The organism is Solwaraspora sp. WMMD791, from assembly GCF_029581195.1.
GTDB lineage: Bacteria > Actinomycetota > Actinomycetes > Mycobacteriales > Micromonosporaceae > Micromonospora_E.
Window position 1 is genome coordinate 1 of record NZ_CP120737.1, and the last position, 57462, is coordinate 57462.

The window sequence follows — 57462 nt, forward strand, 5'->3', positions numbered from 1 at the left end:
GTAGGCCACGCCCAGCGGTGCGCGTCAGATTCGCCGCAGAAACCTCGATCGACTCCATCCGATCGGCTTGATGCACCCATAGAGGTAGGAAACATTGTTTGTGACGGCACGCCGGGGTCGCAATCCCCGGCCCGTCGCCCACCCGAACCACACGACCGGAAAGGGGTGCCACCGTGGCACACGAACTCGAGACGTTCGCCAACGGCGAGACCGCCTTCGCCTCCGCGCGACTGTCCGCCTGGCACCAACTCGGCACCGTCACCGACTCCTGTATGACCGCCCAGGAGGTTATGAGCAAGGCATGGCTCGGTGGCTGGGAGGTCCGCAAGATCGCCATCCAGGGCATCGAGATCACCGACAAGGGCGTGACGAAGGTCGACTGCCCCGACAAGTACATGACCGTACGGACCAACCCGGTCACCGGCGAGACCGAGTACCTCGGCGTGGTCGGCGAGGACTACAGCGTGGTCCAGAACGAGCAGGTAGCCGAGACACTCAACCTCCTGGTCGACGCCTCCGGTGCGCACTTCGAGACCGCCGGCTCCATGCGCAAGGGCCGGTCGGTGTTCGTGACCATGAAGCTGCCGAGCGCGATGCGGATCGCCGGAGTGGACGACATGGACCTCTACCTCGCCGCCACCACCAGCCATGACGGCACCGCCTCGCTGCGCCTCGACGCGACCCCGGTACGGATCGTGTGCGCCAACACGCAGGCTCTCGCCTACCAGCGGTCGCGCAGCTCCTACACGTTCCGGCACACCTCGAACGTCACCAGCAAGATCGCCGAGGCGCGCCAGGCACTCGGTCTGATGTGGAAGGCGTTCGACGCCTTCGAGAGCGAAGCCGAGAAGATGATCAACGAGTCGCTGACCATGGGCGAGTTCGAGAAGATCGTCGCGCAGGTGTGGCCCCTCGCCGACGATGCCTCCGACACGGCGCGCAACAACGCCAAGCAACGGACGAACACGTTGCGGTACCTCATCCGCGACGCCGACACGCAGAAGGCGATCAAGGGCACCCGGTGGGCCGGCTACCAGGCCATCACCGAGTACGTGGACCACTTCGCCCCCGCCAAGACCGACCTCGTCCGGGCCACCCGGGCGCTGACCGGTGCCGGAGCGGACCTCAAGGCCCGCGCGTTCGAGCTGCTGGCGGTCTGACGTGGGCCGGCACGGGGGCCGGGCCACCACGCCCGGCCCCGGTACCGGTGGGCACCCCGCCACCGGGACCGCACACATCCCCACCGAGCCCAGCATCACGCCGCTGTACGCACCGGCACCCACCGCCGAGACGGTGGTCGCGCTGGCCAACGAGATGTGCTCCACCTTCGCGGCGGCCGAGGTCGCCCGCGCGTTGGCCGAACAGGCGACGAGCGAGGCCGAACACGCCCAGTTGAGCGCACGGGCCGCGCAGTGGGACGCCCTCGTCAACGAGCGGTGGCCCGCCCTGGTCGAGGCGATCAGGGCGGCTCTGCCGCACACGGGGCAGGTCGAGCACTTCATGCCGGTCCGGCCGCTGACCAACGGCCACGTCGAGCTCCATGTGCACGACGAGGCCGGCCGCCGCCTCGTCGTGCTGCTCACCGGCGCGCAGGCCCTCGCCGTAGGCGCGCACCTGACCGCGTACGGAGCGATCAGCCTCGACCGCATCGGGCAGAAGCTCGACCCGAGCCTGCCCCAGCTGAAGGCCACACCACCGTTCGACCCCCACGGGACCGCCGGGCAACCGGCCAACCCCGACCGTGCCGCCGGGCCAACGGCCACCCCAGCCTGACCGCCGCCACGTGTTGCCGCGCGGCCCACGGTCCGACCCCGGGCCGCGCGGCACACCACGTGACTTCCCCTCTTACTGACAACGGAGTACCCGTATGAACCCCGATGACCTGTTCGACCTCGCCGCAGACTTCGCCCAGGCAACCGGCAACGCCGAACGGTTCCGCACCTGCGCGGCAACCTCGACCGGCGACGACCACACAACAAACACGAGGAAAGCGTCACGCTGGGAGGCTGTTGCCGCCCGCCGACGCGAGCACCTGCGTACCGCGCTGCGCGAGGCGCTTCACGGGACCGTCACGGCCGTACCCGACGCCGAGTTGCCCGTCGCCACCTGGCAGCAACGCCTCGTCGAGATCCGCGCCATCACCCTCGACAACACCCGCGCCGTGCGGGTGCGGTACACCCCGACCCAGGCGCTCACCACCGGAGCCGATCTCATCGCCTGCGCCGCCGTCACCGACGAGCACAGCGGCGGCATCCTCGCCGGAATCCTCCCCGCCTTCCCACCCCGGCCAAGCACCGACAACGAGCCGGCCGGCGAAGAGGAGACGGGCGGCATGACGAGCCGAATCGAGCCGTCCGAGGACGCCAACGGCGACGGGCAGCACACCTCCAGCTTGACCCACCCCTGAACGGAGTCCTGATGTACCGATCCATGGAGTACGGCGACACCGCCCGGGTGATCGCACCAACCGACGCCACCGAATACCGCCTCGGCATCGTCATCGACGTGCGTTACTCCACCCCGCATACGACCCACGCACGCAGCTACACCCTCCGCTTCCCCAACGGCACCGAGCGCACCTACCCGGCCGCCCAGGTCGCATGGTGCACCCGCGCCGACGACTACGCCGCCCTGGAAACCGCCTTCGTCACCGCGTGCGTGGCACTACGCGACGCCTGCCGCATCGCCCACGACTACGACGCGGACCTCGCCAACGGAACCGCGAGCCTCCTGCGGCGCCTGGTCGACCTCGCCCGCCTACGCCTCGCGCTGACCCTCGACCCGGCCAACCCCACCCGGCCCGGCAACAACAAGACCGGAGGCGGACACTGATGCCCTCGTACCACCCCCACCCGGGACACTCCATCAGGGCGACCGAACCCGGCACGCCCACGGGCCGGACCGGCGAACCGCTCTACTGTCGGCGATGCCGCCGAGGCGTCAACGTCCGCTTCAACCCCCACGGCGTCATCGTCGAATACCTCCACGCGGCCGAGCAGCGCGGCGAACGCAGCGACCACAAAGCCGAGCCGGTACCGGTCACCGAGATCCCCGACCCGATCATCGAGTGCGACTTCTGCTCCGCACCCGACGCCACCTGGATCTACCAATGCGCGAACCAGCTGACCGATGTCCGACGAGTCACCGCGCAGGTCGTGGCCGTCAGCGACTACCGCAACCGGCACCACGCCGCACGCGTCCGCCGCACAGGCACCGAGCACGCACTCACCCAGGCATGGGGAGAGCGGTGGTCCGCCTGCGACGGCTGCGCCGACCTCATCGAGACCCGAGACATCTACGGCCTCATCCAGCGGGTTACCGACGCGATGCCAGCAAAAATGGTACGAGGCAAACACCTCGCACGAACCCGTGCCCTGCTCCACGACACGTACTCCACGGTCTTCGACACCCTCGCCCCAGGCCGTGGCCAGATCACACCCGGCAACCCGCTGGGCATCTGGCCCGAGGCCCCCGAGGCGGCGTCGTGAACACCACCTCGCGGCACCGCCCACTCGCATACACCCACGCCAAGTCGATCCGGCACCCTCGCCCGGTCTGCGGCCTCGACAACGGACCGCTGACCCGCGTCACCGAGGACCACCACCTCGTGACCTGCCCGGACTGTCAAGAACTGGCCGACATCGACGCGCTTCCCGACGACGCGACCGCCGGTGACCCCCGCGTGATCGAGGTCCTCCGCGAAGCCATGCGCGGCGCGACACGCAAGATCGACGGGGTCGTGGTGGACCCGACCACCGCCGCCGCGATCCTGACCGTGTACGACGCCGCCAAACCCGCTACCCGCGCCAAACTCGCCGCGCTGCCCCTACACCGCATGGCACAGGTCGCATGGCGAGTGCTGCGCCCACGCGTCTAACTCGGCATGGGTCGGTGGCCGGCGGGCACACCCGAGGGTGCGCGCAATTCCCGACCGGCCACCTCGCCCACCCGGGCCACCTGCCGGCCACACGACCACCAATACCCGGGCCGGACGTACCGCCGATCCTACGACCCGAGTCACACGCACCTCGACGACGCGGACGGCCACCGAGCCGTCCGCGAGGGAGGATGAACGGCGTGGCACGACGCGTGATCGGCGGACGGATAGCCCTCAACCGGGCCGGCGTCGCCGCGCACACCGGCGCGGCCTACTCCACCGTCAACCACTGGCACCGCCACCGCGCCCGATTCGGCTTCCCTGAGGGCTTCCGCAGCGACGGCCGCCAGTGGTTTTGGCTCGACGACATTGAGACATTCCACGAAGCGCACCAGGCCGCGAAGCGCGCCGACCTCACAAAGGTCGACCGCCGCGGACACCCCGACGACCTCATCGGCTCCGGCGCCGCAGCGAGGGCCCTCGGCTACGGCTCCTACCGCAACCTGCCCGACACCCTGCTCGATCGGCCCGACCGCGTCGAGCACCTGCCCGATGGACGGAAACGACGCCTCTGGTACCGGCGCACCATCTGGACCGTCGCCGACGCACGCACGGGCCGACAATCCACCGGCCGTACCCCCGGCACCACCGGTGCCCGTCAACCGCATCCCTACGCCGACGACCCCCGGCTCCAGACCGCCACTGAACTGCTGAACGAGGCCGCCGCTGCGGGGCGTGACCGACATGGGCTAGGTGCAGAGTTGGCACTCAAGCTCGGCATCCCGCAACGTACAGCGCAACGGCTGCTCTCGGAAGCGTGCCGCGTTACAGGCCTTCGGTGACGGGCCGCGAATGAAGGACCTGCTCACCCCTCGATGCTCGTGTCGTGGCTGTGCGCTATCTAGCGACACCGAACTTGACCTGCATCGGCGGCAGTCGCTGCAGCGGGCAGCGGATCGGCCGCAGATGAAACTCGACAGGGAAGTGGGGTTAGTCCGGCCGGACAGCTGGCCCTGACCCACGAGAATCGCCCACGCTACCGGAGCATGGTCACATTACGCTCAATTTACCGAGTTGACGGCTATCACCTCGGCAGCGACCATCTGCGTGTGCAGAAGAAGCAGAGGTGGTTCGACGAAGGCGCGCTCGTGCTGCGTTCCGTGCTGGAACGGCTTGGCCGAGGCAGTGATCTCCCTGCCGCCACTGATTACTACGCCTGCCCATGTTGCCTGGTGGCGTACACGCGGGAAGCCCTGGAAACCGGCGAGTTGACGGAAGAGCATGTACCACCGCGAGTGTTGGGCGGCCGAGGGCTGGTGCTTACCTGCAAGGACTGCAACAACAGCTCCGGCACCTACTTCGACTCGCACGCCCACCGGCGCGCGGACACCGAAGGCTTCCTACGGGGCCGAGTGACGGGCCGCTACCTGCCTGCCACGATGTACGCCGACGGCATCCCGCTGCGGGGCACGGCGCATCGGACAGGGGAAGGTATTCAGGTCTTCGGCGTTCCAAGCCAAAATGACCCTAAGGTGCAGGCGGCGCATTTCGAGGCGATGGATGCCTACGTTGACAGTCGTGACCCCAACCCGAGGATTTCCTTCACTATCCACGGCCGATACAGCGAGGCGCGGGCCCGGTACTCCTGGATCCGTTCGGCGTACCTGGCAGCGTTCGCCGCGCTGGGTTGGAGCTACGTACTCCGGCCAGTGATGAAGCCAATCACCGACCAGCTCAGGAACCCCACTGCCGAAGTCCTCCCAACCTACATGTTCCGTGACCTCAGCGCGCCGCCAGAACTCCGGCGCATATTGCTGGTCGACGACCCAGACGAACTGCGGTGTGTGGCGGTGGCGATGGGCGAGTTTGTGGTATTCCTGCCAGGTCTGTTCCGTCCGCTGACATGGCCACAACTTGCTGACGCCTTCGGGGAGCGGCGGAACATCGATAACCAGCTGACCGTGATCCTCAACGGCAAAGAGATGTCATGGCCACACTCGCCGACTTACTTCCTCGACCGATCTCCGACTGTTAAGGAGTGAACGACCGGACCAGGAAGTGACAGCGGGGTGTGATACCCAATGATCAGTGTGCCCGTCGGTGCCGGCGTAACCCAGGAACACTCCGACCTGGCTGTTCTCGGTCCGTCCTGCCGTCCCGGTGTACTGCCGCTGCACCCCGACCGTGTGGATGCCCTTCTTCAGGTCGTCGGTCTCGTCGACGGTCAGGACCGCGTCCGGACAGCCGAACCGTCCGGTGATCAACCGCCGCAGGTCGTCACGGACGGCGTCGGCGTCCCACACCGCCCCGATACAACAGTCGCTGCATCGCGTCCGGTCTGGCGTGTCCGGCCTGCTCGGCCAGCTGCCAGCACGTCTTGACCTCGAGATCGGCCAGCAGGCCGGACACGAACTGTCCTGCCGCCGGCGCGGCTCCACCCGAGCGAACCGGCCCGCGAAGCAGTCCAGTACCTCGGCCAGCACCCACTCCCACCGGCCAACGGCTACGCTGTGGCACGCGGCCACCGTAAGATCTGATGTTGTGTCCACAACGCACAGAGGATCATGCGGTGGCCGCCCCGCGTCCACCAGGGTTCACAAGCAAGATCTCAAACGGCGGCTGCCGTACTAGAAGGGATTGATCGCATCATCGATTGGGTACGGGGAGGTCGTGCGCGCTACTTCGCCAGTGCTCTGCTTGGCCCATGGGGTGTTGGATGAATCCGTAAAGTACACTGTTGATTCGGCCGCTATCGTCACCCTTCCGCTCAAATCGATTGAAGTATTAAGTATTGGAATCGGTCGCGGAAAAGCCTTATGGCGGTCGTTTTTCTGGCTTGGCGAAATTATTGGAGAGCGCTTCGCTATTATTCTCCTCCCGTCGGGAGTGGTTGTTACTACAATTACGTTGTGGATCGGTGTGGCGCTGAAATTTTGCACCGTTGCGTTTATGTAGTGGATGGCCGGACCGTTGGTAAACGCGAAGGTGGAACGGAAAACCACAACCAATTGGGCTGCGCGGACATCGGCCTCGGCGCGTTCCTGAGCCAGTTGCTGCTGTGCGAGTCGCGCTTGCTGGCGTTCGTGCATCAGAAGCGCTGCGGCGGCTCCCGCTGCCAGGAGGCCCGCGAGGATTCCGCCTATGCTGCCCCACGCCTGCATCCAGTCCGTGACCTTCGGAGCCTCCTGCCCTGGCGGCGGTTGGTATCGGATTGAGGTGTTGACCATTAGCAGCAGGAGGAAGGCGACCACGGACAGGCCAAAGCAGACTGCGCATCCGATCAAGAGGCGGCGGGGTGTCCAATCTCTCACGGGAACATTCTGCCGTCCGCCCGCAACCGCCGTCGGACACCCGCGCCCAACCCAGCGCCCGCTTGTCGCGGTAGACGCTGCCTGGATAGTCGCCCGTCCACCGTCGGCAACCATCCGGTACGCCGAGCCGACCGTCTTGGTCTCGGCCGCCGCGAGTGCCTGCGGGACGCTGGCGCCCATCCGGATCGCCCGCTTCACCGCGACCGGACCGGTCGCCAGAAGCGATGTCGCGACCTTTGCCGGGGGGTAGTGATCCCGCCCAGGCGATCGTGGGCATGGCGTCCAGCACGCTGGACGCGTTGCGGTGTGCCAGGTAGAACACACCGCCCAGGCCGGCGGCCTTCTTCCGTGCCTCATCGATAATCTTCGAGGCCGCGGTCGTGTAAACGGGGAAGGAGGCGTCGAGGTTTCCGGCGTTGAGCAGCGTGCGGTACGCGACGGTCACCTGCGCGGCGGCCTCGCTGGCGACTTTCGCCTGCGCTACCCGGTAGCTCTCGGCGAGCGCGTCCGTGGTCAGCACTGACACGGCGCACTCCTTCGAGGGTTTAGACGGCGGCGGGCTCCGCAGGTGCGGCCGGAGGCTGCGGCGTCAATGACTGGCAAGTCAGGGCCTCGGCAAGCTGGGCGAGTCCGTCTGCGGACGTCGCATGCCGCGCCACCGTTCGATGTCCTGGTCAGTGACGCCAGGAATGCGCTCCCATGCGGCCTCGGCCGGCACGGCGAGCATGGTCACCATCTTTCCGAGGGCATCCACGGCGGCGGCCAGTGAACGAGCCTCGGTGTCACGCCAGCGGACCTGCGCGGACAGGTCCCGGGCCGACTCGGGGTCCCCGGCGGCCAGCGCGGCGAGCCGGAGCGTCTGCTCCCACGACTCGCCGAAGATCGTCTCGTACTCGCCGATCTTGCGCTGTGTGGCAGCCTCGGCGGCGGCCAATGCGTCAGCCGAGAGGTTGACCAGGTCGCCGAGCAACACGTGCGGGCTGAGTTGGGCGATCGCGGCGAGAGTCCGCACGCCCGAGCCGTAGGTTTCGAGGTGCCCCTTGACGTCGGTTTGGTCGAAGCTGCCGAACTTCGCGTCCGGCGAGTCCGTGACCCACAGACGGTCAACGGCGGCCTGGAATGGCTCGACCGGCTGACCGAACAGCGGGGACTCGGGGTCGTCCACTGTCGGGATCGCCAGACCCGTTGCCCAGCGCTGGCGGAAGCTCGCGAACTGCAAGGCGATGAGCAGGTTGAAGACGGCTCGTTGATCCGGTCCTGAAGGACCAGCAGCGGTGCGATGATGCCCCGGTTCTCGCCGTCCAGCCGATCGCGGAAGCGGACCATCGGGCAGACCTTCAGGCCGTGCTCGTCGCTGCGGAGCAGGACCAGCCGTTCGCTGCCCTTCGCGCGGCCGATCAGGTGGACGGCCTCGTCGTCGAACAGCTCCCACAACCGCATCCCGTCGGCGGCGGTGCCCTTGACCCGTAGCCCATGTACGGGCCACTCGTCGTCGTCCTCGAAGAAGGCGATGGTCTTGGCTGGCGGGACCGGGCGGATGCTCGGGTCGGGCTCGCCGGGCAGGACGATCGTGTACGAGGCGCCGAACTCCAAGGCGCCCCGGTGGGCGATCGTCTGCCGCGCGTCGAGCCGGTTCGCCTGCCAGTACGCCCACGGCGGGGCGGACTGCGTCGACCGGGCCGGGCGGTAGCCGTCCACGAACAGCGACTTGACGTAGGTCTCGCTGATTAGCGGCAACCACGGAGTGATCGCGTTCTCAGCCAGCGACCGGTACTCGTTGCGGGCGCCCCGGGCCATGTACGGCAGGTCATGGTCGCCGCGTAGGTAACGGGCGATTCTTCCTGATCCGGCGCGTTCGTCGTTCCAGGTTGCGGCGTGGGCGTCTACCAGCTCGGCCGCGAGGCTGGCGACGGCCGATGGGGTGGTGGGCACCTAACCGTCCTTGCGTGTCTGTGATTGAATGCCATGCATGGCGCACGCGACCCCACGGACTATGACCAATCTACCAACGATGGAAATCGTTGTTGATCTAGGGGACGCTCCGAGATTGAGCGAGGTAGCGCGCTACTTTGAAGATCTGTCGTCGATCTACAACTACGCACTGACGATCTATTTGCCGAATTCGGTTGCTAGGATGGCGCTGCGAGTTGTTCGAGTTCGTATGAGTAGCCCGCTTGAGACCGTGCTTGCGGCTTCGTCTTCCTTTCAGCCGGTAGCGGCCGTCGTCGCCGCTCTCTGGGCTGTCGAGCGTGCGATCCGACTGCTGATGGAGTGGCAGATGCACCAGCTTGAACTGGCGGGGAGGCGGTCAGGGGGCTCGGGCGAGGACCGAGAAGACGATGATCTGGAAGCGCTTCTTGAGCGACAATCCGAAATTGCCAGCTCGGCAATCGATGCGCTAGAACAGGGTGCCGGCAGCGGAGGACTAGAACGTGCGGCAGAGGGTCGCGACGCTGCGTTGAGTGCTGCACGGCGGATTATCCGGTACCGGGTAATTCTCGTTGAAGTCGACGCTGACGCAGGTAAAGGAAAACGGAGGAAGCGCTAGAATCCGTACAACCGCCCAGTCCTCTTCCTTTGTTTTGCTAACACGCCCTCGGCGAGGGCGCGGGAACGGGCCATGCGGGCGAGGAACAGCGCGGCTAGATTAGGTTCTTGAGCAGGGCGCTGGTGGGCCGCTGGCGAGCTGCCCGCAGGGGTCACGGATCCTTTTCCACGGTCCCTCGACCGATCCACACACATTCAAAGGTCAGCGCTATTCGTGCGTGGGGTCCCAGATATCCAGGATCGCCCGCTCGTGGTGACGGTACCCGGCCTCGCTCAGCCAGTCTCGCAATGCCGCCGCCGTGATATCGCCGGGCCCTGACCGGTACTGGTAGACCTTGGAGTAGTGAGTACGAGTGACAGTGCCTTGCCGTGGGTAGCTGTTGAGGTCGACGACCGCGGCGAGTCCTTCGGAAGCTATCAGTGACATGTGTAGGAGCGCGGTTTCGGGTGGGGATGACTGGTCGTCGAATTGTGTCCACAGCTCTTTCGCGGTCTGCACGCACCGGACAAGCGCGTCGGTGAGCTCGAACAAGCCGTTAAGTGTGAACGCTGCGGGGAGGGGTACGGTCCGGGCCCGCGCCTCCGCAGGTTGATGCCGTTCGTCGAGTTCTGCTAGGTGGAATCCGATGCCGACGGTCAGCAGCAGCGCCTGCTGGTGCGGGCTCTGCGAGATGTGGCCGGTGATGAGCTGGGCACCGGCCCTGACCGGAATTGCCTGACTCTGGCCGAGAGTGCCGGGTGTGGCGGCCCGAGCGACCGATTGAGCGGTGGTGTGGAAACGACCGTCAGCATTGCTTATGAACCAGGGTTCGGCGGCTACGCCCCAGTCGGAGTGGCGCGCCCGGAGCCAGCTGCTGATCGGTGAGCCTTGCATCGCGGCGATCAGGGTTTCTTCACGTGTCCCGAGTGGGGGACCCCATCCGTTGGGCACACGCGCAGGAATCTCGTGGCCCGCAGGCAGCAGCACGGCGACCTGCAGCGTCAGGTCGAGCGATTCGCCTCCATCTTTTATCAACGACGGACGGTGGTTGGTGAAGGGGTGGAGTTGTTCCTCGGGCGGGTTCGGCAGCAGACTGCCCGGTTCCTTCGTACCGGCGTCTAGGGCCTCGATGAGGGTGCTGGCGGCGAACCGGCGGCGGTTCGCCCACGACACGTCGGCGCGGTCGAGGGCGCCGGGCCGGGTGCCCGCCGCAGCGTCGTCCAGGTGCGCCCGCACAGCAATAACACGGCGGCGGCCGATACGTCCCAGGAACGCCGTCGCGTCGAATCCGCCGATCCGGGCGTGAGGGCCAGCGGATGCAAACACGACCTCGATGTCGACCAGCCGGGCCGCGAGATGCACGATTGACAGACCCTCGTCGACTGCGGTGGCGATCCGCCGGTCGACGTCCGTGTCGCCGAAAGCAGACTCCAGCCGGGAGACGTACAGGCTCACCGGTTCGATGGGGGCGGTGTCGCCAAGACGCGTGTGCTCCTGGACCCGCGCCCACGTCGCTTCGTAGGCGACCTGAACGATGTCCGCAAGCCATGACGAGCCGGGAGGTTGGGCGACGAGACGCGCAATTGTGGCGTCGCCCGGCTCGGGGACCGCCATCCGGATCGCCTTCAACATATATGGCAGCAGACCGGGATCTCTCAGCGCTATTGCGGGCAGCGGCCCGCCGTCGGCCCGCCGCAGCAGCGCCGCGAGCCAAACGGTCGCTGCTTCGTCAGGACCGAACCCGCCCGCTGAGGGAACGCGAAGGTGGTCGAACTGCTCGAACACGTACGGGATCACTGCGGCGGCCTCGCCGCCTGACAGCTCCGTAGACAGCGACTCGGCCCGCCGGAGTGCCCGGGCCGCCCGAGCGCACGCATGAGCGTCGGTGAGGTCCGGTCGTAACGCCATGGTCAGGTCCTCGACCGCCACGCTACGGCGTCCCTCGGCCAGATCTCGGATGGCCCGAACGAGACTATCGTCGCTAATCTCTCCGGTGATGGACGTCAGGGCGAAATACCGCTCGATGTAGTCGCGATCACTGATCCGCCGCCGCCCGCGCCGCTGGTGCTGGGCCACTATCGATCTGACCGGGTCGGTGGTCAGACATGGAAAGAGCCGTTGCAGGGCGGCCGCGACCCGACCGGTGTGCGGCGCTGGGACGTCGAGCCGGGCCAGCCCCGACTCGTCGAATTCGGCACGGAGGCCAGCGAGGTCGGTGTCATCGACGAGTGCGCTGCGGTGCAGGGCGATGGCCTGGTACAGACGCGGATAGGTGGTTCGCAGGAATGTCAGGGTGATGAAGTCGACAACATCGACCTCAGCAGCGCCGACCAGTGGCAGGTAGATATCGATCTGAGCGAGCAGCCGGGCCACGCTGCGCGGCTCGGTCAGAACCCGCAACAGCAGCACCTCACGCTCTTCGCCCATGCGGCGTTGCGCATCCTCGTTCAACGGCGCGGCGGCTCGGCCGAGCGCGTCAGCGAGGCCGGTGTTGAACAGCGACTCAGCGTGTTCCAGGCGGACCGGTGGCTGCTCGAGACGCAACGTGACGATCTTCTCCAAGAACGCGACGGCCCGGGCACCGTTCTTGTAGGCGATCGGCGTAGCGGACAGCACGTCAAGGATGGTCTCCTGGTCGTACGCGAGGACGTAGTGCACGTACGGCAGCCGGCCCAGCGCGCGCACCGCACGGAACACCGCCAACAGCTGCTCGGGCTGCAGCCGGTCGACATCGTCGATGACGACCAGTATCGGTCGGGCCAGCGCATCTAGCGCGTCGCGGACCTGCTCTGCCTGCTCCTGAAAGGTCGTTCCCTGATCGGCAAGCCGCTGGATGGCCTCGTTGGCCACAGCGGTCGCGGCACTACCGACCACCGGCACCAACGACAGCGCTGGCGTGGCCAGGACGCCGTACCGGGAAAGCTGACGCCGAACCCGTGCGCCGGCGGTGCTCTTCTCCGGTACTGCGGCGCGGATCGCGCCGAGCAGCTCGGTGACGACCGCATCAGGACCGGACAACGCCCACGGGTTGATCCAAGTGACGCCCCACCGACCAAGGTCGAGTCCTGCCACGATCATCTGGATCGTGCTGGTCTTACCGCTGCCCCACGGGCCGACCAACCCAACCACCGTGCTGCTCGGCCGGGAGCCGATCTGGTCAAGTAAGTCGACCACGCGGGTCACAAACGGACCGCGCCCGAACAGGTCCTTGCTCGGCTCATCGATCGGGTCGTCGACCCACCAGTTGCCGTCAGACAAGCCGGACACCGCCATTCGTCAGCCATCTCCGAAGCGGCGGCCATTGTATCGAACAGACATTCCACACCTCATTGATGCATGGCCAAATATGCGGCATGCCGCGATCCGTTCGTCGCTAACTGTGACGGTGTGGGCACTCGCTCGATGAGTCGGAATCGGAGCGCTGATCTAGCCCACGGTCCTGGTGCCTGATGCGGGTGCCTCGTTCGCCATCGTCCGTCGATGTTCGCCGGTTGGCTGCTCGGTCCTGAGCCGAGGATGCGTTCGGCCAGATGATTCAGGGTGCGGCTGGACAAAAATCGTCACAGGGTGGGACAGCATGGCGAGGCTCGCGGTCGAGGCTTCGATTCTTGGTCGACAGCTGTCCTGAATGGAGCACCGAAGCTATCGAATCACCGGGCCTGCTGAACCCGCTCTGAGCTGCAAGAGCAGCTTGAAAGGCTCGCTGATCATGTCAGTTGGTCCGTGAGGAAGCAGGTTTGTGGCGAGTCTTGCGGTGCTGACAGTCGATGGGCCAGGGTGGGCAGTGTCGTGGGTGCGGCGGGCGGCTTCGTTCTTCTTCAGGGTCATGTTGACGGTCGGCCTTCCTCGCGCCTGCCCCTGCGTTCATGGCATGCCGGCATGCCATGAACGGGTCGTGGGACGGGAGCCGTCGACCGTTCGCGTCTCGCGGCGTAGCGCGGCGAGCATCTGCGACACGCCGCTGTTGCGGATGGAGTGGCCGTTGCGGCGTAGCCGACGCGCGAGGGCATCCCGACTGATGGTCTGGCCTTCGCGGGTCAGCTCGTCGCGGGCGGCACGGGCGGCGGGCAGCAGCGGTACCAGGTCCGGCGGGAGATCAACGTCCTCGCCGGCCTCGTCGTCCGTGTCTGGGTGACCATCCTCGTGTGTGCCACTTGCCGGATCACCTCCGTACCCGGAGTCGTCCGGCACGTGGTCCGCTGCCGAGTGCTGGTTGGTGGTGACGACATCGAAGTGCGGCCTGTCGGCCTCGGTGCTCGGGTGTTCCGACAGGGGGCTTGGGCGCGCTTGCATCGCGTCGCCTGTGCTCGGCGTTGAATCGGCGGTCGGGGCGGTGGCGGTAGTCGGTGCCGTGGCTGGTGTCGGCGGTTGGTTGTCGACCTCGCGACGACGGGCAGCGAGTTCGACGAGTGAAACCGACGCGACGATGATCAGCCCGTCCACCGAGAGCGGTAGGAGGTAGGGCACGGTTCCGGTTTCGCCGTATCGGGCGACGACTCCGACCATGTGGTGGTAGCTGATCCAGGCTGCGATTGCGGCGATGGTCGAGGCGGCGACCACCCGGATGGCGCCGAGCGTACGGCGGTGCACGGGTACGCGGGTGACCAGCTCGACCGTGATGAGCAGTGCCATTGGTGGCCATGCCGCGATGGCCTGGGAGATCGGGTTCGGCTGAGCGTGCAGGATGTTCGCGGTGACGGAGGCGGCCACGCCGAGAGCGAGCGTCGCCCGTACCGCCCACTGCAGTCGTTGAGGCGGGCGTCGGTCATGGTCGTGTCCCGGCGACGGGGGCGGTGGGTCGGAGCTGGCGTTCGGCGACGCGACGGGTGGCCTGGGAGGGTTCGGCGTCGCCGAGGTCGGCGAGGCGTTCCTCCAGCCGGCGCAGGGTGCGTCGTACGGCGTCGGGGCGGTGCTGGCGGCCGTGGATGCGCATGATCCGCTGGTACAGCTCTTCGTTGACCGGGTCGAGGTTGGCTGCGCGTTCGAGGGCGGCGACGGCTTGGTCGGGGTGGTCGGTTTCGAGAATTTCGGCGATGCGGGCGTGGGCGGCGAGAATCTGGTGGCGGTAGCTGGTGGCGTAGTCGGTGGCCCAGGTGTGGTCGTGGCCTTCGGCGAAGTCACCTGCGTAGAGGCCGGTGGCGTGGCGTAGGGCGGCGAGGGCCGTCTGCTCGTCGGTGGCGGTGGTGGCCTGGTTGATGGCGGTGAGCATCTGCCAGAGGTCCACTGTGACGGTCTCGTGGTCGAGCTGGTATCGGCCGGTGGCGGGGTCGTAGACGATGAACATGGGTTCCTCGTGGCCGGTTGCGGTGCGCAGCACCCGTCGGGCTGAGGTGATGTCCGTGCGTACCCGTTTGACGGCGGCGGACGGGTCGGCATCGGGGTGCAGGGCGGCGGCGAGTTGGTCAAGGGTCCGGCCGGCGGGGTGGGCGGCGAGCAGGGCCAGGACGGTGTACGAGCCGGTGCGCATTCCGGTCGCAATCGGGCCGGCTTCGGTGGCGACGGTGACCGGGCCGAGTACGCGGAGCTGTGCCAGGGCCGGTGCGTCGTCGGGTTGGACGGGCACCGGCTCGGTCGTCTCGATGGTCGCTGCGGCTGGGGAGGTCTCGGCGGGCGGGTCGTCGACGTCGGTGCCGGCCTCGGGGCGGGCGAGGGCGTCGGTGAGCATGCTCAGGATGGCGGCGAGGCCATCGGCGCCCAGGGTGGACAGCCTCGTCACGGGGTACGGCTCGCCGGTGCCTGTCGTGATGCCGTCTGCGGCGACATCGACGGTATGGATGCCTTCGTAGTCGCCGAGGATCACGGGGTGCAGGTCTAGGGCCGCGCGGTGGGTGGCGACGGCTTGGAGCCGGGCGGCGTGGCGGCTGGCCGACTCGATGAGCAGCACGTACGGCGGCTGGGTCTCGGCGTGGTCGGTGCGGGTGTTGAGGTCGGTGATGGTGTTTGCGTCGAAGGTGTCCAGCAGTCGTCTGCGGCCGATCATTTCTTCTTCAGCGTGGGTAACGGCCGCTGCGGTGTCGGCGAGGACGATGAGTCGTTCCCCGTCGTAGGCGGTGCCGTCGGGGTCCAGGCCCATCGCCGGGGCTTCCTCGGGGAGGAGCTGGTGAAGCAGGGTGCTGGTGGTGACGACCACGGGCCGTAGAGCGGCGGTCTCCGTGACGTTGGTGGTGAGGACGGCGGCGAGGACGGCGCGGGCCGCCGGGATGGCTCCGTCGCCGAGCAAGGCGATGCCGGGGCCGGGTAGCTGGAACAGGCTGACCTCGGCGGCGTCGGCGTCGAGGCCGACCGGTGCCGGTACGGCAGGCTGGTGGTCATGACCGCTGCGGCCGAGGTTGCGGCTGCCAACCGTGTCGGCTTCGGCGAGGGACGGTGGCATCGGGGATGGTTGCGGTGCGAGGCTGGCCGGTGTCGGGAAGGTGAGGCGGGCGCGGCGTCGTCGTTGTAGGCGTAGCAGTCCGGCGACGGCAGCGATGGCGGCGGCCAGGCCGAGGCTGATCCAGCCCTGCGTAGGCAGCGTGATGCCGGCCTGGTCGGTCGGCTCGTCGTCGGCCGGATCGGTGTCCGCTTGGGGTGCGTCGGCTTCGGCCGTGTCGGCGGTTGCGCTCGGTTCGGCGGTACGCGGTGTCGACGCGCTTGGCTCTGGGCTGCTAGGCGCTGGCGTAGCACTGATTGCCGGCTCAGGTCGTGCTGTTTCGTCGGCCTCTGGTGTACTGGTGCCTGGACTGTCGGCGGCGGGGGCCTCGGCGTCGGTCGCGGGTGTCGCCTGACGTGCGGGGAGAGCGAGAATCCAGCCGACGTGAATGTGGTCGGGGTCGGTGAGGGCGTAGCCGTTGGGCTGCTCGTGTCCCCGGTTGAGTTTGTAGATCTCCCGCCAACGGTATGGGTCGCCAAGGTGGGTCGCGGCCAGGTCCCACAGGTTGTCTCCGACGACGACCTGGTGTGTCCCTCCTGGGGCGTGGCGTGCCCAGACGGGGACGGCGGGATTGTCTCGGTGGGCGCTGAGTGGGAGCGCGGTGCTGGTGGCGGATGCGGTGACGGTTAGCGCTGGGCGTGGGCCTTGCTGCGGCGTCTGTGGGGTGTCGGTGTGTGCTGGGGTGACGGTCACAGCTGGGCGACGGGCGGCGGCGTCAGCGGCAGCAGCGTTGGCGGTGGGGCTGGTGACGGTACGGGCGGCGTCGAACAGCACGGCTCCGGCGATCGCTCCGACGAGCACAGCGGCAACCCAGCGAATTGGGCCGCGTCCACTCGCCGGGGGTCGGGGCTGGCCGCGTCGGGTTGCTGACGCGGCGGCGGACGTCTCGACGATCTCGATGATGGTGTCGCGGAGGAACTGTGCCCACAGCAACCAGCCGATCGTGGCGAGCAGCGCAAGGACCATCTGATCGGACCACGGACTCGTGACCGCAGTGTGCAGGTCGCTCGCGGTCGGTATGGCTACGAGGGTTGGCCAGCCGATCCAATCGAGGGGCCAGCCTGCGGTGACGATCAGCAGCCACGGGACCCCGGCGGTGAAGCCGGTCAGCGCGGCGAACGCGAGCAGGGCGCGCACGGTCCGGGCGATGACGGCGAAGGCGCGGGACATGCGTGATCGTCCTCTCCGGATGGGCGGGTCAGGTGGTGGGGCCGGTGACGCCTTGCACGGCGGTCGCGGTAGCGGTCGCGGAGACGTCGAGTTGGTGTACGCCGACGACTTGCAGGAGCTGGGTGTTGCTCGTGCGGTGCACGGTGACGGTAACGGTGGTCGCCGTGGCGGTGGCCTCGCCCGTGGCGCCTGCCGAGGCGAGCCATGCGCGTGCCGCCGACGCGGCGCGGGGCGGGTCGAGTTCGGCGATGTTGCGGGTGCGGTACTGGTATAGGTCCAGTTCCTGCGCTCCGGCGCGTGCTGCGGCCTGGGCGATGTCGAGGGCGCGGACCTTCTCGGTCAGGGCGAGCCCGGCGTCGAGGACGAGCCCTGCGACTGCGAGCAGGGCGATGATCATGAGTACGGCGAACGCGGTCACCTGGCCGGAGTCGTCTCCGGCGCGTTCGCGTAGCCGCCACCAGCGGTCGGCTCCGGGTTGCCTCATAGTGCGCCTCCGCGCCAGGCGTCGATTGGGGAGGTCGCTGTGGCCGCCAGGGTGCGGGTTCCGGGGACGGACAGCAGTGCGAGGTCGGACAGGGGAACGGTGCAGGCCAGGGTGACGGTGACTGCCCCGCCTGGCTGGAGTCCACCGGTGGCGACGGTGACGCTGACCTGCTGGCAGGTGACGGCGCGGGCGGCGAGGGTCTCCCGGGCGGTGTGGTCAGCGGCGGCGTGGGCGGCGGCGTCGGTGCGGGCGAGGGAGGCGGACCGGGCGGCGGCGCTGGCGGCGGCGTCGAGGTCCATCTGTGCGGAGACCAGCCGCCCGCAGAGCACCACGAACAGCATGACGGCGACCAGCAGCGGGGTCACGAGCGCAGCCTCGGTGGTGCTCGTCCCTCGGTCGCCGCCCGTGGCTCGCTGACCAAGCCGGGCGCGCGTAGCAGCCTTCATGGTGCGGCTCCGTCGTCTGGGACGAAGCGCTCAACGGGTCGTACGACCGTGGCTCGGACCGACCACCGTACGCCGGGGACCACGGTCGCGGCGGTGCCGGTGATCTCGGTGCGGACCTCGGTGGCGGTGCGGGTCACCGACACCGACGGGTCCTTGAGTACTCCGTCGCCGATCGCGGCGAGGGTCTGCTGGCCCGCGTCGCGGCCGGTGGCGGCGCTGGACTGGTAGCCGGCGGCGGTGTTGGCCGCGCGGTTCGCGGCACTCTGGGCGATGTGGGTGGCGTGCATGAACACTCCGGCCTGGATCACGAACATGACGATGAGGAGTAGTAGCGGCATCGAGATGGCCAGCTCGGCTGTCGCGGCGCCGGTGTCGGAGCCGGCGGCAACGCGGCGGCATCGGGCGCGTAGCCGCCTGGCCGCGCCGAGCGCCGGGGAGGGTCGGCGCTCGGCGCGGCGCTCCGCGACGGTGGTGGTCGGCGGCATCGGTGTCAGCCGAGGTTGATGCTGTTGGCCTTGCCCGCGACCTTGACCGCGATGATGCCGATGACCGCGATCGCCAGGGTCACCAGCAGGGCGGTGACGAGGACGGACTCGGTGGAGTAGCCGCCGTCGGGGTTGGCGCGGGCTGCCTGCCAGCGGTGCCGCAGCTCGGCGGCCAGGTAGGTGAGGAGAGCGGACATTGCGTGTTCCTCCAATGCGGTACGAGAATCTGGTTCCTGATGGGGCCTGGTGAACCGGAGTGCCTTCTAGAGACCGCCGAGGACGGCGGCCATCGCGGGATAGCCGAGGAAGATCAGGAAGCCGGCGAACAGGGCGACGATGGGCAGCGCCATCCGTTCGGTCGCGGCATTCGCCTCGCCCTCGGCGTCGGTGAGTTGCCGGGCGCGGAGGGCGATGGCGCGGGACCGCAGGGACGCGCGGACCTTGGCCCCCTCGGTGCCGGCTAGCCCGACGGTGGCGGCGAGCTGCTGCAACTCGGCGACGGCGACCCGGCGGCCGAGGGCTGCGAGGATGTCCCACGGCGGTACCCGGGCCAGCCGCGCCTCGGCCAGGGCGTAGCGCAGTTCGGTGTAGGCAGGACCGGAGCCGACCTTCGCGGCGTCATCGAGCGCTTGATCCACGCCGGCCCCCGAGGCGAGGCTGATCACGACCAGATCGAGGAACGACGACAGGGCGTCGCGGAACGCGGCCCGGTGCTTGGCGGCCTCCGACCGCACCGACAGTTCCGGGGCGAGGAACCCGGCCACGCCGAGCAGCAGCGACGCGGCGGCCGGCATCGTCACGCCGGTGCCCACTCCGGCCAGGGCGAGCAGCGACGCGGCGGCGGGAGGCAGCAGGAGCCCGAACACTGCCGCGGTCGCCTGCTCGGCCAGGTGCACCTCCACCGGCTTGTCGACGGTGGCGAGGTCCCGGCGGGTCGAGGCAAGCGGCAGCCCGGCGCGGCGCAGCCACCGCACCGCCGGACGGCCCCACCGCCCCGACCACCCCACCGGCGGGGCGGTGGCGGCGGCATCGACCACGTCGATGCCGTACGGGGCGTCGAGGGCTTTGTCCAACCGAGGTGGACGGGGAAACCAGCCCACCACCATCAGCCACAATCCGAGGCCGGTGCCGAGCCCGGCCAGCAACACCAGGCCGGTCATGTCGGCACCGGCCGCGACTCGTCCGGCGCGGCGGCACCCGCCAAGACCCTGGAGGTATCTCGGTCACGCATGAGCCGGCCAAGCCATACAAACGCCAACGCGAAGCAGCCGCCGGCGGCCAGGAGCACCAGCTGACCGGCGGGGGTGTCGAACGGGGCGAGGTAGCCCCGGTTGAGTAGGGCCAGCATCCCGGCCATAGCCAGGGTCGCACCGACGATGACCCGCGCGGAGGTGCGGTTGCGTTTGCGGGCTGCGGCGACGCGTTGCCGGGAGGCCACCTTTGCCCGCGCCGACGCGGCCAGCTCACCCAGGACGTCGCCGAGTTGCCCGGCGCTGCCCCGCGCGGCCATCACCAGCCCGGCGACCACAAGATCAGCGGTCGGATCGGCCAGCTCGTCGGCGAACCCGCGCAGCGCGTCCGGGAGCCGCCAACTGCGCTGCAGACGCACCGCGAGTCGGGTTACCTCTTCGCGGATCGGCTCCGGAGATTCGATCGCGCTGGCGGTGATCGCCTGCTCCAGCCCGGCCGCGCCGGACAGGTTGTCCCGCAACGCCTCCGTCCAGGTGGCGATGGCCTCGATCCGGGCCACCCGGCGGGCGTGGTCGCGGTCCGGGCCGATGATGGCCGGCAGCATCCACGTCCCGGCCGCTGCCAGACCTGCTGCGACCGGCCAGCGCGTCACCACCCCGACGGCCACGCCGACGGCCAGGCACAGCGCCACCCGACGCCGGTCAACCGGGCCACGGGTGGCTGCGAGCCTCGACCACCACGACTGCGTGGTGGAGTCGACGGGCCCGTTGTCATCGTGAGACAACAGTCCCCAGGTGACCAGCAGCAGCCCGAACGCGGTTGCGGCCCCCAGCACGGCGGCGAGGGGCACCGTCAACACCATCACCACCACCCCCCGCCCGGGGCGGCGCGGGCCTCATCGAGCAACCCCGGGTCGAAGCCGCACCCCGCCAACGCCGACAGCAACCCGGTCGACGCAGGCGCACCCGGCACCGCCCGGCCATCCGCACCTGGGCGAAAGATCTCGTTGCTGGACACAGCAAGCCCGTCCGCGCCGACCACTTCCCGCGCCGATGTCACCGCCCGCGTCCCGGCACTGGTGAACCCCAGGTGTACGACCAGGTGTACCGCCTCGGCGACCAGAAGATTGGTCGTGGCCGGGTCGAGGCGTTCCGGTGCCTGCGCGGCGTAGAGCATGAGCTTGTTGAACGCCCCGGCGCTCGACGAGGCGTGGATAGTTCCGAGGCTGCCGTCGTTGCCCTGCGACATGGCGTTGAGCATGGGGATGACCTCGTGCCCGCGGATCTCTCCGACGATGACGCGGTCCGGCGACATCCGAAGCCCTGAACGGAACAGGCTGCTCATGTCGACCGCGCCTTCGCCCTCGACGTTGGCCTCCCGCGACTGCAACGGCACCACGTCCGGATGCACGGCCTTGTCCGCGTCGAGCGCCAGTTCGTAGGTGTCCTCGATCGTCACGATCCGCTCGCCGGGTGGGATCGCCGACGCCAGCGCCCGTAGGAGGGTCGTCTTGCCCGCGCCGGTACGTCCGGCGATGAGCACGTTCAACCTTGCCCGCACCGCAGCGGCCAGCAGTTCCCGCAGCACGGGGTTGACGGTGCCGAGCTGCTCCAGGTCGGCCAGGGTGACCTTTACGTAGCCGTGCCGGCGGATCGACAGCGCCGGACGCCGGGTCACCGACATGATCGCGTGCAGCCGGGAACCGTCCGCGAGTTGCAGATTCATCACCGGGGCGGCTCGGTCCCAGCGGCGTTCCTCCGCGCCCTCACCGCCGGTCTCGGCGCGGCCGGCGTCGGCCGCCAGCCGGCGAATCAGCTCCACCATCTCCGCGTCGGAGTCGGCGATCGGACCGACCTGTGCCCGGCGGCCGTCGGAGTAGCGGACGAACACCTGGTCACACCCGTTGGCGTTGACCTCCTCGATCCGTTCGTCGTTGAGCAACGGTTGGAGGCCACCTGCCCCGAGCAGCATGTCCGCCACCGCTCGGCCCACCCGCGACTCGACATCCGGGCGCAGCGGCGGACGCCCGGCGTTCATCTCCTCCGTGGCGTAGGCGTCCAGCGCCTCGGTGATCAACCGCCGGGTCGTCGCCGAGCGGTCGTCGGCGGGCATCGGCGAACCAGTCGCCGTCTCGTGCGCCCGGGTGGCCCGGGTGAGCAGCTCGGCGACCTCCCGGCGGACACGCCGCACCACGGTGGCCTCGCCGACCTCACCCGCGACCGGAGCGGGTCGGAATGGGCTGGTCATGGTGTCGCCTCCGGCGCTGTGTCGGTCGGCTGCGATGTCGAGACGGGCAGGTACGGGGCGAGATCGGTCCACAGCCGCGTGAACGCGGCCATCAGCGGCAGCCGACGCCACCGCGAACCAGCGACAAGGTCCCCGCCGAGCACCGCCGCCGCCCGCCGGTCATCCGGCAGCGGGCCCAACACACTCACCGCCTCCGGATCACGCGCCAACTCCTGCCCGACGTAAGTCGCCACGACATCCGCCACCTCCGCCGCCGGATACGACCCACCCGCACCGAGCAGCACCACCAGCCGACCCGCACCCGCATCAACCAGGTCGCCCAGGTGCTCCCGCACATGCGCCACCTCGTCGGCGTTCGCCCGTGCCAGCACCAACACCACGTCCGCGAGCCGCAGCAACGGCCACACCGGCGAACCCGGCCCCAACCGACCGCAGTCCGCCACCACCATCCGATCCGGCGCGGTCAGCACCGCCCGGCCGCTGCCAGTCAACTCCGGCACCGCCGCCCGGGTCTGCGCACCACCCGCCGGGGCCACCACCACCGGCACCGCGATCTCAGCCAACGGCAACCGTTGCGACGCGACGGCGTACACATCTCCAGGGCTCGCCGCACCCCGCGCGGCAGCCGCCAGGTCCACGATGCTCGGCACCGCCCGCAACCGGTGCCGGCGCGTCAAGTCGCCACCGGCCGGATCGCACTCCACCACCACCGGCCGCGCCCACTCCGGCGCCACCGCGGCCAACCCGAGCGCCGTCGTCGTCGCACCCGGACGACCCTTCACATACGTCACCGCCAGCAGAGGCATGTCAGCCCTCCACCGGCGAGGTCTGCATCAGCACCACACCGCCAGCCGGAGCCGCCGCCAACACCGGCGCGTCCGAGGCATCCAACAACAGGGTGATCACCGTCGCGCCCTGACCGTCGCCAGCGAGGTCAACCCCCAGCACCACCGCCGACAACCGCTCCGGCGCCGCCGCCGAGCTCGCCGTTGGATCCGGCTGGCCGTCGCCCCGTACGGTCGCCGAGACGTAGACCGCGACCCGCGCACCAGCCGCCAGCCCCTGCGGATACTGGCCCGGCTTCACCGCCACCGAAGCGGTCACCTGACCGCCCGGCGGAAACGCCGCGTCCCCGAGCACCTCCGGCGTCAACAACATGCCCGCCACCAACGGCACCACCGCCGTATGACCCACCACCTCGACCGCGTCCACAGCCGGCACCAGCCGTACCCCCGGATCACGGGCGGCCGACACCTGCGTGAGGTCCGCAGCGGTGATCGCCTGCCCGGCCGCTACCGGCCGCGCCACCGCGAGTACCTGAACCCGGTCACCGAGCTGCGCCGCGCCGTACGCGTAGGACAGTACGCACACGATGACCAGCAGTCCGCCCAGCGCGACGAACGGCAACCGGCGACGCCGCCGGGCTGCCCGCCACGGCCCCCGCCCCGCACGGGCAGCAGCCGCCGCGCTACCTTCTCTGCCTGATTTTGGGCGCACGGAATCCAGCGCCATGACGTCTCCTCCTCGGACTCGGCGCTCAAACGAACCGGACTGGCTGGCCTAGCGAACGACCGCCTGTGACTCCTGAACTCGGGTCTGCACCTGCCCGCTCGTGGTCAGCCCCGGCACTGTGCCGGACTGCCCCGCACCAGCCCAGGTCACCTCCCACGTCACCGTGACCACCACCGTGTACGCGCCGCCCGGCGCACCAACAGACGACCGCCGGTAGACATGCCCGCAGTCAGGTGACGCCTGCGCTGGATCGGTGCCCGAGGCCCACGGCGTTCCCGGACCTTCGCAGGTCACGGTCGTCCCGTCGCCCATCGACCACCTCGCCTGCACCGGCCGCGCTGTCGCCGTCACCGAGACACCCGGTACGGACGCCGTCGCCGACTGCGAACGCCACGACCCCTCGTCGAGGGCCAGCCACACCGGCAGGTTGACCAGCTGCTCGCCGGAAGGATTCATCTGGATGACGACCGTCGGCAGATCGAGGCGAGCCCGCGCCTGCCGGGCCAACACCGCCGGAGAGATCACCGGCGGCTCACCAGCGATCCACACCACGCCCCCGAGCGACGCGTTCTCGCCGTAGCAGATCCGCATGTACCAGCCACCCTCGCCCGCCGGCTGTCCACCAAGAGCCTCGATCGTGGACGGCGACGGGTCGGTCGGCGCGTAGTAGCAACCATCGGCGCCTGCCCAGCCCCCGTCCCGCTCGCACGGAATCTCCTCGCCGGATGGGTTCCGGCACTTGCCGTCGCCGCTTTGGCCCCCGCCGTTCCCGCCGCCGCTCGGGCTTCCTGGCTCGCTGGGAGTCCCGGCGTTGACGTCGCAGACCGGGCGTGGGTCGTTCTCGCTGCACTGCACACCGCCGGTACCGCCACCGGCGTTCGCGGCTGCTGGCGATACCAGGAGGACTGCCAGGACGATGATGACCAGAGCCGCGAGGCGTCGCCCGCCGGTCAGCATGTCCCCGCCTCCTCCAGGATGAAGGAGCTGACCCGCCAACCCTCGGCGGTCCGATCGACGGTGGCGGTCGTACGGTGTCGGCCTCCGGGCTCCTCGTTGGCCAGACCGCCGGATGTCTTGTACTCCAACCAGTTTTCGTCGTTCACGCAGTCCAGGATCGTGACCGTGGTGGGGTCCTCGGCGGGTGTGAGGGCGGTGACCTTCGGGTCAAGCACCAGTTCGCCGAGGATGACCTCGCCCTGCTCACGATTGGTGTAGAGCGCGTTGACAATCAACCTTAGCGCCTGGTCGGAGGCGTACTCGCGCAGGTCGGGCGCGTCAGGGTCGGATACCTTCCCTGCCTCTACGAAGGCGTCCCACATGCCTTGGTATGCCGCGAGGGCATCGCGCTCGCTGGTCTCAGCGGCCCCGAGGCTCGGCGTGGCTGATGCCTCCACCGGCGACGGTGTAGGCGGCGACTCGTCGGGGCCACCCGAACTGCACGCTGCGCTCATCAGCGCCAATGCCCCGATAAGGCAACTAACAAGCTGACGGTTTAGCACCGGTAACCCTCCCCGACTTCAGCGAACAACACCCGCTGGCCTGCCTGCCCGGTGGGGCTCGACGCCACTCCAGGTCGACGACCCACATCAAGGTCACCGGTCGTGTCTACACCACGACCCCAGGGTGATGTCTACGTATGCACCTGCGGGTACGCGCGCTTGATGAGGGTTGAACTCACGCGCGTTGGCTTACGTACGTCGGCGTAACGCCGACGCGCCAGCGCCAGTGATCCGACAGGAGAACTGTCGCCCATGCGACAGAACCGTTGCTGTTGCTCCCGGCCCCGAGTCCGGAAAAATTGACGCCCATGAGGGGGTGAGCCAGGATGGGTGACCGCGATCGAGCGGGGCAGACACTGGCTCTTCTGGCCCGGCGCGGCACGTACGAGGTGCTGCTCGCCATGCAGGCGAGGGGTGGCACCGCCAGCTTCGCGCAGATTGCCGCTGGGATGAGGAGTCCGGTCGCCCTGCTCCGGGAGATGGCTGCGGAGGGTCTCCTGGTCACCCGCGATGGTGGCAGCCTGGACGACGAGCCCTGCAGCGAAACCGCCTTCCGCCTCACCGTCAAGGGTGAGGCAATTTTCGGTCACATGCTTCGTCTCCATCAGTGGTTGACCTCACGACCATCAGCGACAAGTACCTCTCGATCGAGGAGATTCGGCCTCGAATAGCCGCTTTCGGGAACTTTGTTCCCATGCTGACTGGTCCACCGTCTAATCCTCTTGTGTGGACGCTGACCAGCCGTTGGTGTAGATCCTTCGATGGAGCTTGCCTGATCACATACACTGTGCTGTCGGTGCGTCGCGCGCTCGTGACCCTGGGGAGGTGAGTTGCGCTGACAAACGAACTGGAACTCCTACTGGGCATCCTGGCAAAACGAAAGCTGTCCATCGCGATCTTGAACGCTCTTCACGACGGACCCCTCCGGTACTCCAACCTGCACCACGCGGTCTCCCAGGCCAGCCCTTCCGCCGTGCACGCCCGTACGCTCACCGACACGCTGACCTATCTGCGCGCCCAAGATCTCGTCGAGCACCATCAGGAGGACGACAGCGCCGACTACCGGCTGACTCCCGGGGGCGAAGAACTGGTCGGTCTCCTCGAGGAGATCAAACGTTGGAGCCGGCAGCACCGGGCCAGTCCCAAGCCCTGACTCAGGTGTGAGCCACACGGGTACCCCTGCGGGCTCGTCAAGATCGCAAATCCCGTGGTGATCCCAAAGGAGATGGCGCGGACATCAAGGGGTGGCAACCGGCAACGCGACGGGCGAAACCAGAGGGCGGCTGGAAGGCCTGCCGTGAGGGCGCGTCGACGCAGTGGACACCTAAGGGACGTCTCGCAACTCGGTGGAGGTCCTTAGTGGATTATGTCGCGATGCAGGTGACCGCGGCGGCCCGCCCGGAGTGGATCTTCCCGTTCACCGGGCTGCAGCCCGCCCAGTTCCGCAGGCTGGTCAGACTGCTCGCCGAACGCGGCGGAGGCGCGATCACCCACGGCCTGCCGGGACGGCCCTGGTCGCTCAACCTCGCCGACCGGGTGCTACTGGTGGCCGCGTACTGGCGAACGAACCCGACCATGCGCCAGATCGGCCCACTGTTCGGGATCTCACACTCCGCCGCGCACCGGGTCATCGACACCCTCGGCCCCCTGCTAGCCCTGGCCCCGGCACACCGACGGCGGGTCGACCAGATCACCATCGTCGATGGCACCCTCATTCCGACCTGCGACCACCGCCTGGGCCGCCCAGAGCAAGAACTACCGCTACAGCACGAACCTACAGGTCGCCATCGACGCCCTCACCCACCTCGTCGTCGCCCTCAGCGACCCGCAACCCGGCAACCGCAACGACACCATCATCTACCGCGCCTCCAGCATCGACACCAAATTCGCCGGATGGCCGGTCATGGCCGACGGCGATTTGCATGCTCCCATGATATCAAGTACGACCGAGTATAGGAGGTGGCTAATAATGGATGCTTTCGAATCCTTGTTCGACACCACGGGCGAAGTAGGCGTAGACGCGGCTGAGTCGCCAGACCTGGTGGTCGGGCCAGTCGAACAGGGCGCGTCGGGTGGTGAGGTAGTGGGTCATGGCGTCGGTGCCGGCGTGGCGGATGACGTCGAGGTCGGTGAGGTCTTTGCGATGCCAGGTGGGGTGGTGGAGCAGGCTGGGTTGGCGTACCCAGCCGAGGGGAGCCATTCGGACGGTTTCGAGGTCGCGGAGGGCGTTGAGGTCGTCGAGGACGGCCTGCTCGGTGTCGGTGGGGTTGTCGCCGGGTGTCTCGTACTGGGCGTTTTCGTAGTGGACGACGTATCCGTCGTGTTGGTAGCGGTCGATGTCGTGCAGCAGCTGTTGGTAGTAGGCGGGCTCGGCGTAGTGGTGGGTAGCGACGACGATGATTCGTTGCCCGCTGTCGGGGTGGCGGTAGGAGCTGATCGGTGTCTGGAGGATGAGGTGTCGCCGGCGGGCGGTGGTGAGTCGGAGGTAGGGGGTCATGTGCTGGTTGTCCTCGGCAGGGGTGGGTGGGCGTTGTCGGTGGCGAGGGTGGTGAGGATGTCGGACAGGGCGATGGGGTCGAGGTCGAGCACGATCTCGTGGTGTCGGGGGTCGTAGTCGACGTTGACGACGCCGACGAGGTAGTGCTCGCCGAGTCGGACGCTGACGGGGTTGGTGCGGCGTCGGTTGAGGAGGTCGATGATCTGTTCGCGGTTGAGGGTTTCGCCGCGGAAGGTGTGGCTGGTGGGCATGCTTCGGCTGGGGATCGCCTGGCGGTACCAGCGGAGGGTGGGGGTTTCGTGCCAGCCGGGCCAGTCGGTGTTGATGGTGGTGAGGCCGTCGCGTTGGCGTAGGACGATCTGTTCGTGGTGGATGAGGGTGGCGTCGCCGGGGTGTGTCCGTAGGAGGGTGACGACGCTGTTGATGATGTCGGCGGTTTCCTGGTCGGCGTTGGTGTGGTGGGGCCGGTGGCGGTAGAGGATTTCGAGGCGGGCGTTGTGTTGGCCGTAGGAGCCGGCGAGGTTGTCGTCGTCGGGGTGTAGGGGCCAGGCTTCGACGGTGATGCCGTCGCGGGCGAAGCCGATCTCGACCGGTTCGGCGTGCAGTACGGTTGCGACCAGGTTCAGGACGATGGCGACTGGTGCGGTGGCGGTGGTGTAGAGGCGGTACTCGGCGGCCATGTCAGCTGCCGGTGGGGGCGCGGCCGACGTGGGACAGTGCGAGGTTGCCTTTGACCACCAGGTCGGGGTGGAGCAGCAGTCGACGGAAGGCGTCGATGTCGTTGGGGGTCATGCCGGCGGCGGTGAGCCGGTCGCGGATGACCCCGGCGGTGGCGTAGGGCAGGAGACAGCCGGCCTGTCGGCCGGTCCAGGTGCCGGTGTGGCCGGTCGTGTCGACGTGCAGGCCGAGGGCGCGCATCGCGTGGTGGGCGCGGCGGCCCCACGTCAGGTCGTTGCCGGCGGCGGTGAGCGCTGCCCCGAACGCCCGGTGGTAGGCGGCGAAGAGCCGGTCGGCCTCGTCGGGGTCAGGGGCGGACAGTACGGAGCTGCGCCAGGTGGGTTCGAACTCTTCGACGATGAGCAGTCCGCCGGGGGTGAGGGCGTCGACGAGCCGACCGAGTACGGCGGTGCGCTGGTCGGCGGGCAGGTGCGCGAGGAGGAGCCGGACGTGGATGAGGTCGTAGCCGTCGTCGGGCAACGGGTCGGTGACGATGTTGTGGCGGATCAGCCGGACGCGGGGGTGTCGGCGGCTGGGGGTGAGGTCGATGTCGGTGGCGGTGACGTCGCCGTGAGGGGCCATTTCGGCGAGGGTCGCGGCGATGCAGCTGGCGCCGACGGCGACGACGAGGCATCGGGCGTCGGCGCGGACTCCGACGCGGCGTAGCTGTCGGCGGGAGAACGGGTCGAGCATGCCGGCCAGGGCGTCGAGCATGACCGCGTTGTCGTCGCGGGTGTCGGGTGGGGCGTCGCCGAACAGGTAGGTGGACGTGGTCACAGCTGTCTCCTTCAAACAGTAGGGGTCAGCGGGCATGGCCTGGACCCGGTGGCCGGGTGAGCGTGCCCGGGGGTCAGGCGGTCGTGTGGCGGATCCACGGCGCTGCCCTGGCGCAGGCGGCGGTGAGGAGCCCGTACATCGCGGTGCTCATGGCGGCGAGGACCGTGATGGCGGCGAAGGCCATGTCCGCGCGGGTGCCGGCGTTCTGGATGACGACGCCGAGCCCGGCGAGCCCGCCGAACAACTCCGACACGACGGCACCGATCAGGGCGAGGGGTAACGCGATCCGCAGCCCGGAGCACAGGTGCGGTAGCGCGGCGGGCAGCCGGACCTTGACGAACGTCTGCCAGCGGGACGCGGTCAGGGATCGGGCCAGCTCGACCAGATCCGCCGGGGTGGCCGTCAGGCCGGTGGCGGTCGCGAGGGCGATCGGCAGGAAGCACATCAGCCAGACCAGGACGATCTTCGGGCCGGTGCCGAAGCCGAGGGCGATGATCAGCACCGGCACGAGGGCGGGTTTCGGTAGCACGCTGAGGACCAGCAGGGTCGGGGTGAGTGCCCGCGCCAGCGGCCGGGACATGGCCAGGACAGTGCCGAGCATGACCGCTGTGCCGGCGGCGAGCGTGTAGCCGGCCATCGCCGTGGTGAGGGTGACGGCGGCGTGGTGGAACAGGTAGCCGGGCTGGTCGCGGATCACGGCGGCGACCGCGAAGGGCGGCGGCACAACATAGTCGGCGACGCCGGACACCTCGACGGCGGCCCACCAGACGGCGACCAGCCCGGCCACACCGAGGACCGGCGGGCAGGCTCCGGCGACCACCGTCCGCAGCCGGGCCGTGGCTGCCGAGGCGAGACCAGGCGTCGGCGGCGTGGGTCGGTTCATTCGACGAGGTCGGGGGCGATGATGTCCAGCGGCGTCAGCCCAGCGGGTATGGCACCGGCACCATGCAGGATCGCGATGTTGCGGGCCACCCTCGCCTCGTCGAAGTGGCCGAGGCGTCCTTCTGCCGGGGTGACGTAGCCGCGCAGCGCGGTCAGCTCGGCGGTGGCGAGGTGGGCCTGCTGGCCCTGCGTCTCCGGCTGCGACGCGTACGCCTTGCCGGCCTGGTCGGGATGGCTCATGCAGTAGACCAGCCCGCGTAGCAGTGCCCGGTTGAACCGGCGGACCACGTCGGCACGGTTGGTCGCGGTCGCTGTGGAGACGGCCATCGCCGAGCCGTGCAGGTCACCGATCCAGTCGACGAACGGCAGCACCGACAGGTCCTGCTTCGCGACGGACCGCACCGACTCCACCGCCGGCACGAACTGCGAGATGGCGTCGACTCTTCCTTCGGCGAGCAGCGCCGCGTGCTGGGCCGGCACCGGGTTACTCACCCACTGCACACCCGAGGCGTCGAAACCGGCCAGCTGCGCGTACGTCGGGAACAGCACATGGTTGATGCCGCCCGGCAGGTACGACAACCGCCGGCCCGCCAGGTCACCTGGCGTGCGGATACCCGACGACGCCAACGCCACGAAACACGCCAGGTTCCGCTGGTGCAGCACCGACGTCAGCCGGAAGTCCCGGATGCCACCGGGCATGCTGGCCTCGATCATCGCGGCGTTCACGTCCAGCGTCGCCACGTCGACCCGCCCGGCCGCCAACAGCTTCAGATTCTCGCCCGACCCCTTGCCCGGCAGCACCTCCACGGCCAGACCCTCGTCACGGAACCAACCCTGCGCCCGCGCCACCAGCAGCGGCGCTTCCCGACCCTGGAACCCCGCACCCGTCAACACCTTGACCGTCTGCACAGCGGCGGGGCCGGCAGCGGGCAACCGACCGCAAGCCGAGGCAGCCACCCCAGCCGCGACAGCGGCCCCACCAGCGAGTAGCCGCCGGCGAGTGATCGTACGCACCATCAAGACCTCGCTTACTTAGTAATACATGTTGGGGTGTACTCGTGCACGAAAGGCGCGGACGCCAGGAAGCCGCAGCAGGCAGAGCAGGATGGCCTGCCCTCCCGTCCTCGACGACGGGGGACGCCCAGGCGTAGGAGGGCAGGCCCTGGCAGAGGTGTTCCGCCTCAGCCCCTACGCGAGGAGACACCTCAACCAGACCGAAAACCTAGATTGCTAAGCAAGACAAGTCAACACGGGACACTTGACTTGCTTGCCAACACAGGTCAGGCGTGATGCGATGGCTCCACCTACGCGAGGAGCCCGCCGTGCCGACCCCCTCCCAGCCCGCAGAGCCGGTCTTCCGGCGGATCATGCGCGACATCGAGACCGCCATCGCCACCGGCGACCTCAAACCCGGCGACAAGATCCCATCCACAACGGAACTCCGCGAACAGTACGAATGCTCAGCACCCACCGTCCGCCAAGCCCTCGCGCGCCTCCAGGAACGCGGCATCCTCCAAGGCCACCAAGGGCGAGGCGTCTACGTCAGCAACGCGCCGAGCTGACCAGGGACTGGTACCTGCGGTTGTGTAGTCGGCACCGGCAAGGATCGCGCCGCGAAAGCTCGTCGCTCATCTTCGCTGACCGGTGACACTCGACCTTCCGGCCGCTCGGTGCCTGCTGGGCCAGGTCGGGTGCTCCAGCGGAGGTTGCTCGCACCGACTACGATCTGACTCCCGGTATCAGGTCCGACGCTTCTGGTGACCACGAGGTGAGTGCATGTCTGGTCGGCGAGTTGCCTGGGCCGCAGGCATCGCGGTGGTGCTCGCCGCCGCGAACAGCGCGGTGATCAACAGGTTGCAGGGCGGCTGGCAGTGGTGGCTCGCGGCAGGGGTGTTGACGCTGGTCGGGGCGTTGGTAGCGGGTTGGTTGGCCGGAGAAGCGTCGGAATCACACCGCCGAATCGGTGCTGGTGCGGTGGTCGCTGGTCGGGACCTCGGCGGCCGGGTCCGGACCGATCCGTCCACTACGGCTGGTGATGAGCCGATGCCGCAGTCCGGGGTCGCTCCGGGCGCGGTGGTCGCGGGACGGGACATCACCGGACAGGCGGACATCGACACCACCGGCGGCAGGGCCCGGTCGCCGCGACAGCAGGGACCGGTTCAGTAACGGTGGGACCGAAATGGCAGCTGGCCCCGGGCGCGGTCGCCGCTGGCCGGGACATCAACGGGACGGTGCGTACCGGACCGACGTACGTTCAGGTCACGGTGGGCCGGTTCGACCGGCTGAATGACGCGATCTTTGATCCGGCGCCGTTGTACGAGCAGCTGGATCTCGCCCGGTTTCAAGGCCGCTCCGGCCTGATCACCCAAATCGACAAACGGATCGCCGCCACCGACCGTGGGTACGTCGTGGTGCGAGGCGAAGCCGGGGTCGGCAAGAGCGCGCTGGCGGCGCATCTGGTGTGGACGCGGCAATGCGCTCACCACTTCACTCGGCTCGACGGCGGAGCGCGCAACCCAATCGAGGCACGCAAGAGCCTGGCCGCGCAGTTGATCGGCGCATGGGACCTAGCGGACAGGTTCACCCCGGGAGACGTGTTCCCGGCGGCTGCGCAGCGGCCAGACTGGCTGACCAAGGTTATTCGGGCGGCGGTGGCGGCCCGTGATGAGCGGTTCGCGCCAGCCGAGCGCCGACCGCTGGTGCTGGTCGTCGACGGATTGGATGAGGCCGAGGCGGATCCGGCGGGCATGGGTACCGGGGTTCCACTCGGGCTGCCAGCACCGGACGCCTTGCCAGCAGGGGCGTACATCGTGGCGACCAGCCGGTACGGCCTTCCTCTGGTCGCACTGCGGGATCCGCTGCGGGTCGGCTGGTCGCAAATCGAGGTGGAGGGTGCCGACAACCTGGCCGACATGGCTGCCTACCTGCACGCCGCGACCACCGGTCCGACCCCGGATCCGGCGCTGACTACAGTGCTGGCCGAGCGCCGGGTCCCTACGGAGACGTTCGTCGCGACGCTACTCGATCGCTGCCGCGGAGTGTGGATCTATCTGCGGTACGTGCTCGACGAGGTCCGCGCTGGGTTGCGCCCGCCGAACGATGTGGCGTGCCTGCCGGACGGTCTGCGGGGCTACTACGAGCTGCAGATCCAGCAGCGGTGGGCTACCCATCTCGACTGGCGATCGCTACACCTGCCCGCTCTGGCGGTGCTCGCCGCCCTCGGCCGCGCGATCGACCGCAACGACCTCGCTACGGTGCTCAACCGGCCGGATGCCGCCAGCGACCTGGCGGCATGGCTGGACGGACCAGCCCGCGCGTTCCTCGACGTGACCACCGGTTCGGACCGCCACCGCCAATACCGGGTCCGCCACCAAAGCCTGCGCGACCTGTTCGCCGCCGCCGCGAGCGGCAACGAAACAGTGGAATCGATCGACGCCGGGCTGACCGACGAGTTGCACACCGCCTGGCAGACCGCGCACCGGATGATCACTACGTGGCTGGTCCCACCCGAGAGCCCGGCCACTGGACGGCGCGACTGGTCCGGCATCGACGACTACACCCGCCTGCGGCTCCCCGCGCACACTGCCGCCGCTGGAATGCTCGACGAGTTGATGTCCGACCCTGGATTCCTGCTGTCTTGCCCGCCGGGCCAGATCCTGCAGCACCGGCACTTCCTGGTCACACGGCACGCCATCACCGCAGCTGCGGCACTGGAAAGCGCCTCCACCAGCGAGTGGATCGGCTGGTCCGATCCGAAACGGGCCTGGTGGCTGCACGTCTGGGCTCGCAAGATCCGATCAACCCGTTTGGCTGACGCCCTCATCCTCGACTACCCCGAGTGGCCCTGGCATGTGCAAACCGCCATCTGGTCAGGTACCACTCATCGTATCCTCGGCCATCCCTATGGGGTGGAGGCGGTGGCAGTGCTGCCCGGTCCGGACGGCCGACACCTCATCGTCACCGGCGGCAGCGACGGATCGGTGCGAGTTTGGAATCCGGACACCGGTGACCAGTTAGTCGAACTAACTGCCCACACCAGTGGAGTGAGAGCAGTGGCGGTGCTGCCCGGTCCGGACGGCCGACACCTCATCATTTCCGCCGGCGACGATCATTCGGTGCGAGTTTGGAATCCGGACACTGGTGACCAGCTGGCCGAACTCACCGGTTACGCCGGTGCAGTAAGGGCGGTGGGTGTGCTGCCCGGTCCGGACGGCCGACACCTCATCGTCACCGGCGGCAGCGACGGATCGGTGCGAGTTTGGAATCCGGACACCGGTGACCAGTTAGTCGAACTAACTGCCCACACCAGTGGAGTGAGAGCAGTGGCGGTGCTGCCCGGTCCGGACGGCCGACACCTCATCGTCACCGGCGGCGGCTTCGGCGACGGATCGGTACGAATCTGGGACCCCGGCACCGGCGAGCGACTGGCCGAACTCACCCGCCGCTCTGGTGAGGTGCGGGCGGTAGCGGTGCTGCCCGGTCCGGACGGCCGACACCTCATCGTCACCGGCTTCGGCGACGGATCGGTACAGATCTGGGACCCCGGCACCGGCGAGCGACTGGCCGAACTCACCGGCTACGCCGGTGAGGTGCGGGCGGTAGCGGTGCTGCCCGGTCCAGACGGCCGACACCTCATCGTCACCGGAGACCGTTACGGATCGGTACAGATCTGGGACCCCGGCACCGGCGAGCGACTGGCCGAACTCACCGGCTACGCCGGTGAGGTGCGGGCGGTAGCGGTGCTGCCCGGTCCGGACGGCCGACACCTCATCGTCACCGGCGGCGGCTCGGGCGACGGATCGGTGCGAGTTTGGAATCCGGACACTGGTGACCAGCTGGCCGAACTCACCGGTCACGCCGGTGCAGTAAGGGCGGTGGGTGTGCTGCCGGGTCCGGACGGTCGATATCGCATCGTCACCGGCGGTGGCTTCGGCGACGGATCGATACGGATTTGGGATCCAGACACTGGTGACCAGCTGGCCGAACTCACCGGCCACGCCGGCCGGGTGAACGCTGTGGCAGTTCTGCCGGGTCCGGACGGTCGACATCGCATAGTCTCCGGCGGCCTTTATGGGGGCGTGCGGGTATGGGACCCCGGCACCGGCGACCAGTTCGCCGAACTGTTCGGCCGCCTCGACGGGGTGAGAGCGGTGGCGGTGTTGTCCGGCCTGGGCGGCCGACACCATATTGTAATCGGCGGCCCTTATGGGGGCGTGCGGGTATGGGACCCCGGCACCGGCGACCAGCTGGCCGAACTCACCGGCCACACCGGTGAAGTCAGGGCGGTGGCGGTGGCGGTGCTGCCTGGGCGAGACCGCCCACACCGCATCGTCACCGGAGACCGTGATGGGTCGGTGCGAGTTTGGGATCCGCATTCCGGTGATCTGCTGGCCGAACTCACCGGCCACACCGGCCAGGTGGCGGCGGTGGCGGTGCTGCCCGGTCCAGACGGCGGACACCTCATCATTTCCGGCGGCGGCGATGGCTCGGTACGGATCTGGGACCCTGACACCGGCGACCAGCTGGCCAAGCTCACCGGCCACACCGGCCAGGTGGCGGCGGTGGCGGTGCTGCCCGGTCCAGACGGCGGACACCTCATCATTTCCGGCGGCGGCGATGGCTCGGTACGGATCTGGGACCCTGACACCGGCGACCAGCTGGCCAAGCTCACCGGCCACACCGGTCGGGTGAATGCCGTTGCGGTGCTGCCCGGTCCAGGCAGTCGACACCTCATCGTCACTGGAAGCGACGACCGTTCCGTGATGGTCTATCGCCAGTGACCAAAGAGCCGCGCGGCAGCCGGCAGTCCCGCTAGCGACACTCTGGGACCCCGTTAGATTGGAGCATTCTCGCGGTGATCTCGATGGTGACCTTCTAGCTAGTGCCGCGTCAGGCAACGTTGGCCCTGTTGACTACCTCGCGTAGGCGTTCGTCGGCGGCGTGCTTGTTCCGCCAGATGATGTAGCGGCGGATCATGCTGCCCTGCTCGGCGTGGCTGGTGTGGTCGGTGCCGTCGAGGGTGAAGTAGCGCAGGGCGGTGAACTGGGCCTCGATGCGGTTGAGCCAGGAACTGTTGGTCGGCGTGTAGGCGAACTCGACGTTGTTCGCGGCGGCCCAGTCGCCGACACGGGTGTCCTTCTTCGTGCTCAGGTGCGGGGAGTAGTTGTCGAGGACGATCGCGATTCGGGTCCGCGGCGGGTGCAGGCCGCGCAGGTAGCGGCAGAACTCCAGGAACCGTGTCCGGTGCTTCGTCGGCTTGATGTGGCCGTAGAGCTTGTCCGCGCCCAGGTCGTAGGCGGCGAACAGGTGGCGGACGCCGTATGGGCGGTTGTATGTCGCCCGTCGGCGGGGCCTGGGCCCACGCTCGGGGTCCTTGTGCCGTCCGCCGCGTTCGGCCCACTGCCGTCCAGGGTGGGGCTGCAGATTCAACGGGCCGAACTCGTCCAGGCAGAAGATGACGTCGGGCTCACCGGCCTCGGGTACGACCTCGTCGTCGGCGATCGCGTAGAGGTGCTCGACGCGGGCCTTCTTGGCGGCGTAGTCGGGGTCGCGGGAGGTCTTCCAGGTCTTCACCCGTTGAAAGGACACGCCCTCCTCGCGGAGCAGGACCCGTAGGCCCTCGTGGCTGATGTCGTCGACCACCCCCTCAGCGACCAGGAAGTCGGCCAGCTTGGCCAGACTCCAGGTCGAGAACGGCAGACCGTGCTCGGCCGGCTTGGACTTGGCGATCTTCTTGATCTCACGCCGTTCCGGCAGGGTGAACGTCCGCGGCCGGCCACCCTTGTACCTCGGGTAGAGCGAGTCGAAGCCGTCAGCGTTGAAGTTGTGGATCACGTCGCGGACCCGGTCCGCGCTGGTGAACGTCACCTCCGCGATCTTCCCCACTGGCATGCCCTGCGCGGACAGCAACACCATCTGAGCCCGTCGCCAGGTCACCACCGAGCCGGTGCCTCTACGGATGATCCGCAACAGGCGCTGGCCCTCGTCGTCGTCGATCTCACGGACGCGTACTCGCTCTCCCACCCGGACAGCCTGGCGGCACCCCACCGCCCGGACCAGCACCCGCACGGCGCGTCACGAGGCAAACGTTCCCTGACACGGCACTAGCCTGCAGCTGTCCCCGTTGGCGGTCTGCGGGATTGACCAGGCACCCACACTGCGGTTCACTGCCATGATCTCAGTAGCCGGCACGGTGGCGTGCCGGCTACTGGGATCGATGCGGTGAAGGCTGTCAGCCGCCCTCTGCGGACAGGGCCAACCCAGACGGCCTGTGGGTGCGGCGTCCTGGCTGTTAGGCGGTGAAGCGTTCGCGGCTCGCTTCGCGTACGAAGGACTGCCAGTCCTCGGGGTTGATGCTCAGGACGGGGCCGGCAGGGTTCTTGCTGTCGCGGACGAGGACCTGCCCGGTCGTCGGGAGGAGGTTGGTGGCCACCTCCACGCAGTCGTTGCCGTTGCCGCTGCGGCTGGACTTGCGCCACTGGGCACCGGTCTGGTCAGGCTTCACGGAGTGCCTCCAATGCAGAAGTGATCATGCTTCTCGACTCGTCCTCGTTGAGTGAGCGGCGGTCGATGTCTTCCCAGACGAGCTGGTAGGTGCCGGACTCGCCGGGCTTGTTCAGGTAGAGCGCTCCGGTCAGGGTGTCGACGTAGGCAAGCGGCGGCTCCAGCGGTTCACCGCTCTGCGGGTCCGCCGGGAAGGTCAGCAGCGCGAACGGGGTGGATGCAGCCATGCCGCCGTGGACTCCGGCGGTGAACGGCAGCACCCGGATGCTGATGTTGCCGCGCCGGGTCAGGTCGAGCAGGTGCTCGAACTGCTCGATCATCACCTCGCGCCCGCCCACGAGCCGGTGCAGCACGGCCTCGTTGAGGATGACGCTGAGGTGTGGTGCGCGAGGGCGGGTGAGCAGCGACTGCCGCTCCATCCGAACCTCGACTCGTCGCCGTTTCTCCTCGTCATCGATGTAGTCGGTCGGCACTCCGTGAACTTCCTCGGCGTACCGCCGGGTCTGGAGCAGACCCGGGATCAGCTCGACCTCGTACTTCCGGATCGTCTCGGCAGAGTCCTCCAGCGAGACGTAGAGCGCGAAGAAGGCGGGCAGCTCGGTCTCGGTGCGGTCGTGCCACCAGGATTTCCGCCGCCCGTTGCGGGTCTCGGCGGTGAGCGCGAGGAGGATCCTCCCGTCCTCAGGCTCCGCGCCGTAGAGCTCCAGCATGGCCTTGACGTCGATGTCCCGGAAGCGAACGGCCTCGTGCCCGTCCTCCATGCGGGCGATCGTCGCGCGTCCCTTCTGGAGTGCGTCGGCCGCCTGCTCCTGGGTCAGGCCGGCGCGCCGTCGCAGCGCTTCGAGCCGCCGACCGACGTACCGACGCAACAGTGCAGAACCCACCATATCCGACACCTGTCGACCACCTCCCGCTCGTTTTGGGCGTGTGTCTTGCCCAAATGATACAACCGATCTGCCATTACATGCATTGGCCCCGCCTAAATGGGCTGGACAATTACCGATGATCTCACGTCGGGTCGATTAATGGAAAGCTGATCTCCCTGAGGTGTTGATTTTTGGACACACTCAAAGTGTAATGAGGTGGTCGCAAGTTCTCTGCCGACCGTTCTGGTGTTGGCGTGCTATCGACTGGAGCAAGAGCGTGATTCTCGTGCTGGTAGCCGCGATATGCCTGTTCGCCGGAGTCTTCGTGGGGTTCTGCTTCGGTAAGGAAGTCAGCGGCTGGTGCGTGGAGTGCGGGGATCGAGTGCACCCACCCGATCTCCACCTTGCTGGCGGCCAGACCCGCACTCGAAGACCCTGGTCCTGATCAGGCGGACGCGTGACTGACCGACGTGCGCGGCCGACGGCGGCTCGCGGAGCTTCGGCTCCCTACACCTCGCCGTCCAGGCCGGGACCCGGCTCAACACCTATTACATAGCAACTCAAGGAAGGAGGCGTGATGCCACCACCCACCCCTGCCACCGACCCGCACCAGCGCCGCCCCGACGACATCGCCGACGCGGCCACCTACCGCCCGTCCGACCGCGTGTGGGTATGGCCCCCGCACACCGACCAGTGGCGGCCCGGCGTCGTGGAAGCCAGGTCGAACCTTGCGGTGCTGGTGACCTACCAGCGTCCCGGCGGCGGGACCAGCGTCGACTCGCTACTCCCGCACAACGTCATGGCCCGTACCGAGCCCGACGCCGACCTCGACGGCACCTCGTCCCTGCCGATCCGGATGCGCGACGTCCGCCCCGTCGTCGCCGGAGCCACCGCCTCGGCGTGACCAGCCAACTCTCGACGTGAAAGGGCTACGTATGGACAGCGAGCTCCCAGCACAATCCGACATCCTCGACCACCCCGACTGGTGTGATCTCAGCGAGTGCACCGCCGCCGGCCCCAGTGAGTTCCACCCAGAGTCGTCGCCGCCCGCGCACTGGGGCCACCGGTATCCCTGCAACCCCCAGCCGGGGCGGTACCCGACCGAGGTAGCGGTCCAGCTCGTCCGGTTCGTCGATGACCCGCCGAAGACCGACTTCATCCGGGTGGAGCTGGGCAGCTACGAGGAGCAGCGCTCACACTACGTGCGCCTCGCCCAGGGCGCGGCGATGCGCGACGTACTGAACGTGCTCCTCGCGCAGGCGCAGACGGGTCGCGACGTGGCCCGCGAGTCGGGGGCGTGATCCGATGCCCTCCGGCTCTGTCGACGTGGAGGCTGCGGAGCGTGCCGCCCAGCAGTTCCTGACGGAGCTGGGTATCACCTTGGACACCGACTCCAGGTCGCGCAGCGCGGCTCGGATGGTGGCGGCCTACCGGGAGTTGCTGGCCGGCCCGCAGTTCGTGCCGACGACCTTCGCGAACGACGCAGGGCACCGGGATCTGGTGCTGGCACGCGCGGTGCCGTTCGTGTCGCTGTGCGAGCACCACTTCTTGCCGTTCACCGGGGTCGCGCACGTTGGCTACCTCCCCGACGGCCGCATCCTCGGCCTGTCGAAGCTCGCTCGACTGGTGGAGATGTTCGCCCGGCGTCCGCAGGTCCAGGAGAGCCTCACCCAACAGATCGTGGGCTGGCTGTTCGAGGAGTTGAGCGCACGCGGTGCCGGGGCTGTCGTCGTCGCCGAGCACACCTGCATGACCCGCCGAGGTATCAGAGCGCACGGTGCGACAACCGTCAGCGTGGGATGGCGCGGCACCCTCGCCGACGATCCGTCCGCGAGGGCAGAGTTCCTGACCCTTGCCGGAGTCGCGCTACTCGCGGGCGGCGCGCTGTGACCAACGGTCCCGCTCGCGAATCGCGACGTGATACGGAAGCGCCGCAGCTGATCAGCGCAATCGGTTGGTACGGGACGACATCGCGGCGGATATCGAGGCGGTCAAGCCGCCTATCGAATCCCACAGCCGTTGTAGCGGGTTCCGCACCTACAAGAGCTCACGAACGTACGGCAGACCTCACGCACGTTTCAGGTGACGCCAGGAGGGGCGATGAGAAACGGACCTAGCGGGGCGAACGCGGGATCGCCAAGGAAAGTGGTACTGGTGCTTTCCGGCGGGTTGGACAGCACCGTACTCGCCCATCGCCTGCGGGCCGAGGGCTGCGACCTGACGATGCTGTCGTTCAACTATGGGCAGTCGCATCGCCGGGAGCTGGAGTTCGCCTACCGGACAGCCGCAAGCCTCGGAGGTGCCCACCGGATCGTCCAGCTCGGCGCGATCGCTGAGCTGCTCGCTGGGTCGTCGCTGACCGACCCAGCGGTGGCGATGCCCGACGGGCACTACTCCGACTCCTCGATGAGGGCGACGGTCGTGTCGAACCGCAACGCGATCATGCTTGACGTGGCGGTGGCGCACGCGGTTGCCATCGGAGCCAACGCGGTGGCGTTCGGCGCTCACGCTGGCGATCATCCGATCTACCCGGACTGCCGGCCGAGCTTCGTCGCCGCCTACGAGCAGATGGTACGGGTGGCGAACGAGGGTTTCATCGATTCGGACTTCGTGGTCCTCGCGCCGTTCATCAACGCCAGCAAATCGCAGATCGTGGCCGAAGGTGCCCGACTGGGGGTGCCGTTCGAGGACACCTGGTCGTGCTACCGGGGCGGCGCACGGCATTGCGGCAGGTGCGGGACCTGCGTCGAGCGCCGCGAGGCCTTCTTCGTCGCGAACGTGGCGGACCCGACCGAGTACGAGGTGCCGTAGGTGTTCACGATCAGAAAGTCGTTCCGGTTCGAGGCGGCTCATCGGATCTCCGGTCTTCCCGCCGATCACAAGTGCGGGCGGCTGCACGGGCACAGCTACACCGTCGAGGTCGTTGTCAGCAGCTCCGATCTCGTGCCGCCGGGGTTCGTGGTGGACTTCGCCGACCTGGCCCCGCTCGGTGAGTACCTGGCCGCCACGTTCGACCATCGGGACCTGACGGAGGTGCTCGACGTCGCGCCGACGAGCGAGAACCTGGCGTGGTTTCTCTACGAGTGGTGTCAGGAGAACCTGCCCCTGCCCGGGACGGTGCAGCTGACGGCCGTCCGCGTCGGTGAGACCGCCTCGACATATGCGGAGTATGCCCCGGTGGACGGTCGGTCATGAGCGCGGCGGCCGGCGGGCTGCTGGTGGCGGAGATGTTCGCAACGGTGCAGGGCGAGGGGCCGAGCTGCGGCCAGCAGGCGTTGTTCGTCCGGCTGTCGCGGTGCAACCTGTCCTGCCCGTCGTGCGACACCCCGTACACCTGGGATTGGAGCCGGTTCGACCCGGCGCGTGAAGCGACGCGGCGTTCGACGGACGCCGTGCTGCGGTGGGTGCTGGACCAGCCGGCCCGGCTGGTGGTGGTCACCGGCGGAGAGCCGCTACTCCAGCAGGCCGAGCTGGTGCCGCTGCTCGCCGAGCTGGCTGCCGCCGGCCGGCGGGTGGAGGTGGAGACCAACGGCACGGTGGTGCCCGACCCGGCGGTGGCGGACCTGGTGGACTGGAACGTCTCGCCGAAGCTGGCGAGCTTCAGCGCCCCACGTGACCAGCTGCGCCGGACAGTCGGCGAGGCGTTGGAAGCGTTCGCGCGCACCGGCCGGGCGCGGTTCAAGTTCGTCGCGTCCGGACCGGCGGACCTTGACGAGATCGCAGGCCTGCAACAGCGGTTCGGACTGGACCCGGTCTGGGTGATGCCGGAAGGCACCGCAGCGGATCAAGTGCTGACCGGGCTGCAGGGCCTGGCCGACGAGGTGGTGCGGCGGGGATGGAACCTGACCTCGCGGCTGCACGTATTGGCGTGGGGTGACGTCCGTGGCCGATGACTCGACCCATCACGAGGGCGAAGGGCCTGGACGGGGCCGTCGTTCCCGGCCCCATCGGCCGCGCGTGTCGGGTAGCGGCTCGGGTGACGCTGTGGGGGGCGGGATCGTTCCTGCCGTCCAGGCTGGATCGAGCGTACCGGATTCGGCCCTCGCGGCGCACTCCCTGATGTCGTACCTCGTCAATCCGGTCCATCTGGTCGCGGCGGCCCGCGCCTGTATGCGGCGGGCATCGGCACCCGGTGTCGACGGGATGACCTGGGCGGCGTACCGGGTGGGTCTACGGGACCGGCTCGCGGACCTGGCTGAGCGTCTCCGCGTCGGCTCCTGGCAGCCGGCTCCGCTGCGGCAGGTGTGGATTCCGAGCTACACCGGCAAGACCTTCCCGGCGGCGATCCCGACAGCGGAGGACCGGATCGTGCACCGGGCGATGCGCGACGCCCTCACTCCGATCATGGAAGCAAGGGTGCTGGCCGGCTGGGTGTCGGGATACCGGGCCGGCCGTAACCGGATCACCTCGGTACGGCAGGCCGACCAGCACCGGCGAGCGGGAAGGCGATGGGTCGCGGACATTGACGTTGCCGGCGCCTCACAGGGCGGCACCGTCGACGAGTTGGTCGGCTGGCTCGCCGTACACGTGAAAGACGGTGCGTTCCTGGCACGGTTCCGCCGCGCCCTGGACGCCCTGCCTACCCCGATGATGCCCGGCAGCGGCCTGTGGCCGGTGGTGTTCCACCTGCGGCTGGCACAGGCAGATGCGCAGCTCGACGGCCTGTCAGTGGTGCGCTTCGCGGACAACTACGCCGCGCTCGCACCCGACCGCCGAGGTGCGGCCATCGCGTACGAGCGGATCGGCTACGCGCTCGCGGCGATAGGGCTCGCCCCGAACGTGCGCAAGAGCCGAATCCGGCCACCGCATCTGGCGCATCCCGAAGACCTGTTCCTGATCGATGGATGACGGGAGAGACATGCACAGCACCGGCACCACGCGGACCGCCAACGCGGACGATAAGGCTGGGCGGGCGTCGCCACTGCGGTGGCTACCCGTTCCCGGCGGCAGCGGCCGGTTCGGGGACGCGGCCCGGAAACGTACGGTGATCGACCTCCTCGTAGCGGCCACCCCGTTGACGTACCGGCACCTGAACCGGGCCGATGAGACGACGGACCCGGACCGGCCGGTCGTCGAGGTCGACCATGCCCAGGCCGTCCGGCTCGCCGCCGACGTGGGCGGACGGCTGCCCACCTCGACCGAGTGGGAATGGATCGCAGGCGGCCAGCAGCGACGGACCTGGCCGTGGGGCGACGACGCATGGCGGCCGGACCTCGCCCGACTCCGCGGCACGGAGGTCGAACACACCCGGTGCGGCCCGGTCGGTGCACATCCGGCCGGGGCGACCCCGGAGGGCCTACTCGACCTGGCCGGCAACTGCTGGGAGTGGACGTCAACACCAACCATGGGGCACGGGTACGTGATCAGAGGCGGCTCCTACGCCTCACCGCCGTTGTACGCCCGCTGCACGTTCCTCAACGCCGTGCACGCCGAGTGCCGCAGCGCGGGAATCGGCGTACGCCCGGTGAGGCCAGCATGAACCACAAACTTGCGCTGCCGGTCAGCGACGGTCTTGTCCTCGTCGGCTGCTCGAAGGAGAAGTCAGCCACCCGCCGTGCGTTGGCCGCGTTCGATCTCTACGACGGCGGCTGCATCCCGCCGATGCGTGCCAGGCTCGGCTACTGGCCGCACCGCGACCGGGTCCGCTTCCTCAGTGCCGAACACGGACTCGTGCACGCCGAGACCCCTTTGCACACCTATGACCGGCCGCTCGATCCACACCGTGCCGTCGAGTTGCGGCCCCGGGTAGCGGCAGCACTGACCGCCGAGTTCGACGCCGCCGGCGTGCCGGACGAGATCCTCGTCGTCGCCGAACCGCTGTACCTGGTCCTGCTCGCCGACCTGCTCGCCCACCCGGCACGTCCCCGCATCCATTGGATTCCCGATCACGCTTCCGGGTGGCCCGACGCCGCCCGTGTCCTCGACACCTGGGGGTGGTGACCATGCCGACCCTGGCCCAGATGCTGGCCGCCAGCGACAACGACCACACCGACCTGACCGCAGCGTTCACCGCCCGTACCGGGCTGGGCTGGCACGACCCGACACCAGCAGCGATGGCAGCGGGGACCGTGCTGTCGGTGGTGATCCCCGCACACAACAACGCCTACAGCCTGCCCGCCGTGCTCGACGCACTCGCGAAACAGGACACCTCCGGAACCGTCCAAGTCATCGTGATCGACGACGCCTCCACCGACGACACCCCGGCCATCATCCGACTGCACCCCGCTGTCGACACCGCCTACCGGCTGCCCGTACAGGTGGGTGGCGCCACCGCCCGCAACGTCGGCACCCACCTCGCCGACGCCGACACCATCGTCCACCTCGACGCCGACATGGTGCTGACCGCCCACGCCCTCGCCGACATCGCCGTACGGGCCCACCCCAGCCTCGTCCAGGTCGGATTCCGGCACAACATCGCCTACCAGCCCGGCCGCTACCTGCGGGCCGAGGTCCCCGACGGGGAACCGGACCTGCACGCTGACCACCGCGTCCGGTGGAGCCCACCAGTCGGCAAACCCATGTTCTACACCGGCGACGTCTACCACCAACCGATGGACCTGCGCCCGCTCGACGACACCCACGACTTCGTCGATCTCGGCCACGGCGCCCGCTACTTCGACTGGGACCTGCCGAGGATGGTCGTCACCGCCCTGGTCGCCATGCCCCGCGCAGCCGTCACCCACGTCGGCGGATTCGACCCCGGATGGACCGCCGCCGGCTGGGGAGCCGAGGACACCCACCTCGGCGCGACGCTGATCGCCGCCGGCTGCAAGATCACACCCCTGCGTCAGCTCCGCGCCTGGCACATCGACGCACCCGACGCCGCAATCCAGTGGCGCGCGAAGCTGGCCAGCGTCCCAGCGCGCATCGCCTACTACCGGCATCTCCTCGGCGAGCCCGCCCCCGCCCGGCGAGAAGCCGACCTCGCCTCCCGGGCACAGGCCCTGCTCGCGCATGCGGAGGTGCTGCGGTGACCTCTCGTGTGTACGGCGTCGATGGCCACCTCGCCCACGACCCGGCGACCGGACTGACCCACCACGCCCCACACCCGCTACCCACAGGCAGATGGAGCGGAGACCCGGCCGAGGTCAACCGCTGGCCGGTCGTCGCCCCCGACCAGCACGCCCGATCCCAACCAGCCAGCATCTGCTGGTCACCAATCGTCCGCTGCAACCTGCACTGCCCACACTGCCTCGACGACACCAGCGTCCGCGAACTGAGCCCCGCCGACCGCAACCGCATCGCCCAGATCCTCGCCAGCAGCGACATCCTCGGCGTCGACATCAGCGGCGGCGAACCGCTGCTCCTCAAAGACCTACCCGACCTGGTCCGCACCGTCACCACCGGCGGACGCGCCGCAGTGTCGATCACCACCAACGGCACCCACCTGCAACGCCGCGTCCCGCACCTCGCAGGCGTCGTCGACGCCATCCGGGTCTCCCTCGACGGAGCAACCGAGGCCACCCACGACCGGCTACGCGGCACCGGCAGCTTCACCCACGCCATCACCGGAATCCGCGCCGCCGTCCAGACCGGCGTCTGCGTCCAGATCCAGACCGTGCTGATGGTCACCAACCAGCCTGAGACCCAACGCATGATCGACCTCGCCCACGACCTCGGCGTCAACGGCCTGACCCTGCTCCAGATGCTGCCCATCGGCGCTGGACTGCACCAACAAAACCAGATGCTCACCGACGTCGCCGCACTCGACCACGTGCACCGCCTACACATCCCGGACCCCCTGCGCGTCCGGCTCCGCACCCGCGAACTCGCGGGCGGATTCACCATCGTCCGCGCCGACGGACGCATCTGGCGCAACGACCAGCGCGGCCTCACCATCGCCGGACTGAAGCCGCTGACCACCCCCGCCGACCTCACCCTCACCGCGAAGGACGGATCCGCATGACCAGCCCCACCGCCCAGCGCACCTTCACCCACCGCCGCGTCCTACGGCTCACCGCCGACGCCTACGAGCAGGCCGTCAACCTCCTCGCCCGCGAAGTGACCAACCGGATCGGACCCATCGAGGCGATCATCGGCATCGCCAACGGCGGCGTACCCCTGTCCCACAGCCTCGCCGGACGCCTCGACGCCCGAGTACTGCGGGTCGACGCCCAACACAACCCCACCGACACGATCTACACCCAGGCCACCGGCCACGTCACCCTCGACCTGCGGCCACTCACCACCGTGCTCCGCGACACCCGCCTCGTCGGCAACGTCCTGCTCGTCGACGACATCTGCGGCACCGGCGCGACCATCGACGCGCTCTACCCGAGACTGATCCCGTACCTCTGGGCAGGATCAGTCGTCCACACCGCCGTCCTGTGCCGCAACACCGGAGCCGACTACAACCCCCACCTGTGGATCTGGGACACCGACGACTGGGTGCACTTCCCCTGGGAAGCGCCCCTCCCGGGCACCACGCCCGTCGAAGACCTCGCCGTCCCCGACACCGCGCAACACCGATGACGACCGTCGCCTTCATCCTCGCCTCCTGGCGACCCGACGCCCCCGCCGGAATGGAACGCGCCGTCGCCGGCACCGTCACCGGTCTCACCGCCAGCGGCCACCGTGCCGTCATCATCACCGCCGACCGCACCGCCCCACCCCGCTACGCCGCCGCACCCGTCGTCACCCTCGACAACCTGCGCATTCCGCACCCCTGCGACGACGACAGCCTGCGCCACGCCATCACCGCCGCCGAAACGCCGATCCGCGCCGAGCTGACCAGGACGTTCGCCGCACACCAGGTCGAGATCGCCGTGTACGTCGACAGCCTTTGGGGACTCGGCCGGGTCATGCCCACCACCGACACGCCCCGCCGGATCCTCTGCATGCACGTCGTCGGCCATAAAACCGACCTGGCCGCCGCCCTGCCCCGAGCCCACACCGTCATCGCCCCCTCCGACATCGTCCTGCGACGCGCCACCGCCAACGGCTACGACACCTCCTGCTGGCGAGTCGTCCCGAACCCTCTGCTCACCGATCAGCCGCCAGCATCGGAATTCCGCCGCCGTCTACTACGCAGGGAGGGTCCGATCCGCGTCGTCGCACGCCTGGGCCCGGAGAAGGGCGTCACGCAACTGCTCGCTCTTGCGAGCGATCGCCCGTCCGGATACGCCGTCGAGATCGCCCTGGCCGCTGCCGGGTTCGAGGTCTCCACCGGGGGCCAATCGCAGCTGCTTAGTGAAGCGCGGCGTCTCGCCGCCGGAGCCGGAGTGCAGCTCCGGCCAGGTCTGCGATGGGCCGAGGTGTCCGCCTGGCTCGCCGCCGCCAGCGTCTGCATCGTGCCTTCCCTGGCCGAGACGTTCGGCCTGGTTGCCCTCGAAGCAATGTCCGTCGGCACCCCCGTGATCGCCCTCGACGTCGACCACCTCCCGACGCTCATCGGCGATGGTGGCGTCATCGTTAGGCAGGCCAGCGGCCACGCCGGGCTGTGGCGCGCCGCCGACCAGCTCCTGCACGACCCGGTACGCTACGAACGCATCTCCAGGGTCGGCTACTACCGCGCGCGGGACTATCGACCCGCCCACATCGCTGGCCAACTCCTGAAGGTGGTGAGCTGATGGGCGGTCGCCCCATGCAGCCAACGCTCCCGATCCCCGCCGGCACCACAGCCGCCCCGCCGCTGCTGCTCGTCGACGGACACAACCTCCTATGGGGAGCCACCTTCGGCTTCCCCGCACCCATCTACTCCCGCGACAAGACCCGCCTGCTCACCGGACTGTTCGCCTTCTTCGCCCTCCTACGGGTCGCGATCCGCAACGAGATCCCCGGCGGCAGCCCCGAAGTCATCGTCGTCTGGGACGGCGAACACGGCTCGCAGGCACGCCAGCAGGAACACGATGGGTACAAGGCCAGCCGACCCACCGACGACGACGCCCTTCTACCGTTGCGGTTCCTCTCCGACGTCAAGCGGGGACTCGACAGCTGCGACATCGGCTGGATCGAGCTCGAACACGCCGAAGCCGACGACGTCATCGCCACCCTCGTCCACGCCACGCCTGCCCCGCGATCCGTGATCGTCATGTCCCGCGACCGGGACTACTACCAACTCATCACCGACCGCGTACACGTCCTCAACACCCGCTTCCGCGCCGGCCACCGGCTAGTCACCCCCGACGAGGTGTACGCCCGCCACCAAGTCACCCCCGACCAATGGGCCGACTTCCGAGCCCTGGCCGGCGACCCCGCCGACGAGATACCCGGCGTCCACGGCATCGGCGCCAAAACCGCCGCACGACTCCTCGACGGCGGACTCCACCTGGAGGACCTCACCGCCTCCGGACGGCTCGCCACCGGCCGCGGCCGAACCGTCGCCGAGCAGTACGACCTCGCCCTCAAATGGCGCGACCTCATCCGACTCACCACCACCCTCGACCTGCCCCACCACCCAACCGGCAAACCCAGCCCCGCACTACCCCGACCAGCCGACGTCGTTGAGGAACTCGTACTGTGGTAGCCACCCCCACCGGCGGAATCCTCACCGTCATGGCCCACCCCGACGACGCCGAACTCTGGGCCGGCGGAACCCTCGCCGTGCACGCCGCCACCGGCGTACCCGTCACCATCGCGGTCCCCGGCCTCAACCCGACCCGGCGTCGGGAAGCCGTCGCCGGCGCCCGAATCCTCGGCGCGACACCGCACCTACTCGACGCCATCACCGTAGACACGGTGCGGGAACTTCTCGTCGGCGTTCAGCCCGACGTCGTCATGACCCACAGTCCCGACGACATCCACCCCGACCACCAACATGCGGCGCAGACGCTGCTCACCGCGCTACCCGACGTTGTCATCAGCACCGGCAGACCCCGCGCCGTCTACACCTGCGACAGCTACCACAACCTCAACCGCCACGGACACCCACTGCACCTGCCCACCATCATCGACATCACCTCTGCCTGGCGGACCAAGACCACCGCGCTCGCCGTCCACCAGTCCCAGCCCATCACCGAACACTTCGGGCCCATGGCCGTCACCCTGGCCCGCCTCCACGGCGGACGCGCCGGCGTTCGGTACGCCGAAGCCTTCGCCCCCGTCCCTGTGCTCGGCAGGCTCCCCATCACCCCACTCGCCCAAAAGGGCATCTAAACCTGTACTCCGACCTAATCTGCGACAGGACTATGCCAACCCGAACGACACAAACGGAAAGAGCTCGCACTAGGCAAAATCCGGGTGGTGAGCGTGGCATCCCAGCGCCTAGGCGGTGATGGGGAGGCCGGACTGGCGGCTGAGATGGTCATGTGCTGCACGAAGCCGTCAGCGCTTGTGGACTCTGCGCGCTTCATGCAGCGCGGGGTAGCCATTGACACGGTTGATATAGTTGCTAACGGATATGCGGGTAATCCGCCCGATCGGTTGTATCGCACGAAGCTCGCGTTTCCTGCTACCCTGACCGCGTCTGTCAGCGTGATGCTGTTGCTGGTTGCAGCGTGTGAGCCATCAACCTCAGGGTGGTCTGCGTTCCGGTGGTTCCCCGTTGCAGACATTGGCTCAGCACTGCTGACGACAGGCCTCATCATGATCGTGTTCGAGTACCTTGATCGCAGGGACGCTGAAGAGCGAGCGACCCAACGCGTGCGCCAGGTCCTCAACCGGGAGGCGCCGGCACGCCGAAAAAACGCCGTGGTTGACTGCTCCACCTTCGAGCCGAAGGCCTTGGCGCAGCTTGCTTCTGCGGAGAGCCTCGACAGGACCATCCGGAACTGCCTGACTGTCGGACCAGGCGACAGTGACCTTGCTGCGGACCTCTACGGGGACCTCCGTTCGCAGGTGGTGTGTGCAACTGAACGGTGGCGCGGCCTGCACATGTCGGTGGTGCTTAGCCCATGGAAGGGTGGACCTGTATCGGGCAAGGGGGCGATGTTGGTTGCTTCCGCGAGGTACGAGTATCGGGTGGTGTCGACGTCTGCTGCCATGCGCTTCGTGAGCGTGTCTGATGACGCCGTCCATCGACGGCTCCTGCACGACGCAACCCTCGCAAAAGCCTGGCACTTCCGGCCTGTCGGCTGCCTCAATGGCTCATCACCTGAGGCCTTCCAGCTTGTTCAACTGATCGTAGATGGCTGTGCGCCCCCTGTGTGGCGCTTGGCATCGGGAAGTGCGCAGAGTTACATGGCAGGCCCTGGAGGTGGCCTAATTTCCGAGAGACCCTTGAGCAAGATCACCGACACTTACCAGTCGGTGGGGCAACGAAGCGGACACTTGTTTCAAGTAGACATTGTGCAGGCCAAACGTGGTGTAGCCGTTAGTTTCTGGTACGGAGGACGCGGCTTCCCGACGCGTGACGTCTTGGATTGCATTGCCAGTGGCAGGCAGCGGTGCAGCGCAGCCGGCGTAGCCTGGCCTCACCCTCGGTCACCGTGAGTTTTCACGGATGGGCTTCACCCAAGTCGGGCGTAGCTTTCGCCTGGATGCTCGATGGGGACATGGTCGAACCTCGACCTGCGGTTGTCCGGGAGGATGCGGCTTGAACCTGGTAGTTCATCGATCCGTTACAAGGAGTGCGGACTCTGGGTGCATACGTGAAGGTCTGTTTGGGTATTGTGCAGATGCACATGCAGCCTCCGCTCTGGCGGGACCGGAGGTGCCTTGTGCTTGCGGAGGGTGATTTTGTCGTACCGGCAGAGTATCGTTACCGTCACCAAGCCGTAGTAGGCCGACTACCAGAAGTGATGGCTGGGGCGCAGTGGTAGGGATGGGTCAGGTCGAGAGGTTGCCGGAGTGGTCTAGGCGCTTGCGTGAAGCGCTTACCGCGGGCTGCCCACGGCCAGTCGAAGATCTATACGAGCAGCTCGGGCTGCCTGCGGACGGTGGCTGGCTAGCTGATGCACTGGAGGGACGCGTGGCCCCTCGCCGCCACCAGCTGGCGGAGTTGTCGGTCTGTAGCGGTGTCTCTCTTGCTGTGCTCGTGGGTGATGTGCCGGTGAATAACGTAGCCAGGGTTCTCCGCTCCAGCGCGAGTGTGCTGGAGGAGGATATCCAAGCGGCCTGCCGCCGGGCCGAGGACGCGCTTGAAGACTTGAAGCTCTTGCTGGCTTGGTATCCGCAGGAAGCGATTCGTACAAGCGAGGCCGCAGACTATGCACGTCGTGCTGTCGCGACCGGTTCGTTCGCCAAAGGCGTGGCTGCTCAAACTGCTGAGCGGCTACGTGATCTGCTTGACCTGGATGACGAAGAGCCCGTTGGCGATATTGCCGAGCTTATCGAAAATCTCGGTGCAGCTGTCATATTCGAGCCTCTGCCTGAACCTATTCAAGGCGTAACCGTGCGAGATCTATCGCAGGATTCTTGGCAGGCTGTTGTGCTGGTGAACAGTACTACCTGGTGGGGTCGGCAGCGGTATACCTTAGCTCATGAGCTATGCCATATTCTCTATCGAGACAGCCATGGTGTCTTCGTGAATCGCAAGGACGATGAGGATATGGATGATGCTGAGATCAGGGCTGAGTCGTTTGCTCGACACTTTCTTGCTCCGGATTTGGCCGTTCGGGAATTCTGGTCGGAGCATGCGCCAAGAGGGGTTTACGACACGTACGGCGTTGCTCTCGCAAAGTTCATGATGCATTTCGGACTTAGTCGTCGCGCTAGCGTGCGCACTCTAGTCGAGGTTGCGGATGTTCCCGAAGAAGCCATGGGGCCGTATACGAGAACGGGCGCTCGAATTGAGACTATAATGCGCGAGGCGGGGCTTGAGGAGCAGTGGAACCGGGAGTGCGCGACGCAGCATGCCCGTGGTGCCTCGAACTGGTGTCTCTCGATGGCCCTCGACGCCTACCGGCAGAGTCTGGTTGGAGTTCCGACTGTTGCGAGAGTGCTTGGTCGTTCAACGGAGCTGGTAGAGGTCGAGCGCGAGCTGTGTGAGCAGGGCTATCGGCCTACACCACGGTGATCCTCTGCGTGCGGCGGAGGGCTAGAGTCTCCTGGCCAGGTCGTCGCAGGTGAGGCAGGAGCCGCCGGAAGCGAGACAGCTCAGCGCTCCGATCGCGCCGGGATTGATCCCGGAGTGCTGCAGTACCTCCTGGAGGAGACTGCTGGCTCGATTCGTGTCGAGTCTGCCAGCGCAAACGAGTTCTTGGAGAATGCTTCCAAAATGGAGCGTCGCGATCCTGTGTTCTGCCGCAACCCTGCTTGCATCGGTGTCGTTCGTCAGGAAGATGACCTTCTCGCCATCTTTGACAAGGGCGACGCAGCGGGCAATCGACTCGGCTTCGCCTGTATGCCGGTTTCCACCGACAGCTTTTCCGGCAGCCTCGGCTAGCGATTGCAGGCGCCGATGGACGTCATCGAAGATCTTGGCGTCGTACTGCTCGCTATCGTCCACGAGGCTGGGCCGCAGACCGATGACGCGAACCGCCTCCGACGCGGCAGACTGCTGTCAACGCCGCCCCAATCGTGACCACCGTGGTCCGGCTGAAACTGGACCACCCCGGTTTGGTTGATCTTCAGTCGTTGGTCTTGGTCGCTGCCGGGACGCGGCCGAGGTCGCGGTCCTTGAGCCGGTAGCTGTCGCCCTTCATCGAGATGACCTCGGCGTGGTGAACAAGCCGGTCGATCATGGCCGCGGCGACGACGTCATCACCGAAGACCTCTCCCCACCGGCCGAAGGGCTTGTTACTGGTGACAATCAGCGAGGCACGTTCGTAGCGGTTCGAAACCAACTGGAAGAACAGGTTCGCCGCTTCGGCTTCGAAGGGGATGTAGCCGACCTCGTCGACGATCACCAGCGGGATCCGGCCGAGTTTGACGAGCTCGTCCTGCAGCCGGCCGGCGTGGTGGGCGTCAGCGAGACGGGACACCCACTGAGCGGCGGTGGCGAACGCGACCCGGTGTCCGGCCTGGCAGGCCCGGATACCGAGACCGATGGACAGGTGGGTCTTGCCGGTGCCGGGCGGCCCCAGGAACACGACGTTCTCCTTCGACGCCACGAAGTCCAGAGTGCCCAGGTGGGCGATCGTCTCCCGCTTCAACGACCGCTGGTGTTCGAAGTCGAACTCCTCCAGGCTCTTGCGTGCCGGGAACCTCGCCGCCCGGATACGTCCCTCACCGCCGTGGGCCTCCCGGGCCGCCACTTCGCGTTGCAGACAGGCGGCGAGGAACTCCTCGTGCGTCCACGACTCCGCCCGGGCCCGCTCCGCGAGCCGGTCCACCGACGCCGCCAACGAGGGCGCCTTCAACGCACGGGTGAGGAAAGCGATCTCGGAGGAGACGTTGCGGTTGCCGGTCGTTCTGGAGGCCATCACGCGGCCGCCTCGGCATCGACACCGAACATGCGGTCGTAGTCGGCCAACCTGCGGTGCTCCACCTCGGCCGTGACCGCCGGTGCCGGCGCCTGCCGCGCGGCGGTCCGCAGATCGGCGGCGGCCTGACGGTGAGCCGGGTCGGTGATGCTCTGATGCCGCGCCCAGCACCGGTCGTGCCGGGCGACGAGACGGCCCTCGCAGAGCACCTGCACCCGGTCGGCGTCAGCGACCACGTCGACCCGGCGGCCCACCACCATCGGGTGCACCGAGTAGTCGTTGCCGTCCAGCCGGACGTAGTGGTCGCGGGGCAGACGGGTGCTCCGCCGCCAGCCGACCACCGGCGCGACCGGCGGCAGCGTCAGCATCGCCGCTCGGTCGGCCTCCCACCGGTCCACCGGCCGGCAGCCCAGCACCCGGTGCCGACGCTGGTTCGCCCGTACCAGCCATTCGGCAAGCTGGGCGTTGAAGTCCCGGGGCGAGCTGAACCGGCGCCCGGGCAGGAACGACGTCTCCAGATAGCCGTTCGCCCGCTCCACCAGGCCTTTGGCTTCCGGGTCCGCCGGCCGGCACTGGAGCACGCGGATCCCGAGAGTGCCACGGAAGCCGTTCATCGCCTCGGTCAACTGCGGCCTGCCGGCACGCCACTGGCCGACCGCGGACTCGTTGTCCCATACCAACGTCCTGGGCACCCGACCCCACCCGGAGATCAACGTCCAGTGTCCGACCAGCAGATCCGCCGACTGCCGGGACGGGATCATCACCGCCGTCAGCCACCGCGAGTACCCGGACACCATCACCATCACCGGCGGCCGTCCGACCTGACCGAACCCCAGGGGCACGTCCGCCGGCGGGAACCACAGATCACACTGCGCCAGCTCACCCGGCAGGTACTCGGTGCGCTGCGCCGGGTCAGGCCGGCGGAACAACGGCCGCAGCCGCTGCACCCGGTCACAGAACACCGTCTTCCCACGGGTCCACCCGACCCGTTCCATGATCACCGTCGAGGGCATGTCCGGGAACTCCGCCAACAACGCCCTGATCTGCGGCTCGACCGCGTCCACGATCGAGCCCTTCGCAGCCCGTCGGTACCGCGGCGGCTCATCACTGGCCAACGCCTTCTTCACGGTGTTGCGAGACATCCTCAACCGCCGTGCGATGGCCTGAATCGCCATACCCTCCGACCGCCGCAGCCGCCGGATCTCCGCCCAGTCCTCCACGCTCAGCACCTCCCGATGCTTCAGGAGGTGGTCCCGATTCAGCCGGAACCACGTGGTCAGTTTTCACGCGGAGCTGACAACTGCATCCAGCCACTGTTCTCGGCCCGAGGCTTGGTGCGGTAGCGGATCTCGTCCAGTACGGCGCTGGTGATCTGGACACGACCCGCGTAGTAACCGAAAAGTATGAACGATAGCCACTGCCGAGCAGCTGCGCAGAGCATGACACCAGTGTCGAGATACAGGGTAGTGTCCGGCGACCCTCGGCGGGGGAGGACCTGACTGAAGGCAGGCCGAGGGCGTTCCGGCATGGTCTCTGCCGGAGGTAGCCGCGTCTGCCTTTGTGGCATCATGCGCGGGGATGGCTTGCCCGGCCCTGACGTCACCCTGTCTGTCCTTCCCTACAGGAAGCTTGATCCGGCGGTCACAGCTGCGGGAGTCCGGTTCGCCCACGCATCCGCAGAGGCGCACCACCGTCGGACGCCACAACTGCTACAACCCGGGTTTGGTTGAGGACTCCAATCGTTGTCGGCGAGCCACCGGTGACCGAGTCGCCTGATGCGACCTCGAGCCATCTTCATCAGGGGTAGGTCATCCGTCGAGTAGTGGTGCACGACGCTGCCCTCGGGTGAAAGCAGCTCAAGCTCGACCTCGCCTCGGACCGCGCCGAAGCACTTGGCCATGCCCGCCTCAAGTGCCCGTAGTCCCCATGCCACGGCGAGGTAGCGGGTGAAGAGTTCATCCTTGTCGCCCAGAGGCAGCGCATGAACTGTCTTGACCTCGCGGAGGACAAAGCTGTCGCCAACACGCCACGCGGCGTCGACCTTCGTGGCGATCACCAGGTCGGCTGCCGGGTCGAAGCCATACAGTGTCTGCTCGGTCATGAACTCGTCGATCCGGCCTGCCTGCAGCGGGCATCCGCCCAGGTGCTGCAGGAGGTACGGATAGGCAAGTCGATACTCGTCGGGATCGAGGACGTCGGTACCGAAGTGCGCGGTGTCCGATCCTGGTACGGGGAGATCGGAGGGCGAGCATCGATGACCGCGACGGTGCGCAGCGGCCAGCCAGCGGTGGACGGACACGCCGCGAACCCGGTACTCGCTGTGCTCCTGCGAGCTGGGGAGGTGCAGGTCGCGTTCCATGTACCACTGGGACGGGCACCGGTCGTACACCTCAAGGTCAGATGCTGACAGCGACCCCGTCCAATCTCTCCGCTGTTTTGCTGCCAGGAAGCCAGGCAGGGACATTAGTTTGCCACAGGCACCCCCGATTCTGCACTGGGCACAGCCGTGTCCCGGCACGGCCTCGGTGCCCATAGCGGCGGCTTTCGCGGCACTCCTCCCGTGTAGTTCATACAGCTCGTCAGCGTGTTCAGGAGTGATGCCCGGTAGAACGTGGTGTTCAATCCCGTCAATCAGGCCGATCTCGCTGACCCAGATCCTCTGTACGCTGTTCTCGGTACCGGTATGTGCGGCAATATGCGCTGCGATGTATGCCCATGCGGTTGTGGGAGTCTGAGCTGAGCCCAGCCTAAATCTACGTATCTCGATGACGCCGCCCGGGGCCTCGTATGCTGGTCCCCAGACCGTGAGGGTTGCTGTGTCGGCCTTCCTGAGGCTGCTCGTTGGGCCAAGGAATCGAAGTTGTCCAAGCTGCTCCACCCGCGCCTCGTGGTACTGGTAGTACAGGTCGAGGGCGTGATCGAGGAACCGCCGCGCGCCGTCGTGCCACGCGGTGAAGGCGAGGCGTCCAAGTTGGACAGCCTCGTCCCGTGCGATCCCTGCTGCGAGATGCCGTTCAACCTGTTTGATGGCGTTCATCAGGGTGCCGAGCAGCATGGGCTGCCGTCGGAGGTGCCATCCGCCGGTATCCGGATAGGTCTCTGGCCTCGCCTTCAGCGCGAGGCTGAGCGAGCAGGAGTTGCCGCGGGTGGCGTTTTCGCCGTCGGTTGCGCTGACGCGGTACGTCGGCTCGCTCCGTCTCAGTGGAATGCCCGGATTCCAGGTCACATCATCCTGCCTTGCGTGTGGTTGCTCACAGGTAACCGAATTACCCAACAGGCTATTCCGTCCAGCGGCGTTCCCTGCTGATGGAACCGGGGTTGTGGACGCTCGCAGATATGTTCCAGCGTCCAACAATTCTGATCCTCGGGTGGAACTCTCGAGGCTCATTCACGAATAGCTTTGTGCTGCCGGTGCGTGGAGTCAAGCACCGCACGTCTTCGGCGTGTCGCTCTTGTCGGAGCGGCCCTCGAGGGTGCCCGAACTAGAACAAGTGTTCGATCTAGTGGTGCTCGGTGTCCTATCGGCTCATCGTCGGGGCGTCCCTGGTACCGGTGCGGTCGGCACTCGCCCCAAGGCGCTCCGGAGTGAACCTACTCGATCGGCAGCGAGGGTCCGCTCACTGCGACGAGTATCAGCAGGATCACAGTGATGAGCAGGATGGCCATGACCACGCTCTGGCTCATTGACAGGTGACTCCAGGTTCGTAGCTCCTGCCGGATGCGCTGTCGAAGTGGGGTTCGCGGCCGGCCCGCTTCCGCTTCGCGCCACTCTCCATCGACGAGTACCCAGTCGCGTAGATGGAACGCCGATGGCTTCGGA

The 57462-nt window shown here is 68.0% G+C and carries 59 protein-coding genes and 2 pseudogenes (1 of these 61 only partly in view); 32 read left to right on the forward strand and 29 right to left on the reverse strand.

Features of this window, described 5'->3' with window-relative positions:
- Positions 1 to 173: 173 nt before the first annotated feature.
- The 8 genes from O7623_RS00005 to O7623_RS00040 all read left to right on the forward strand — a co-directional run bounded on the left by O7623_RS00005 (position 174) and on the right by O7623_RS00040 (position 5919).
- Entirely contained in the window at positions 174 to 1160 is a 987-nt protein-coding gene (locus tag O7623_RS00005) for a DUF932 domain-containing protein (RefSeq protein ID WP_282226500.1), read from the forward strand.
- Between the two features lies 1 nt (position 1161).
- Positions 1162 to 1773 (forward strand): hypothetical protein, encoded by a 612-nt coding sequence (locus tag O7623_RS00010; protein ID WP_282226501.1) that lies wholly within the window; start codon positions 1162 to 1164, stop codon positions 1771 to 1773.
- Between the two features lie 94 nt (positions 1774 to 1867).
- Positions 1868 to 2407, forward strand: coding sequence for a hypothetical protein (locus O7623_RS00015; RefSeq protein ID WP_282226502.1), 540 nt, complete (start codon positions 1868 to 1870; stop codon positions 2405 to 2407).
- An 11-nt stretch (positions 2408 to 2418) separates the two neighbouring features.
- Complete coding sequence (locus tag O7623_RS00020; protein WP_282226503.1) at positions 2419 to 2832, forward strand: hypothetical protein; 414 nt, start codon at positions 2419 to 2421, stop codon at positions 2830 to 2832.
- Complete coding sequence (locus tag O7623_RS00025) at positions 2832 to 3488, forward strand: hypothetical protein (RefSeq protein WP_282226504.1); 657 nt, start codon at positions 2832 to 2834, stop codon at positions 3486 to 3488. The genes O7623_RS00020 and O7623_RS00025 overlap by 1 nt, the downstream gene beginning before the upstream one ends.
- Entirely contained in the window at positions 3485 to 3877 is a 393-nt protein-coding gene (locus O7623_RS00030) for a hypothetical protein (RefSeq protein ID WP_282226505.1), read from the forward strand. The genes O7623_RS00025 and O7623_RS00030 overlap by 4 nt, the downstream gene beginning before the upstream one ends.
- 191 nt (positions 3878 to 4068) lie before the next feature.
- Entirely contained in the window at positions 4069 to 4719 is a 651-nt protein-coding gene (locus tag O7623_RS00035; protein ID WP_282226506.1) for a hypothetical protein, read from the forward strand.
- 267 nt (positions 4720 to 4986) lie between these two features.
- A complete protein-coding gene (locus O7623_RS00040) occupies positions 4987 to 5919 on the forward strand; it encodes an HNH endonuclease (protein ID WP_282226507.1) in 933 nt (310 codons plus the stop codon).
- Here O7623_RS00040 and O7623_RS00045 read toward each other — a convergent pair.
- The 3 genes and pseudogenes from O7623_RS00045 to O7623_RS00055 form a co-directional block, all read right to left on the reverse strand.
- Positions 5863 to 6360: pseudogene (locus O7623_RS00045) on the reverse strand (transposase). The gene O7623_RS00040 and the pseudogene O7623_RS00045 sit on opposite strands and share 57 nt — an antisense overlap.
- A gap of 144 nt (positions 6361 to 6504) precedes the next feature.
- Positions 6505 to 7188, reverse strand: coding sequence for a hypothetical protein (locus O7623_RS00050; protein WP_282226508.1), 684 nt, complete (start codon positions 7186 to 7188; stop codon positions 6505 to 6507).
- A gap of 604 nt (positions 7189 to 7792) precedes the next feature.
- Positions 7793 to 8353 (reverse strand): phage portal protein, encoded by a 561-nt coding sequence (locus O7623_RS00055; protein WP_282226509.1) that lies wholly within the window; start codon positions 8351 to 8353, stop codon positions 7793 to 7795.
- A 351-nt stretch (positions 8354 to 8704) separates the two neighbouring features.
- On the opposite strand from O7623_RS00055, the gene O7623_RS00060 reads away from it, so the two are divergent.
- Both O7623_RS00060 and O7623_RS00065 read left to right on the forward strand, forming a co-directional pair.
- On the forward strand, positions 8705 to 8878 hold the full coding sequence (locus tag O7623_RS00060) for a hypothetical protein (protein WP_282226510.1): 174 nt from the start codon (positions 8705 to 8707) through the stop codon (positions 8876 to 8878).
- Positions 8879 to 9181: 303 nt separating this feature from the next.
- Entirely contained in the window at positions 9182 to 9736 is a 555-nt protein-coding gene (locus O7623_RS00065) for a hypothetical protein (RefSeq protein ID WP_282226511.1), read from the forward strand.
- A gap of 207 nt (positions 9737 to 9943) precedes the next feature.
- On the opposite strand, the gene O7623_RS00070 is transcribed toward O7623_RS00065, so the two are convergent.
- From O7623_RS00070 to O7623_RS00135, 14 genes are all read right to left on the reverse strand, one after another.
- Positions 9944 to 12973 carry a P-loop NTPase fold protein gene (locus O7623_RS00070; RefSeq protein ID WP_282226512.1) on the reverse strand — a complete coding sequence of 1010 codons (3030 nt, stop codon included), beginning with the start codon at positions 12971 to 12973 and terminating at the stop codon, positions 9944 to 9946.
- A gap of 606 nt (positions 12974 to 13579) precedes the next feature.
- Positions 13580 to 14425, reverse strand: a complete 846-nt coding sequence (locus O7623_RS00075; RefSeq protein ID WP_282226513.1) for a DUF2637 domain-containing protein — start codon at positions 14423 to 14425, stop codon at positions 13580 to 13582.
- Positions 14426 to 14480: 55 nt separating this feature from the next.
- On the reverse strand, positions 14481 to 17294 hold the full coding sequence (locus O7623_RS00080) for a BTAD domain-containing putative transcriptional regulator (protein WP_282226514.1): 2814 nt from the start codon (positions 17292 to 17294) through the stop codon (positions 14481 to 14483).
- 28 nt (positions 17295 to 17322) lie between these two features.
- Complete coding sequence (locus tag O7623_RS00085; RefSeq protein WP_282226515.1) at positions 17323 to 17778, reverse strand: pilus assembly protein TadG-related protein; 456 nt, start codon at positions 17776 to 17778, stop codon at positions 17323 to 17325.
- Entirely contained in the window at positions 17775 to 18224 is a 450-nt protein-coding gene (locus tag O7623_RS00090; RefSeq protein ID WP_282226516.1) for a TadE/TadG family type IV pilus assembly protein, read from the reverse strand. The genes O7623_RS00085 and O7623_RS00090 overlap by 4 nt, the downstream gene beginning before the upstream one ends.
- Positions 18221 to 18709 (reverse strand): TadE family protein, encoded by a 489-nt coding sequence (locus tag O7623_RS00095; RefSeq protein WP_282226517.1) that lies wholly within the window; start codon positions 18707 to 18709, stop codon positions 18221 to 18223. The genes O7623_RS00090 and O7623_RS00095 overlap by 4 nt, the downstream gene beginning before the upstream one ends.
- Positions 18710 to 18714: 5 nt before the next feature.
- Positions 18715 to 18906 (reverse strand): hypothetical protein, encoded by a 192-nt coding sequence (locus tag O7623_RS00100; RefSeq protein WP_282226518.1) that lies wholly within the window; start codon positions 18904 to 18906, stop codon positions 18715 to 18717.
- Positions 18907 to 18972: 66 nt separating this feature from the next.
- Complete coding sequence (locus O7623_RS00105) at positions 18973 to 19869, reverse strand: type II secretion system F family protein (RefSeq protein ID WP_282226519.1); 897 nt, start codon at positions 19867 to 19869, stop codon at positions 18973 to 18975.
- Positions 19866 to 20771 carry a type II secretion system F family protein gene (locus O7623_RS00110; protein ID WP_282226520.1) on the reverse strand — a complete coding sequence of 302 codons (906 nt, stop codon included), beginning with the start codon at positions 20769 to 20771 and terminating at the stop codon, positions 19866 to 19868. Before O7623_RS00110 ends, O7623_RS00105 begins: the two co-directional genes overlap by 4 nt.
- A complete protein-coding gene (locus O7623_RS00115) occupies positions 20762 to 22147 on the reverse strand; it encodes an ATPase, T2SS/T4P/T4SS family (protein WP_282226521.1) in 1386 nt (461 codons plus the stop codon). Before O7623_RS00115 ends, O7623_RS00110 begins: the two co-directional genes overlap by 10 nt.
- Positions 22144 to 22953, reverse strand: coding sequence for a hypothetical protein (locus O7623_RS00120; RefSeq protein ID WP_282226522.1), 810 nt, complete (start codon positions 22951 to 22953; stop codon positions 22144 to 22146). The genes O7623_RS00115 and O7623_RS00120 overlap by 4 nt, the downstream gene beginning before the upstream one ends.
- A gap of 1 nt (position 22954) precedes the next feature.
- On the reverse strand, positions 22955 to 23554 hold the full coding sequence (locus tag O7623_RS00125; protein WP_282229670.1) for an SAF domain-containing protein: 600 nt from the start codon (positions 23552 to 23554) through the stop codon (positions 22955 to 22957).
- Between the two features lie 153 nt (positions 23555 to 23707).
- On the reverse strand, positions 23708 to 24616 hold the full coding sequence (locus O7623_RS00130; RefSeq protein WP_282226523.1) for a hypothetical protein: 909 nt from the start codon (positions 24614 to 24616) through the stop codon (positions 23708 to 23710).
- Positions 24610 to 25053, reverse strand: coding sequence for a hypothetical protein (locus O7623_RS00135; protein ID WP_282226524.1), 444 nt, complete (start codon positions 25051 to 25053; stop codon positions 24610 to 24612). The genes O7623_RS00130 and O7623_RS00135 overlap by 7 nt, the downstream gene beginning before the upstream one ends.
- 994 nt (positions 25054 to 26047) lie before the next feature.
- Between O7623_RS00135 and O7623_RS00145 the strand changes: the two genes are divergently transcribed.
- Together O7623_RS00145 and O7623_RS00150 are read left to right on the forward strand one after the other, a co-directional pair.
- A complete protein-coding gene (locus tag O7623_RS00145) occupies positions 26048 to 26311 on the forward strand; it encodes a winged helix-turn-helix transcriptional regulator (RefSeq protein ID WP_282229671.1) in 264 nt (87 codons plus the stop codon).
- Positions 26312 to 26532: 221 nt separating this feature from the next.
- Positions 26533 to 27073 (forward strand): annotated as a pseudogene (locus tag O7623_RS00150) (transposase family protein); the annotation flags it as partial.
- 48 nt (positions 27074 to 27121) lie between these two features.
- On the opposite strand, the gene O7623_RS00155 reads toward O7623_RS00150, so the two are convergent.
- The 5 genes from O7623_RS00155 to O7623_RS00175 form a co-directional block, all read right to left on the reverse strand.
- On the reverse strand, positions 27122 to 27655 hold the full coding sequence (locus O7623_RS00155; RefSeq protein WP_282229710.1) for a hypothetical protein: 534 nt from the start codon (positions 27653 to 27655) through the stop codon (positions 27122 to 27124).
- The gene (locus O7623_RS00160; protein ID WP_282226526.1) at positions 27652 to 28335 is read right to left on the reverse strand and encodes a SitI3 family protein; all 684 of its coding nucleotides are present in this window, start codon (positions 28333 to 28335) and stop codon (positions 27652 to 27654) included. The genes O7623_RS00155 and O7623_RS00160 overlap by 4 nt, the downstream gene beginning before the upstream one ends.
- 1 nt (position 28336) lies before the next feature.
- On the reverse strand, positions 28337 to 29149 hold the full coding sequence (locus O7623_RS00165) for a class I SAM-dependent methyltransferase (protein ID WP_282226527.1): 813 nt from the start codon (positions 29147 to 29149) through the stop codon (positions 28337 to 28339).
- 73 nt (positions 29150 to 29222) lie between these two features.
- A complete protein-coding gene (locus O7623_RS00170) occupies positions 29223 to 30032 on the reverse strand; it encodes an ABC transporter permease (protein ID WP_282226528.1) in 810 nt (269 codons plus the stop codon).
- Positions 30029 to 30922: an ABC transporter substrate-binding protein gene (locus O7623_RS00175; protein ID WP_282226529.1), complete on the reverse strand. Its 894-nt coding sequence runs from the start codon at positions 30920 to 30922 to the stop codon at positions 30029 to 30031. Before O7623_RS00175 ends, O7623_RS00170 begins: the two co-directional genes overlap by 4 nt.
- Before the next feature lie 431 nt (positions 30923 to 31353).
- Here O7623_RS00175 and O7623_RS00180 point away from each other — a divergent pair, with 431 nt between their 5' ends.
- The 3 genes from O7623_RS00180 to O7623_RS00190 all read left to right on the forward strand — a co-directional run bounded on the left by O7623_RS00180 (position 31354) and on the right by O7623_RS00190 (position 35811).
- Positions 31354 to 31593: a winged helix-turn-helix domain-containing protein gene (locus O7623_RS00180; RefSeq protein ID WP_282226530.1), complete on the forward strand. Its 240-nt coding sequence runs from the start codon at positions 31354 to 31356 to the stop codon at positions 31591 to 31593.
- Positions 31594 to 31807: 214 nt separating this feature from the next.
- A complete protein-coding gene (locus tag O7623_RS00185) occupies positions 31808 to 32197 on the forward strand; it encodes a hypothetical protein (protein WP_282226531.1) in 390 nt (129 codons plus the stop codon).
- A gap of 2 nt (positions 32198 to 32199) precedes the next feature.
- Positions 32200 to 35811, forward strand: a complete 3612-nt coding sequence (locus tag O7623_RS00190; protein ID WP_282226532.1) for a WD40 repeat domain-containing protein — start codon at positions 32200 to 32202, stop codon at positions 35809 to 35811.
- A 109-nt stretch (positions 35812 to 35920) separates the two neighbouring features.
- Here O7623_RS00190 and O7623_RS00195 read toward each other — a convergent pair whose 3' ends face one another.
- From O7623_RS00195 to O7623_RS00205, 3 genes are all read right to left on the reverse strand, one after another.
- Positions 35921 to 37054 carry an IS630 family transposase gene (locus O7623_RS00195; protein ID WP_282226533.1) on the reverse strand — a complete coding sequence of 378 codons (1134 nt, stop codon included), beginning with the start codon at positions 37052 to 37054 and terminating at the stop codon, positions 35921 to 35923.
- Positions 37055 to 37322: 268 nt separating this feature from the next.
- Complete coding sequence (locus tag O7623_RS00200) at positions 37323 to 37535, reverse strand: DUF397 domain-containing protein (protein WP_282226534.1); 213 nt, start codon at positions 37533 to 37535, stop codon at positions 37323 to 37325.
- Positions 37525 to 38421, reverse strand: coding sequence for a helix-turn-helix transcriptional regulator (locus tag O7623_RS00205; protein ID WP_282226535.1), 897 nt, complete (start codon positions 38419 to 38421; stop codon positions 37525 to 37527). The genes O7623_RS00200 and O7623_RS00205 overlap by 11 nt, the downstream gene beginning before the upstream one ends.
- A gap of 556 nt (positions 38422 to 38977) precedes the next feature.
- Between O7623_RS00205 and O7623_RS00210 the strand changes: the two genes are divergently transcribed.
- The 17 genes from O7623_RS00210 (at position 38978) to O7623_RS00290 (ending at position 52663) form a co-directional block, all read left to right on the forward strand.
- The gene (locus O7623_RS00210) at positions 38978 to 39304 is read left to right on the forward strand and encodes a hypothetical protein (RefSeq protein ID WP_282226536.1); all 327 of its coding nucleotides are present in this window, start codon (positions 38978 to 38980) and stop codon (positions 39302 to 39304) included.
- Positions 39305 to 39335: 31 nt separating this feature from the next.
- The gene (locus tag O7623_RS00215; RefSeq protein WP_282226537.1) at positions 39336 to 39701 is read left to right on the forward strand and encodes a hypothetical protein; all 366 of its coding nucleotides are present in this window, start codon (positions 39336 to 39338) and stop codon (positions 39699 to 39701) included.
- Positions 39702 to 39726: 25 nt separating this feature from the next.
- Complete coding sequence (folE, locus tag O7623_RS00220) at positions 39727 to 40290, forward strand: GTP cyclohydrolase I (protein ID WP_348775119.1); 564 nt, start codon at positions 39727 to 39729, stop codon at positions 40288 to 40290.
- A gap of 210 nt (positions 40291 to 40500) precedes the next feature.
- Positions 40501 to 41211: a 7-cyano-7-deazaguanine synthase QueC gene (queC, locus tag O7623_RS00225; RefSeq protein ID WP_282226539.1), complete on the forward strand. Its 711-nt coding sequence runs from the start codon at positions 40501 to 40503 to the stop codon at positions 41209 to 41211.
- Positions 41212 to 41595 carry a 6-carboxytetrahydropterin synthase gene (locus O7623_RS00230; RefSeq protein WP_282226540.1) on the forward strand — a complete coding sequence of 128 codons (384 nt, stop codon included), beginning with the start codon at positions 41212 to 41214 and terminating at the stop codon, positions 41593 to 41595.
- On the forward strand, positions 41592 to 42293 hold the full coding sequence (locus tag O7623_RS00235) for a 7-carboxy-7-deazaguanine synthase QueE (protein WP_282226541.1): 702 nt from the start codon (positions 41592 to 41594) through the stop codon (positions 42291 to 42293). Before O7623_RS00230 ends, O7623_RS00235 begins: the two co-directional genes overlap by 4 nt.
- Before the next feature lie 166 nt (positions 42294 to 42459).
- Positions 42460 to 43248: an RNA-directed DNA polymerase (Reverse transcriptase) gene (locus O7623_RS00240; RefSeq protein ID WP_282226542.1), complete on the forward strand. Its 789-nt coding sequence runs from the start codon at positions 42460 to 42462 to the stop codon at positions 43246 to 43248.
- Between the two features lie 136 nt (positions 43249 to 43384).
- Positions 43385 to 43879: an SUMF1/EgtB/PvdO family nonheme iron enzyme gene (locus tag O7623_RS00245; RefSeq protein ID WP_282226543.1), complete on the forward strand. Its 495-nt coding sequence runs from the start codon at positions 43385 to 43387 to the stop codon at positions 43877 to 43879.
- A complete protein-coding gene (locus O7623_RS00250; protein WP_282226544.1) occupies positions 43876 to 44340 on the forward strand; it encodes a DUF6884 domain-containing protein in 465 nt (154 codons plus the stop codon). The genes O7623_RS00245 and O7623_RS00250 overlap by 4 nt, the downstream gene beginning before the upstream one ends.
- A 2-nt stretch (positions 44341 to 44342) precedes the next feature.
- Positions 44343 to 45374: a glycosyltransferase family 2 protein gene (locus O7623_RS00255; RefSeq protein ID WP_282226545.1), complete on the forward strand. Its 1032-nt coding sequence runs from the start codon at positions 44343 to 44345 to the stop codon at positions 45372 to 45374.
- The gene (locus tag O7623_RS00260; RefSeq protein ID WP_282226546.1) at positions 45371 to 46306 is read left to right on the forward strand and encodes a radical SAM protein; all 936 of its coding nucleotides are present in this window, start codon (positions 45371 to 45373) and stop codon (positions 46304 to 46306) included. Before O7623_RS00255 ends, O7623_RS00260 begins: the two co-directional genes overlap by 4 nt.
- On the forward strand, positions 46303 to 46872 hold the full coding sequence (locus O7623_RS00265) for a phosphoribosyltransferase (protein WP_282226547.1): 570 nt from the start codon (positions 46303 to 46305) through the stop codon (positions 46870 to 46872). Before O7623_RS00260 ends, O7623_RS00265 begins: the two co-directional genes overlap by 4 nt.
- A complete protein-coding gene (locus O7623_RS00270) occupies positions 46869 to 47969 on the forward strand; it encodes a glycosyltransferase family 4 protein (RefSeq protein ID WP_282226548.1) in 1101 nt (366 codons plus the stop codon). The genes O7623_RS00265 and O7623_RS00270 overlap by 4 nt, the downstream gene beginning before the upstream one ends.
- Positions 47970 to 47983: 14 nt before the next feature.
- A complete protein-coding gene (locus O7623_RS00275) occupies positions 47984 to 48865 on the forward strand; it encodes a 5'-3' exonuclease H3TH domain-containing protein (RefSeq protein WP_282226549.1) in 882 nt (293 codons plus the stop codon).
- Complete coding sequence (locus tag O7623_RS00280) at positions 48859 to 49494, forward strand: PIG-L deacetylase family protein (protein ID WP_282226550.1); 636 nt, start codon at positions 48859 to 48861, stop codon at positions 49492 to 49494. The genes O7623_RS00275 and O7623_RS00280 overlap by 7 nt, the downstream gene beginning before the upstream one ends.
- Before the next feature lie 1753 nt (positions 49495 to 51247).
- On the forward strand, positions 51248 to 52294 hold the full coding sequence (locus tag O7623_RS00285) for an ImmA/IrrE family metallo-endopeptidase (protein ID WP_282226551.1): 1047 nt from the start codon (positions 51248 to 51250) through the stop codon (positions 52292 to 52294).
- A 114-nt stretch (positions 52295 to 52408) separates the two neighbouring features.
- Positions 52409 to 52663, forward strand: a complete 255-nt coding sequence (locus O7623_RS00290; RefSeq protein WP_282226552.1) for a hypothetical protein — start codon at positions 52409 to 52411, stop codon at positions 52661 to 52663.
- 184 nt (positions 52664 to 52847) lie between these two features.
- Here the strand turns inward: O7623_RS00290 and istB are convergent, their stop codons facing one another.
- From istB to O7623_RS00310, 4 genes are all read right to left on the reverse strand, one after another.
- Entirely contained in the window at positions 52848 to 53642 is a 795-nt protein-coding gene (gene istB, locus O7623_RS00295; protein WP_282224672.1) for an IS21-like element helper ATPase IstB, read from the reverse strand.
- Positions 53642 to 54871, reverse strand: coding sequence for an IS21 family transposase (istA, locus tag O7623_RS00300; protein WP_282224673.1), 1230 nt, complete (start codon positions 54869 to 54871; stop codon positions 53642 to 53644). Before istA ends, istB begins: the two co-directional genes overlap by 1 nt.
- A 389-nt stretch (positions 54872 to 55260) precedes the next feature.
- Entirely contained in the window at positions 55261 to 56868 is a 1608-nt protein-coding gene (locus O7623_RS00305; protein WP_282226553.1) for a PD-(D/E)XK nuclease family protein, read from the reverse strand.
- A 365-nt stretch (positions 56869 to 57233) separates the two neighbouring features.
- Positions 57234 to 57462, reverse strand: partial view of a hypothetical protein gene (locus O7623_RS00310; RefSeq protein ID WP_282226554.1) — the end only. 695 nt of this gene lie beyond the right edge of the window; the window shows 229 of its 924 coding nt (coding positions 696–924); the start codon falls outside the window, past its right edge — the gene reads right to left on this strand; it ends in the stop codon at positions 57234 to 57236.

What these genes read in the sequence shown, in the direction of transcription:
- O7623_RS00015 (WP_282226502.1), top strand. Translation starts at nt 1,868, where the DNA reads ATGAACCCCGATGACCTGTTCGACCTCGCCGCAGACTTCGCCCAGGCA.
- O7623_RS00020 (WP_282226503.1), top strand. Translation starts at nt 2,419, where the DNA reads ATGTACCGATCCATGGAGTACGGCGACACCGCCCGGGTGATCGCACCA.
- O7623_RS00025 (WP_282226504.1), top strand. Translation starts at nt 2,832, where the DNA reads ATGCCCTCGTACCACCCCCACCCGGGACACTCCATCAGGGCGACCGAA.
- O7623_RS00035 (WP_282226506.1), top strand. Translation starts at nt 4,069, where the DNA reads ATGAACGGCGTGGCACGACGCGTGATCGGCGGACGGATAGCCCTCAAC.
- O7623_RS00065 (WP_282226511.1), top strand. Translation starts at nt 9,182, where the DNA reads ATGACCAATCTACCAACGATGGAAATCGTTGTTGATCTAGGGGACGCT.
- O7623_RS00080 (WP_282226514.1), bottom strand. Translation starts at nt 17,294, where the DNA reads ATGTCCCGCGCCTTCGCCGTCATCGCCCGGACCGTGCGCGCCCTGCTC.
- O7623_RS00085 (WP_282226515.1), bottom strand. Translation starts at nt 17,778, where the DNA reads ATGAGGCAACCCGGAGCCGACCGCTGGTGGCGGCTACGCGAACGCGCC.
- O7623_RS00090 (WP_282226516.1), bottom strand. Translation starts at nt 18,224, where the DNA reads ATGAAGGCTGCTACGCGCGCCCGGCTTGGTCAGCGAGCCACGGGCGGC.
- O7623_RS00095 (WP_282226517.1), bottom strand. Translation starts at nt 18,709, where the DNA reads ATGCCGCCGACCACCACCGTCGCGGAGCGCCGCGCCGAGCGCCGACCC.
- O7623_RS00100 (WP_282226518.1), bottom strand. Translation starts at nt 18,906, where the DNA reads ATGTCCGCTCTCCTCACCTACCTGGCCGCCGAGCTGCGGCACCGCTGG.
- O7623_RS00105 (WP_282226519.1), bottom strand. Translation starts at nt 19,869, where the DNA reads ATGACCGGCCTGGTGTTGCTGGCCGGGCTCGGCACCGGCCTCGGATTG.
- O7623_RS00115 (WP_282226521.1), bottom strand. Translation starts at nt 22,147, where the DNA reads ATGACCAGCCCATTCCGACCCGCTCCGGTCGCGGGTGAGGTCGGCGAG.
- O7623_RS00120 (WP_282226522.1), bottom strand. Translation starts at nt 22,953, where the DNA reads ATGCCTCTGCTGGCGGTGACGTATGTGAAGGGTCGTCCGGGTGCGACG.
- O7623_RS00130 (WP_282226523.1), bottom strand. Translation starts at nt 24,616, where the DNA reads ATGCTGACCGGCGGGCGACGCCTCGCGGCTCTGGTCATCATCGTCCTG.
- O7623_RS00155 (WP_282229710.1), bottom strand. Translation starts at nt 27,655, where the DNA reads ATGACCCCCTACCTCCGACTCACCACCGCCCGCCGGCGACACCTCATC.
- O7623_RS00160 (WP_282226526.1), bottom strand. Translation starts at nt 28,335, where the DNA reads ATGGCCGCCGAGTACCGCCTCTACACCACCGCCACCGCACCAGTCGCC.
- O7623_RS00170 (WP_282226528.1), bottom strand. Translation starts at nt 30,032, where the DNA reads ATGAACCGACCCACGCCGCCGACGCCTGGTCTCGCCTCGGCAGCCACG.
- O7623_RS00185 (WP_282226531.1), top strand. Translation starts at nt 31,808, where the DNA reads ATGTCTGGTCGGCGAGTTGCCTGGGCCGCAGGCATCGCGGTGGTGCTC.
- O7623_RS00205 (WP_282226535.1), bottom strand. Translation starts at nt 38,421, where the DNA reads ATGGTGGGTTCTGCACTGTTGCGTCGGTACGTCGGTCGGCGGCTCGAA.
- O7623_RS00210 (WP_282226536.1), top strand. Translation starts at nt 38,978, where the DNA reads ATGCCACCACCCACCCCTGCCACCGACCCGCACCAGCGCCGCCCCGAC.
- O7623_RS00215 (WP_282226537.1), top strand. Translation starts at nt 39,336, where the DNA reads ATGGACAGCGAGCTCCCAGCACAATCCGACATCCTCGACCACCCCGAC.
- queC (WP_282226539.1), top strand. Translation starts at nt 40,501, where the DNA reads ATGAGAAACGGACCTAGCGGGGCGAACGCGGGATCGCCAAGGAAAGTG.
- O7623_RS00235 (WP_282226541.1), top strand. Translation starts at nt 41,592, where the DNA reads ATGAGCGCGGCGGCCGGCGGGCTGCTGGTGGCGGAGATGTTCGCAACG.
- O7623_RS00240 (WP_282226542.1), top strand. Translation starts at nt 42,460, where the DNA reads ATGTCGTACCTCGTCAATCCGGTCCATCTGGTCGCGGCGGCCCGCGCC.
- O7623_RS00250 (WP_282226544.1), top strand. Translation starts at nt 43,876, where the DNA reads ATGAACCACAAACTTGCGCTGCCGGTCAGCGACGGTCTTGTCCTCGTC.
- O7623_RS00255 (WP_282226545.1), top strand. Translation starts at nt 44,343, where the DNA reads ATGCCGACCCTGGCCCAGATGCTGGCCGCCAGCGACAACGACCACACC.
- O7623_RS00265 (WP_282226547.1), top strand. Translation starts at nt 46,303, where the DNA reads ATGACCAGCCCCACCGCCCAGCGCACCTTCACCCACCGCCGCGTCCTA.
- O7623_RS00270 (WP_282226548.1), top strand. Translation starts at nt 46,869, where the DNA reads ATGACGACCGTCGCCTTCATCCTCGCCTCCTGGCGACCCGACGCCCCC.
- O7623_RS00275 (WP_282226549.1), top strand. Translation starts at nt 47,984, where the DNA reads ATGCAGCCAACGCTCCCGATCCCCGCCGGCACCACAGCCGCCCCGCCG.
- istB (WP_282224672.1), bottom strand. Translation starts at nt 53,642, where the DNA reads ATGGCCTCCAGAACGACCGGCAACCGCAACGTCTCCTCCGAGATCGCT.